Below are 57,671 nucleotides of genomic sequence, written 5' to 3' on the forward strand. Positions count from 1 at the left end.
ATCATGTTTTTAACATAATCGGCGTGGCCCGGGCAGTCTACGTGAGCGTAGTGACGAGTTGGAGAATCGTATTCTACGTGTGATGTATTAATTGTAATACCACGTGCTTTTTCTTCTGGTGCAGAGTCGATTGCAGCGTAGTCTTTAGCTTCACCACCGAATTTCTTCGCACATACAGTTGCGATAGCAGCAGTTAAAGTTGTTTTACCATGGTCAACGTGACCGATTGTGCCCACGTTAACGTGTGGCTTATTACGTTCAAACTTAGCCTTAGCCATGAGATCTTCCTCGTTTACGTCGAACACAATTCTAAGATTGTTCAGTATCGACCTGTCGCCAAAAAAAATGACACTTTAAATACTTGAAAAGCAGACTAATAAGCCTGCTTTCTTTAAAACTTTGTAGAAATTTCTACTAAACTGTATATCTGGAGCTCTTATCGAGATTTGAACTCGAGACCTCTCCCTTACCAAGGGAGTGCTCTACCACTGAGCTATAAGAGCATTTAATACTTCGATGGAGCGGGAGACGAGGGTCGAACTCGCGACATGCAGCTTGGAAGGCTGCCGCTCTACCAACTGAGCTACTCCCGCATATTGGTAAGACACTAGATCGAAGTTTTAAAATTGGTGGTGAGAGAAGGATTCGAACCTTCGAAGCTTACGCGGCAGAGTTACAGTCTGCTCCCTTTGACCGCTCGGGAATCTCACCATTTACACTTACTTCAGTGTTGTTCTTTACTCGACTACTTAAACCCTCTAAGATGGTGCCGGCACACGGATTCGAACTGTGGACCTACTGATTACAAGTCAGTTGCTCTACCAACTGAGCTATGCCGGCGTTTCTTAGTGTTTCGTACGTTTCGTATCGGAACGGTGTGCAGTTTAGCAAAACTTGAAATCCGTGCAAGTGTTTTTTTCAAAAAAAACCCTAAAAACTCACAAAATCAATCCGTTTGATGATAATTCAACCGCTTTGATCACTGCGCGAGCTTTTATTTGGGTTTCATTCCACTCAGAATCAGGATTTGAGTCTGCAACAAGACCCGCACCAGCCTGTACATAAACCTTATTTTCGCGAATAACACAGGTTCTAATTGCGATAGACATGTCCATTTCACCATGCCAGCCTAAATAACCAACAGCACCGCCAAAAATTCCACGTTTTACTGGCTCAACTTCGTCAATAATTTCCATAGCACGAATTTTTGGTGCCCCAGAAAGTGTTCCTGCAGGGAATGTTGCTTTAAAAACATCCAAAGCATCTACGCCTTCCGCAACTTCCCCTTGCACATTAGAAACAATATGCATGACATGTGAATAACGTTCGATCACCATTTGATCAGTGACTTGCACTTTACCGATTTTTGATACACGCCCAATATCATTGCGACCCAAATCAATCAACATTAAGTGCTCTGCGATTTCTTTCTCATCGGAAAGTAAATCTTTTTCCAGCGCTAAATCTTCTTCTTTGGTTTTACCGCGTGGTCGTGTGCCGGCTAATGGGCGCACAGTCGCCACCCCATTTTCTAAACGCGATAAAATTTCTGGTGATGAGCCCACAATATAAAATGGCTTTTCATCACTAAGCGTCTTTCCTTGTACTAAAAACAGATATGGTGAAGGATTAAGATGACGTAATGCACGATATACTTGTACAGGATCACCATCAAAGTCCGATACCATGCGATGACCAGGAACCACCTGCATCACATCACCCGCACGAATGTACTCTTTAACAGTTTCAATCGATTCTAAGAATTTTTCTTTACCTGTTAATGATTCAAAATGAGGGGCCGTGTGAGGCTTTGCCTGCAAGCTTACCGGTGTGGCAAGTAATGATTCAATTTCATCCAGCTGGCTTTGTGCTTTATTAAAAGCATCCGCATCCTGTGTATCCGCATGTACGATAATAAATAGCGTGTCTTTTAAATTATCAAAAACTACAACTGTTTTAGACAACATGAGCCATAAATCTGGCAATCCAACAGGATCAGCATCAGGAACGTTATTTAAGCGCGGTTCAATATAACGTACCGCGTCATAACCTAGATAGCCCACCAAGCCCCCTGTAAAGTTAGGCAAATCTGGAAGTTCTGCTTTTGATGGCACTTTGAACTGCGATTGAAAGTCACGGATATACTGGAAAGGATCTTGGCATTCAAACGATTCGACTTGACCATCAGCATTCTGAATTGTTAACTGTCCTGCATTACAAGAGAATACGGTTGACTCACCTAGACCAATAATGGAATAACGCGCCCAGTTTTCACCACCTTCTACAGACTCAAATAAATAGGCTCGTTGATGTTGTTTTAAACGTGCAAATACTGACAATGGAGTATCAGTATCAGCTAAGCGTTGGCGATAAACTGGAATTAAGTTAAAACCTTGTGATTGAAGTTGTTGAAATTGAGTTGACGTTGTCATGAGGAATTCTCTGTAGTTTTCGATGCATATTGAATGTTCTATAAGGTCTGCGCTGAGAGACGCCATCGAAAAACATTAAAACTATTCATTCCTCTACCCTTCTTTGTTTATTACAACTTATTTAGAAATCAACACAGTTAAATCATCAACTACTTGTTGCGGCTTACATAACTGAATATCTTCACCATGATTATAACCATAGCTTACGACAATACAATCAATACCCGCACGGCGCGCTGCCTCTACATCATTCGATGAGTCACCAATCATCAAGGTATTGTCCAGATCAGTTCCAAAGGCCTCAACACAATGCAACAAAGGTTTAGGATCTGGTTTTCTCACCTCAAAACGATCTCCACCCACCGTATCCACAAAATAGTGATCCATCTTTAATTCAGCCAATATTTTTCTAGCGGGTAATTCCGGCTTATTCGTTACACACACCATTTTTTTTTGATGAGCTCGACCCCACTCTAAAAATTCGATAATGCCGTGAAATGGACGCGTATCCACGCACGGTTCGGCATTATAAATTTCTAAAAAAGTATCCAATAATTGTTGATGCTCAGAAGGCTCTACACGCCCAGTCAGATGCATTAAAACACTCTGACAGAACAATGAAGTCCCTTTGCCAATCCAATTTCGAACTTGAGATTCTGTGACCAAAGGCAGTTCTAATACATTCAAACTCATATTCATGGCACGATATAGATCAAATGCCGAATCAACCAAAGTTCCATCCAGATCAAAAAGAATTAAGTCACGCTGTTCCAAATTCGCAATATTCATTATTTTAAACCTAACAAAAAAGGCATGCGAAAGCATGCCTTAAAAAATCACATGCAACTTAGTTGAAAATAAACCAGGCAACCAGTGCCACAATCACTAACACCAATAATGCCATTAAGCCAATATTGGCATTTTTTTGAGTTTCCAACTCTTTTTCCGTACAAGCTGCAGGAATATTTACCTCACACGCTTCATGCTTATTGACAGTTGTATTAACATCAACTCCCTCAGGAATTGGCGCTGGTTTAGGAATTCCTACATTTTGAGGCATACCATCTCGAGTAAGCTGAACTGAGCTATCTCGCTCTTTCAGATCAGGCATACCCTGCTCAAGCATTTCAGCTGCTGCTGTCTTCTCTACTGCAACCTTTGAAGAAATTTCAGCTGTTGCGATTGCTTCGCTAGGCTGCTGAACATCTTGTAATGTTTGTGCAGATTGCGCAGGTGCTAAAACTGAAAATTTATGGCTAGCGAATTGCAGAATATCGCCATCTTTAACAATAGTTTCGCCTTCAGCAACTTTTGTATCGTTAATAAACGTGCCATTTGACGAACCTAAGTCTTGAACAGTGAGCACCTGCTCTTTTAGAAACAAAGCAGCATGACGGCGTGATACATCTGCAGACTGAATCAAAATATCTGCATCTTGATGACGACCCACCAACATGTCTCGATCGATATCAACTTCTTTACCCGCAAATTCGCCAGTAATTGTTTGTAATTTCCAAGTCATAGTTTCGATCCATTATTCAAGTTTTGACATTTTAACATGGCTGTTTTCGAGATTCACATTGAACGCATGTTATCGAGATGGTCTCAATGTCGTGGTTGTGACCGTATTTTGTGTTCTTTGCACATCTTGTTTTGGCTCAATCGCGACAGGGGTTTCCACCACGACTTGGGCATTGTTTGTATTTGTTGTGGCAACTTGATTGTAAATCACAGGCTTTGGCAGCACTCGCGTTGATTTCACCACAGGATCCTGAGTCACGATGACATTTGGACGTTCAATCACACGCCCTACTGGCTTAGACTGCGCTGTTGGAGCAGTATAACGCTGTACCTGTGGCTCTACTGCTTGAGGCGTTGATGGCACTACGATAGGCTTGACGGGTTGAGGAGTACTTGATACAGGCAACCGCTGTTGGAAGATATCATCAACATTATCTGGTAACTTCTTAAATGTCCCATCACCATCCAGTGCTAACTGCAAACTGTATAAACGATCATAGCGTTGCTGTGACAATCTACGAATATCAGCCGTATCTCCTACGATTGTTGGATGAATAAAAACGAGTAGGTTTCGTTTCACATTATTCTTTGCATCTGCTCTAAACAGTCTACCCAAACCAGGAATCGAGCTTAAACCTGGGACGCCTTGACGCGTTAACTTAGTATCATCTGAAATCAGACCACCCAGTACAATTGTTTGACCATTTTCAGCCAAAATCGAGGTTTTTATGGCACGCTTAGTGGTCACCAAGTCTTTCGCCTCACCACTATCTGGCTTCACCGAGGATACTTCTTGTTCTACAGCAAGACGAACTGTTCCACCTTCACCAATTTGCGGAATGACCTTTAATGTTACACCAACATCTTTACGCTCAATTGAAGTATAAGGGTTTGCTGTTCCACCTGTCGTTGTCACAGATCCTGTCTGGAATGGGACATTCTCACCCACTACGATATAAGCTTCCTCGTTATCCATGGTGACAATCGATGGTGTAGACAGTAAGTTCGACTTAGTATTGGTCTTCAATGCCTGAATCAGTGCGCCATACAGTTTACGTGATCCATTCGCACCTTCTTTATATTCACCTAAGGCCAATGAAGCACCAGCTCCAATCAAACCAGCACCCGTAGCTACATTACCAAGGAATCCAGAAGCCAATTGACTCAGCCCCACACCCGCTTTATCAAAATTGATTACACCAATACCACTACTGATGTCACCTAGTGCCCACTGAACACCCAATTGATCTACGTCATTTCCTTCAACTTCAACAATAGCAGCCTCAATGAGAATTTGTTGACGACGCACGTCAAGTTGTTGAATAGCGGATTCAATTTCACGCATGAGTTGAGGATCTGCTTTTACCACTAATGCATTTTGTGCACCATCAGCAATAATACTCACGCCATTACTATTAAAACTCGTAATGTCTTGTTGATTTTGATTTGAACCACTATTCAAATTAATCGCTGGAGTACTCACACTCCCATTTGAAGACGTATTACTCGAAGTATTATTAATTAATGAGTTACTAGCACTTGAATTGGAGCTTGAACTATTTGAATTACTGGTACTATTCACCGCCTGACCAGATACTAAACCTTGTAAAATTTCAGCCAAATTTTTTGCGCTTGCATACTTAAGCTTAAATACTTTTAGACCGCCTAAGCGATCAGCTGAAGGAACATCAAGCATTTCGATCATTTGACGAATGCGTTTACGAGTACTTGGATCACCCTTGATCAAAATCCGATTAGTACGTGCATCTGCAATAATACGTACTCGAGAACCTGAAATGTCTTTGGCACCACCCGTAGAAGACATTGAATCCAGCAAAACAATCAGCTCTTCAGCTTGGCTAGACTGCAAGCTAATTGCCTCAATATCGTTTTGTCCCGTTCCATCTAAATTACGAATAATCGTTTCAAGCTGTGCAATATTATTCGCACGATCTGAAACAATCAGTGCATTTGTTCCTTGTACCGCCGCCAAATGCGCAAATTGCGGCATGAGTGGTCTTAACGCAGGGATTAGATCACTGGGGTTGGTATTTTCCAGCCAAATGACACGAGTGACCACTTGATCACCTCGTGCGTTCCGAGAGGCATCAAAAGGCACACCTGAATTTTTTACATTATTGTCAGGGACTAAGCGGATAGTGTTACCCGCAGGTACAGCAACAACGCCATTAACGTTTAACACACCCAAGAACAAATCATAGACTTCAGCTTTGTTTAAAGCCTTATTTGAAATGACCGTCACATTACCCCGAACCCGCGGATCAACTGCGAAGTTTTTTCCCGTGATATCTGCCACTTCATTAATAAATGCAGTTAAATCTGCATCACGCAGGTTAATTTTCCAAGTTTGCGCTTGCGCAGCGGTACTTGCGACAGCCAAAACTGGTGCTACTGCGACCATCGCCCAAAGTGACCGATTTCGATTTAAAAAATCCATAACTTGTTATATTTCCTAATACTTTATGCAAATTAACACATTTTAAAATTCTTGTTGGAAGGTCATCACTTGATCACCTCGTTTTACTTCAATGCGAACTTTACCTTCTCGTCTAGCCTGTTCTAGCAGTTGCGCATCACTTTGTCCTTGACCGACTGATTGCCCATTCAAGGATAAAACGCGATCGCCTGGTCTTAATCCCAGTTTGCTTCTCAAAAATGCAGGCGTACGATCCGTGACTTCATAACCTTGACCACCATCGGTGTTGACACCCATATTACTTAAGTATTGTTCACGATTTTCTTGAATTTGATTGATTGCCTGACCAATGGCATTTTGAGTAGTCGTTTGACCTGAATTCGAAGTTGCATTAGCAGAATTTTGCTGTGCGTCAGGTATCAGTGGCTGATTAAGATTCTCTATTCCAGTAAATCTCAACTCAGTCGTCGCACCACTCGGCTGTTTCAATACCACATGATCCCAATATACTTCTGAAAGCTGGTAAGAACTTCCTTCCAAAGTTTGTCCAATGGTATAACGATCAGCAACCTCTCGCACTTTAATCACGGCTGAAGATTGACTACTTGGCGTCGAAACCACAACCCCTTGCAACGTAAGCGCTAAATTAGCATCAGCACCACTCACTTGCGCACCTGTTTCTTGAAACAAAGAGAAACTCGATATATTCGGAACAGGAGGTTGCTGCGAACCTAATGCGACTCGCTCAACTTGCATGACTTGCGGTGGTGCAACCACCAACCAAAATAATGAAGCGAGCTTCCACATTAAGATTAAAATCAGAATAAATAAAGTAAGCGGAGCAATTCGATCTAAATCTTTAAATGAAATTTGTGAAAACTTATCTTGGAATCCCTTCATTAGAAGCCTCCACTCAGCAGTGGCTGTCTCGTACTGACAACAAAGGTATCCAAACCAGCTTTACCATCATATGAAGGCACATTCATTAATAATCTTTGGGTCACCTGTGCATCCAACATTAATGCAGGATCTAAACTAAGGTTGGCCATTTTTTGCCCGCGCTGATCTTGTACATCAATGAGCAGTTTTCCAGCTTCGTCTGAAAATTGCCCTTTTAAAGATGGCATATTCATTCGTTCTTGTTTCTGGGCAAAGGTATAAGTTAGCGTACCACCACCCCATTGCATCTCTCCGGCGGTTTTTGCAAAACCATCGTTTTGTTTGAATTGAAATGCTACATCCTTCAACTGAATACTATTCTGAGGCCATTGCCAATCCACAAATGTTTTGAGTGTTTCAGGGGCAATATTTCCATTCATATTTTTGATAATTATTTTTTTTCCAAGCCCATAACCCACCACACCGTTGAGTTGCGTCTGACCACTATGTATTTCTAAGTTGGCACCAGCTCTTAATAAAATCAGATCGAGAGGACGTGTTTGCCAGATGACAGAACCTGCAAGATTTCCTTTTTGCCAATCTGCTTGACCTTGCCAGATATTGCCACTGACATTTTTTAAAATTTGATTATTTTTATAAAATTTAGCAATGAGCCACGATGCTGGAACTTGTAAAAAAACAAATAATAAAAAAGCGAAGATAGCGACGCTTAACCACACCATTTTTTTTGATTTTTTTATCATTCCATGTATACCAACATCTAAGTCTAATTAACCGCAAAATGTTTGAAAATTTTCTATCTTGGTATTATGCATAAATTTTACACTTCTCCAATTCACTTATAAAAAAACCAAGCAGATTTGCTTGGTTTTTTTAATATTAGTGTCATTACATGACAAATCAGTGAAATTAGATAAGGAAATCTTCTAATTTGGCACCTTTTTCAAGCTCTGCAACCAACCAACGTGGCTTCTTTCCACGCCCTGTCCAAGTCTCCGCAGCATTATTTTTATTACGATAACGAGGCTCTACAGATTTACGCGTGCTTTTCTTACGCTTTTGTGCACCATATTCAATGAATTGCTCTAAAGACATACCCACTGATTCAGCAATTTGAGTAATCTGATGATAAGCATCTTCAATTTCCTGATCTTTCTTAGACTCGATCAAAGCTTGGGCTTCAGCAGTTAACTTTCTTAACTCTTCAACAGATAAATTACTAATATCAGGCATAACATTTACTCCAAAAAATTCAATATCATTATTAGATTTATAAAGCGCCATCTTATTGTTATAAATTATTTTAATCAATCCATCATGTTATTTAATATACATAAATAAAACAAATAATTTAACACATTAATTAACCGAGTCTATTTCTATTATTTTTTCTCTAATATGCTCTGGAATCAAAACCTTTTGCATTGTATTTTTATCCACACAAACTATAACGGCCTCAGCAATTGCCACAATTTCATTCTGTTGCTCACTCCAAACTGTATATTCCATCCTGAAGGCAGAGTTACGCAATTCAACCACTTTAGTTCCAATGCGTAAATAATCAGGATAAAACACTGGTTTAAGATATTTACAACTATTTGAAGCCACAACAGTATTAATATCTAACGCTAAGATTTCTAATTGATTCAAATACTCTATTCGAGCAGTTTCAATATAGCGATAATAAATCACATTATTGACATGTCCAAAAGCATCCATATCACCCCAAGCGACTTTTTGATGGGTAATGACTTTGTACTCATTCATTTGTTTCATTCATCATTCTCATAACTTAAATTGAATAAATTTATTATGGGTCTCAAAGACACTGTTCAATTGCTGAGTTAATACAGCATCGCCTTTTAATACAGATTTAATTCTTAAATAGTTCATTAAAGGGTGATCAGGATATAATTGCAATAATGCCTCAGCATCCTGTTCACGATGAGTCGCAGTATAAATATGCCATTTAGAAAAACTCAAAATCGGTAATCCAGGATATTTCATTTCAAAATGATCAATCTGGTTTTCAAGCATTTCATAATCAGGATTTTGTTTTAACAATTGTTGTTGAAACCATAAATAAAAAATATCCTGATCGAACCGTTCTTCTAATAAAGACAAAGAAAGTTGAGTTTCATCAAAAGTCATCTCAGGAATGCGAGAAATAAGTTTTAACCATAACGATTTAATACCATATGAAGACGACACAATTTGATCACTCATTTGAGCATACCGAATTTGAATAAGCTCTAAATCTGTATTTGAAGCGTTGTCAAAATCATTGAGTAGCTTTAAAAGCCATTTCTTTTTATGTTCCAAATCTAAATGGCCATATTGCGTGGATTTTAAATAATGCCATGGATATTGAATCGCAAATCTGCCCCATAGATGATTCAACTTATGCTGATAAGCATCTTCAAGATCTTTTAACCATGGTGACAGCATATGACCATGTAAAAACTCCAAATGGGTTAAAGCCTGATCTGGAAGCCCTTGAGCTAAATAAATTTCAATACGCTGGAGTTCAGCCAATTCAAAAGCATCTGCAGGACTTTGTTGTAAAACACTCAACGCATCATCAATACGATCTTGCTTCAACCAAATACGAGATTGAATAACTTCTTTGAGTAATCCTGAGTTCTCAAACACAGGTTGTAAATATTCTCGCTGTTTTGTGTTGGCCTCCAAAACCCACAAAACACCTAATTTTTCATACGTATGTAACCTTGAAAAGTCTGTCACTTGTTGAATTTTACGCTGCTCTCTTGATCTCATCTTTCCAACCCAAAACCATAAAAGATGAAGAGATAAAGCAACGAATAGAAGAAAAAATGAAACAAACCAGAGGTTCGTTTGAATCTGAATACCGTGCCAAAGCATGTAAATATAACCTGGCCCTTCTTGATAACTCAGCACACTTAACACGGCTAATATCATTAAACCAACTAATGCGTAAACTATAAAAATATGTTTCATGATTAGCCCTCTAAAATTGCTTTACTGTTCAATTTAGGGACAGGTAAAAGTTGTGCTTGTTTGAGATGTTTCGCTTTATTTTTTATTTTGATTGCCGCAGCATCAGGCAGTTGATCCAGTTCATCGATAATTGAGGTCAGTGCATTTTGATAATCAATGTATTGTCCTTGTTGTAGTGCTCTTTGAGCAAATAACACTCTCAATTGAACTTCTTTTAAAACTAATCTTCGATTAAGTAATACCGGCATCTGTTCATCAACGCGTTCAACTTTGAATACACGCTCAAACCATGAGGATTGCGAAGAGTTATCACTCGTGAGTTGCTGTACTTGTTGTTCATTTTTCAAATTTGCATCAATATTTTCAAGCAAGTCACCTAACTGAGCAATTTGAATATTTTTTGCCACAACATATTGTTGAATCATTTTTTGATCATGCTCAACAGCTCGATGCATTGAAACCTGCAATGTATCTGCCAAAGCCAAGCGCTCAACCAGTTGATCCAGTTGATTGAGTTGCTCAAGTGCATATACAAACTCATGTTGATCTAAGGCAAATTGAATTAGCTCTAATTTTTGACTTAAGAGTTTGATTGGATTGATTTCAGATTGAATTTCTTGTTGATTATTGTTTTGCTGAGGTGGATTGGATTGAGACGAAACCTGCTGATTTGAGCGCTGAATTGCTACCAACTGATCATTCAAACTTGCCACTAATTGCTCTGATTTATGTTGAGTTTGTTGTTGCAACTCAACTTTTTCTTGTAATGAAAAATGATCATAGCTGAGTTTAATCAACCAAATGATTAAGCCTAAAATGAATAGATATAAAATTTTCTTCATGAGTGCCTATGTTCACTTTCAAGCTGCGACAAAATCGTATTTGGCATTAAGTCCGCAATTTGAGTGATTTGAAATTTAGTATTTGAGGTCTGTTGATACATACACACGATCTGATATAACCGATCCGCTAAAACCAAGTAATGACCGTGTTGCATAAATACAGGATAATTTTTGCATAAACTCAGCCAATTTTTCCAACTGGCTTCACTACTAATCAATACAGCATAAGGTTGTGGATTTGCATTGAATGCTTCAAGTAGATGTTTAAATTTATCTTGAGCATCACTTGGGCAGTAGCGGGAGTATAAAACAAAATTAAGTACTTCAATTTTAGCAGTACGACACTGCTGCATCATGAACTGACGGCCACCTTCTCCCCGCCAAAACGCAATACGTTTGAGATCAGCATTTTGTGTTAAAACCGGAAGACTTAACATTCCTTCAGATGTTTCAACATCTGGAACTAAACTTTTAACACCATATCGACTTAGAGCTTCAGCTGTTTTCCGGCCAACTGCAATCCATTTGATATGATTTAAATCGGTCAATCTAAGTCCCGATTTTTCGAGAAACTGCATGCCAACTTCAACGGCTGTTGGACTGACGACCACAATCACTTGTGCTGAAATTAATTGCTGAAAGAGCTGATCAAGTTCATCACTCCAATGAACAGCAGCCAACTCTAGTACAGATAGCTCGATAGGCTCATATCCTGCACGTACCAGTGCCTCATTGAGAGGCTTAGCACGATCTGCAGGTCGAGTATTGATAAACTTCATTTCATTTTTTTATTTATACAGTGCTTTTAATAAATCAGCAGCACCTTGGTCAATCAAAGCTTTTGCTAGTGAAACACCCAACGTTTCAGCTTTTTCAACTGGACCTTCTACTTTAGCAACCAATAATGTTTGACCATCCACACTGCCAACGCGCCCCTCTAATTGAATCTGTTGATCATTTAAAGTCGCATATCCCGCAATCGGTACCTGACACCCACCTTCCAAATAAGCATTAAATGCCCGTTCTGCACGAACACACGCATCAGTTTCTGCATGTAATAAAGGTCGAATCAACTCTAATACGCGTGCATCGTCACCTCGACACTCAAGACCTAATGCGCCTTGGCCAACTGCGGGCAAACTCGTCTGTGTATCCAGCGTGTGTCGAATACGCTGTGCTAAACCTAAACGCTTTAAACCTGCGCTTGCCAAAATGATGGCATCGTAAAGCCCCGAATCAAGCTTAGATAGTCGCGTGCCTACATTTCCACGTAAATCTATAATCTCAAGATCTGGACGAGCTTTTAAAATTTGACATTTACGACGCAAACTTGAAGTTCCCACTTTGGCTCCGAGGGGCAAATCTTCAAACTTATTATAAGTATTCGAAACAAAAGCATCTAAAGGATCTTCTCGCTCGCAAATCACAGCAAGACTTAATCCTTCTGGGAGCGCCATCGGCACATCTTTCATAGAATGGACAGCCAGATCTGCACGACCATCAAGTAATGCAGCCTCAAGCTCTTTAACAAATAAACCTTTTCCACCAATCTTGGCTAAAGGAGTGTCTAAAATTTTATCACCTTGGGTCACAAACGTCACCAACTCAACTTTTAGACCAGCATGTAGGGTCTCAAGTCGCTCACGAATATGCTCCGCCTGCCATAAAGCCAATGGACTTTGACGAGTTGCAATTTTTAAGGTTTTGATCATTTTAATGCTGCCAAACTTTAGACATCCTAAACTTACCCTGCTGTCCCAAAATTGCAAGTAAATTGTTCGGCAATCACTATAATTTTAGGCAACTAAATATTTTGCATTCTTTCTCTAAGCAAAGGTAAGTGACGGCGACTGACCGCCAATTTCTCTTCAAGTTCACGACAACGAACTTGATACTGACCTGAAGCAACCAACTCCAATCCATCCAAATAATCCAATGCAATCAGCGCATTTCGATGAATTCGTATAAATTTATTTGAAAACTCACGCTCTAGATCTTTTAAAGTCTCATCAATCAACACACTGCCGTTTTTGTGTCGTACTGTTACGTATTTCTGATCAGCTAGAAAATAGTAAACATTTTCGATAGGAATGAGTTCAAGACCACGATACGTTTTCGCAGCGATTTGCTGACGTTGATGTTTTTCTTCCATATTTTCTTTTTGTTCTATATTCGACATTTGAGCTTGAGTAAGTTTAGTTAAATTATTGAGTGTATTTTCTAATTCTGATTTGATAATCGGTTTTAATAAATAGCCTTTCGCTTGTGCCTGAATAGCAGTCAAAGCATGCTCATCATAGGCCGTGCAAAAAACAATAGCGGGCATTGGGTTTAGCTGTGAAAGATGCTGAGCACATGTCAAACCATCCATTTCAGGCATTTGGATGTCAAGTAAAATTACATCAGGCTCATATTGTTGCACTAAGGTCAAAGCTTCTTTTCCATGGTGCGCAGTTGCAACAACTTGATGCCCCAATTGAGTGACCAAGCGAGATAAGCGCTCAACCGCGAGTGGCTCATCATCACAAATTAGGATGTCCATTGTTCCTCCTTGCTCAAGTTAACGTTGCTTATTTTAATGTATTAACTTGATTTTATTTATATTGGTACTGGACTACAGTCGTGTAAATTCCATTACCTGCATGACTCCTAAACTGTACCGTATACCCATAATGTGCTTTCAAACGCTGTTTCACGTTTTCTATCGCAATACCATTCCCCTCCCTATTGGCCATTTTATCGGCTATATAAGGGTTAGTAATGACTATAGTGACTTGATTTTGTAATATTTCAACCAATATGACAATCTTTGCATCAATTAACTTTTTCTCCACCCCATGAAAGATACTATTCTCAATTAAAGGCTGTAAAGTTAAAAAAGGGATACTTGCTTGGCCCAACTGCTCTGGTTGCAAGATATTCCATTCCACATTTAATCTCGAACCCAACCTTAGCTTTTCAACCGCCAAATAATGTTCACACAATTGGATTTCTTCTTTTAATGTGACAATTTTAAGCTCTTGAAAGCTTGCTCTAAACAGCCTTGAAAGATCGATGAGCATTTGCTCTGCTTTATCTGGATCACTCCCAATCAGACTCACCACACTATTTAAACTATTAAAAAGAAAGTGTGGATGTATTCTTGCTTGCATGGCTTGAATTCGAGCATTCAATTCACCTTGTTGCTGCTTTAACCACTCACCCCGAACATAGATATATCGTAAACAAAAAGTGATCAACAATACGCCATAGCTCATATGTAAAATCACATGATCAAATAAAAGTAACCATGAAAATTTTTGTAAAGAAAAGTTACTTCCCCAAAAAAACAGAAAATTCAAACTACAAGTAGTGAACAGGATGATGAGTTCTAATAGTACAAATGTATAAATCGCAGACTGCCAAGTGGTTAGTTTTTGCCAAAACCCCCTAAATAAATCAATTACGGCGATAAAGACCAATACCACCCAATTGATATAAAGCACATACCTGATCACCTGTGATGTCTGTAAATTTGACCAAGACTGTGACTCTGCTAGGCACAGCAATAACGCCAAAAAAATACTGGCAATAAACAGCTCTGCAAAATATTGCCATTGTCCAATACGTACAAAGAAATTGGCGTCGATAAATTCTTGTTTATCTTTTGAAGAATTATCCATAGGCAAGACTTCGGCATCTTGATTTGAATTTGTTATACTTGATGCAAAATTACTGCTTTTTCTTTTACTGAGCCGACATGACCACATCTTCTAATTCCTCTAATCCGTCACAAGCCCAAACTTCAGGTATGTGGGGCGGTCGTTTTTCCGAAGCAACTGATGCCTTTGTCGCTGAATTTACAGCATCTGTTCAATTTGACCAACGCTTTTATAAACAAGATATTGCAGGTTCAATCGCACATGCAACGATGTTGGCAAAAGTCGGTGTACTCACTGAACAAGAGCGTGATGACATCATCGCAGGCTTAACCGCAATTAAAGCGGACATTGAAGCTGGCAACTTCGAATGGCGTATTGATTTAGAAGATGTTCACATGAACATTGAATCTCGATTAACACAACGTATTGGGATTACAGGTAAGAAATTACATACAGGTCGTAGCCGTAATGACCAAGTAGCAACGGATATTCGTTTGTATGTACGTGATGAAATTGATGCCATCTTAGGGTTATTACACAAACTACAAAAAGGCATTCTAGGCTTGGCTGCTAAAAATACTAATACAATCATGCCAGGCTTTACACATCTTCAAACTGCACAGCCTGTGACGTTTGGACATCATTTAATGGCATGGTTTGAAATGCTGGTACGTGACTCAGAACGTTTGATTGACTGCCGTAAACGCGTGAATCGTATGCCTTTAGGTTCTGCTGCGCTTGCAGGTACCACTTATCCAATCGATCGTGCTTATACAGCAGAACTTTTAGGATTTGAAGCAGTTGCAGAAAACTCATTAGATGCTGTATCTGATCGTGATTTTGGTATTGAGTTTAATGCTGCGGCATCACTCATCATGATGCACTTATCTCGTATGTCTGAAGAATTAATTCTTTGGACATCTGCACAATTCAAGTTTGTGAATATTCCTGACCGCTTCTGCACAGGCTCTTCGATTATGCCTCAGAAGAAAAATCCTGATGTACCTGAACTTGTTCGTGGTAAAACAGGCCGTGTATATGGTGACTTAATGAGTCTACTTACCCTCATGAAAGGTCAACCTTTGGCATATAACAAAGACAATCAAGAAGATAAAGAACCACTATTTGATGCTATCGATACAGTTCGTGGCTCTTTGATGGCTTTCGCAGACATGATTCCTGCACTTGTTCCAAATATTCCTGAAATGCGCGAAGCAGCGCTGCGTGGTTTCTCAACAGCAACTGACCTTGCTGATTACTTGGTAAAAAATGGTGTTGCATTCCGCGATGCACATGAAATCGTCGGTAAAGCAGTTGCGCTTGGCGTACAAGAAGGTAAGGATTTATCAGAACTTACGCTTGAACAACTTCAACAATTCTCTGATTTAATTCAAGCTGACGTCTTTGAAAAAGCTTTAACTTTAGAAGCTTCAGTCAATGCACGTAACCACATCGGTGGAACAGCACCAGCTCAAGTTGAAGCAGCAATTGAGCGTGCTCATGCGCGTTTAGAAGCTCTTTACGCTTAATTTCTGATTATATTTTTGGAGTATTGATATGTCTCGCCAAGTATTTTGCCGTAAGTATCAAAAAGAAATGGAAGGTTTGGATTTTGCACCATTCCCTGGCCCTAAAGGTCAGGAACTATTTGATAGTGTTTCTAAGCAAGCATGGGGCGAATGGTTGAAGCATCAAACTACTTTAATCAATGAAAAACGTTTAAATGTCTTTGAAGCTGATGCAAAAAAATTTCTTGAAGAACAACGTGAAAAGTTCTTCAACAATGATGAAACTTTAGAAAAAGCTGAAGGCCTAAAGCCTGAGTAAAAAAGAAAGCACTGCTTTTCTTTTTTACGTAAGATAAGGACGAAGTCCGCGTAGGCTTTAATCTAAAAAGAATCCCCATCTTTGGGGATTCTTTTTTATGCGCTACTTTAAAAATTAGGCAAGAAAAACACAGAAGGTGCACAGGCTTTAATCCCAAAAGAATCTCCGTAATAGAGGTTCTTTTTTTATGGGACATCAAATAAATATCAATCGAGTCAAAATGTAGCTGACGAAAGAAGTGCTTGTGGCGGATTTAAAATATGACCTAATTGGTAAACTCCATCCATATTTAACTGCATCTCCATTCGGTCAACACGAATTGGGCCAAATTTAATGTAAATCTGCCGATTTTGAAGATCAAAGCGCTGCTCCAAAACCTGTCCATTGAATTGTAAAGAGTTCATAGATGTTAAGTCCATAAGCGCTTTAAAAGGTTGCTCTTCATCCTTTGTATAATGAATCCTTTTTCTATCACTCACGAAATTTTCTAAATGGTTTAAATCCTGAGATTTAAAAGATGTAATTTCACGAATTTGAGATTCCTCAATACCTAAAGCATTGACTAAACTTAACTGATCATCTGGCAGTAATTTAAAATGCCCATTGTTAGGATGTGCCGCCCAACTCAAACTCGAAAGACCCCAAGCACAGATTCCCCACAAAACTTGCTTAAATTGTCTCATTCCCCATCGCTCTCACTGAACGTAATAAAAGCCATCTTTAAAAACATTTCAGCCAAACACAACTACCATTTATCTTAAATATCATTTACTTAACAAGAATTGTTAGACTCACCTCACAGACAAATCTTTTTTATTAATATTTATCTTCCTATCTAAAAAAGACTGCATAAATGTAAAGCAGAAAATAGACACATAAGAAGATTATGAGTTATCAATTTCATCAGAGTAGGCTAATCTCTGTATTAAAATTAACCACCATTTGAGCGCATCATGTTTATCATTCGTCCTTATATTGAGACTGACTTAGAAGACATCATTCAACTCTGGGAAAGATGTGATCTAACACGACCATGGAATAATCCGGAAATTGATATTTTTAGGAAGGCTGCACAAAAAGATGACTTATTCTTGGTGGCTGTGAAAGATCAGTTCATTATCGCAACATTAATGGGTGGTTACGACGGTCATCGCGGGTGGATCAATTACCTCGCGGTACATCCCAATCATCAACGGAATGGTGTTGCTACAGCGTTGATTCAACATTTGGAAAAAAGATTGATTGCACTTGGTTGTCCAGAAATTCAGCTTTTAGTGCAAAAAGAATTTATTGATATTCAAAACTTTTATGAACAATTGGGATATGACGAAAAAGAAGTTGTATGCCTTGCTAAAAGACTCATTCACGATCATTAAGAAATTTTATAAAACAGGAGCATTTATCAATTTACCGATCCGTAAAAATATTGGGAATCGAATATTAAATTTATGACCGGTATCATTATTCAAAGTTAAGGCATATTGGCTCATCTGATTTAAGATTTGTGTCGCCTGATTATTGGCTTGCGTATTTTGTTTAAGATATTTCTTTAAAGCTGACCATGTATTTATATAATCAATCAATTGATCAATCCGCCATTTACAATGCATGTGCTGCTCACGGGTCGGGATTTCTTCAAAAGGAAATGGAATCGTTTGATATTTCAGATCAATATAGTGATGCTCACTTTCCCAATATGTTTTCAATACTTGGTAATATAGCTTTTCAATACAGCTTTGGAGCTCCTCATTCTCCACTTCAATAAGCCCATATCCAATCACTGCAAAGACACCCTGGGGCTTCAGTGTTCGATAGACTTCTTGAAAAAATAACTCAAAGTCAAACCAATGAATGGCTTGGGCAACTGTAATCAGGTCAAAACATTGTGCTTTAAAATTGCTATGTTCAGCGTTTTCAATTCGGTAGATTACATTATCTATTGCTGGGGCTTGCTGAAGCTGTGCTGCGCTTATATCCGTTGCAATGATTTGATTAAAATGCGGAGCTAATATCCGAGTAAATTGTCCTGAACCAGCCCCGCAGTCCCAAGCCATTTCATAGTTCTGAACATATTTTAAGATTTCGTCAATCACACTTTATGGATAACTTGGACGGGCTTGTTGATAAAGCTCACTTTGATCAGAAAATAGGTCTTTCATTTTTTATTTTGGATTTGATCGAGAAATCAACCTTAGCACATCAAAGAAAATGGATGATGCATGACTTCACTTCATTTTGTATTTTTTTATAAGCAAAAAAAAATCCTCAACAATGTTGAGGATTTTTCGAATATGGTGGCGAGACCCAGGATCGAACTGGGGACACACGGATTTTCAATCCGTTGCTCTACCAACTGAGCTATCACGCCGATGGGGTGTATTAAGCCGTAACTGAGCTCAATAGTCAATAAAAATCATGCATTTTTTTATTTGTTCGAGTAAATTTTACCCAAAAAAAATCTCTGATGGGATCAGAGATTGAAAATACAAATTCTTAAAAGAATATGGTGGCGAGACCCAGGATCGAACTGGGGACACACGGATTTTCAATCCGTTGCTCTACCAACTGAGCTATCACGCCGATGTCGCGTATTAAACAGTTTCATCTCGATATAGTCAAGCAAGTTTTTGGGATATTCAAACAACTGGATATTTTTAAAACAATATTTAGATTATTCGCTGTAAATACATACAAATCCAATAAAAAAAGCCAGTATTGACTGACTTTTTAATGTTTAAAATCGAACAATAGTTTTAAATTTTTTCCAAACTACTTAAACAACGATGTATTGCACCACATCCAGGCTCAAAATGATTAACGCCTTTCTCTTCTTCCATTCGACATGCTTCACTCACTAAGCGCTCTGCGACACCACGTCCACGGTTAGCCGGATGAACTACGATATTTTCAAGCGTTCGACTTTCACCTTGTCCAGTTGACCAAATGGCCCCAATGATCTTTGTATTAAATTCTGCCGTGTAAAGTAAGGTATACTGAGCTAAGTTTTGCTCAAGTTGTTCAATGGCATCTTGTCCGTCACTAAATTCTGGACTGGTGTCATATAAGCGCTCAAGCTGTTCACGAACTTCAACATTATCAAGCGAAGTTATTGCATGTACGGTTATAGGCATTGATTAACCCTCCTGAGCAATCTAATATGCTGTCACTTTCGTGACATCGAAAATCTACATTCATCATTTTTAACGTTTTTGAGGAACGTGTCTATGACGCAACGTATCAGTGAAGTGGTAAGAAACACAAACGAAACCAAAATTCGTGTTCGCGTGAATCTTGATGGTACTGGTCAAGGCACCCTCAATACAGGTGTTCCATTTTTAGACCATATGATCGACCAAATCAAGCGTCATGGTTTATTTGATATCGATATTCATTGCGACGGCGATTTAGAAATTGATGATCACCATACAGTAGAAGACTGTGGTATTACCCTTGGTCAGGCATTTGCACAGGCTTTAGGTGACAAAAAAGGTTTACGTCGCTATGGTCACTTCTATGCACCACTTGATGAGTCCTTGAGTCGTGTCGTTGTTGACCTATCAGGCCGCCCTGGCTTATGGATGGACATTCCATTTACGCGCGCGCGCATTGGTACTTTTGATGTCGACCTATTCTCTGAGTTTTTCCAAGGCTTTGTGAATCACGCATTAATGACACTACACATCGACAATTTGAAAGGTAAAAATAGCCATCACCAAATTGAAAGTGTATTTAAAGCATTTGCACGCGCACTTCGTATGGCGTGTGAAGTAGATCCACGTGCAGAAAATACTGTAGCTTCAACCAAAGGTACTTTGTAATGACCCGTATTGCCCTTCTTGATTATGGCATGGGAAATCTTCACTCAGCAGCAAAAGCACTTGAGCATGTTGGTGCAACCGTTGATGTGACCAATGATCCTAAGCTGATTGCTCAAGCAGATAAAATTGTGTTCCCAGGCGTTGGTGCAATGCGTGATTGCATGCAAGGTATGCACGAGGCTGGCATTGACGAGGTTGTACGCAATGCCGTTTTCAACAAGCCTGTCCTTGCGATTTGTGTCGGCATGCAAGCTCTGCTGCAACACTCTGAAGAAAATGGTGGTGCAGATGCATTAGGCATTTTTGATGGTGCTGTTAAACGCTTTCCAGATATTGAAGGTTTAAAAGTTCCCCATATGGGTTGGAATCAGGTACACCAAGCAGATCCAAGCCATCCAATGTGGAACAACATTGATCAAGATGCTCGTTTCTATTTCGTACATAGTTTCTATGTTGAACCGAAACAATCTGAGATCATTGCTGCGACATGTAACTACGGTTTGGAATTCTGCACCGCAATCCATAAAGATAATTTGTTTGCTACTCAGTTCCATCCAGAAAAAAGTCATACAGCTGGCTTACAGTTGTTGAAAAATTTTGTAGAGTGGAAAATTTAAAGCCATAATAAAGCTCACTGTTTTCAGTGAGCTTTTTTTCAGACTTTACTCTAAATATCTTTTACGACAAAGCCACCTTCAATTGGCTCAACAGTTACTTTAATTTCTGCTTTTAGATTCAGCGCAGCATAACGACTTTTAAGTTCTGAAATTAATTGTTCTGGCGTTGCATCTTTTAAAGCCAACTCATCCTTCAAAGGATACTGTTTAAAACTTTCTGATTTTTTACCATCTTTAGCGTCTGAAACCCATCGTTCTGCAGCACTCAGTACTTTCGCTAATTCAACTAGATGTTGAGCATTGGCAGGAGTTGACTCTTGCACCCATTTCGACAGCGTTTCCTTAGAGACTCCCAATGCATTCACCACATCAGTCGGTTTAATGTTTTTCTCTTTGATCAATTTTCTAAGTTTTTTAGCACCTTCGCTAAATAAATCATCTTCTTGAACTGCCATCGCTTCTGTCCAAATCTTATTCACTGTCTGCAGTTTCAATTTAACATTAAGCCTATGCAGTTGAGTCTAATATTGCCAAACAAATCAGATGAAATTGAAATTATTTTCAATATAGATAATTCACAAATAAAAGTGTGATCTAATTTTTCTCATTACTCAGTTTGAATTAAAAAGAAAAATAAATTGACCCAATGATTAATTGTTAACTTATGTAAAGACAATGAGCACCAATTTTAATCATTAAAAAAATACACAAAATTCACAAAATCAATCAACGAATCGAACAAGTTGGCATTTTAGGTATTTACACCATGCTACTCGATAATATTCATGCATTATAAGTGTACATTTATTCTATCAAGCACCAAATTAAACCACAATAAACAATTGATTTTGTTAACATTTTTAAACATTACCCTTGTGTTGTATTAAGTTGCTGTTTTTACGGCATATCTTCAAAATTATTCCACTTATATTGTTTTTTTTCGATTTGTCTGAAATTTTTTTCTTTGTTAATTATGAACTTGCTGAAACAACAAAGATCCAACACTAACCACATATATTTTGGAGCAATCTGCACATGTTTAAACTTTTTACTGGAAAAATCAGTGGCGTTCTAAGCCTTGCTTTACAGGGAATTACGAAAGCAGTTGGTTTTATTCTAGAAACCGTAACGACAGTTGTAGATACCGTTGTTGACACAGTAGGGATGCTGACCAAACCATTAACGGATAAGTTAACAGAATTGCCACTGATCGGAGATACAGTGGAATCGGTACTCAATCTTGAAAATAATTTACTAGGAAATTTAAGCGGAGGCTTACACGCTATCGCTGATGATTTTTCGAAGGGAGATCTATTAGGGGGCATTAATACTGCATTGAATGGCACTACTGCAACTGTAGGCCAAACCATCAAAGATGTTTCAAATGTTGTAGGTGAAGTCGCTGGTTTAGCCGATCCCGTGACCGACCTGCTAAGCCAAGTGCCAGGTTTAGGTGCTGTCGTAGATGTTGTCGGAGAAACTTCTTCAAATCTTTTGGGATTCGTGAGTGAAACGGGAGATTATGTCGCAAGTACCAAACCTCTTGATCTCGTGACTGGTCTCATTGATGATCCTTTAGGCAGTGTCACAGGAACATTAGGAGACGTCTCAGGAACATTGGATAATTTACTGGATGATTTAGCACCTGTAACAGATGCTCTGTCATCGATTCCTGTCGTGGGTGATCTTGTAGGATTCACGGGAGAGATCACAAATGCTTTAGGTGCAATCCCAACCAGTATCACACCAACTAGCTTTGATCTAATCTCTAACTTAGATACAACACCATACATTTAATTCAAAGTTCGTATTAAAAACCGTCAACATTGTTCTGACGGTTTTTTTTCATTGTTACTTCGCTCATTTGATGTTTCTTTGCTAAGATTGCTGCGAATAAACTCCAGAATACTGGCAAGGAGCGAAAGCATGCTGATTATCCCTGCAATTGACCTTAAAGATGGTAAATGTGTCCGTTTAAAACAAGGTCGTATGGAAGACGATACCGTTTTCTCTGATGATCCTGTGGCAACAGCACAACATTGGGTAGACGCTGGTGCTCGCCGTTTACATTTAGTTGATCTAAATGGTGCTTTCGCTGGTACACCTATTCACAAACCTGTTGTGGAAGCGATTGCAAAAGCACAACCTGAACTGCCAATTCAAATTGGTGGTGGCATCCGTTCTCTTGAAACTATCGAACACTACTTAGATGCAGGTGTATCATTCGTCATTATTGGTACAAAAGCAGTCAAAGAACCTGAGTTTGTTGAGGAAGCTTGTAGAAAATTCGCAGGCCACATCATTGTCGGTATTGATGCAATCAATGGCATGGTCGCAACTGATGGCTGGGCAAATGTAACTGACGTAAAAGCAACTGATTTAGCTAAACGCTTTGCAGATGCTGGTGTATCTAGTATCGTGTATACCGATATTGCACGTGATGGCATGATGCAAGGTGTGAATATCGAACAAACAGTTAATCTTGCGACTTATTCAGGTTTACCTGTGATCGCTTCAGGCGGTGTGACCAATCTAGACGACGTTCGCAACTTAAAAGGTCAGCCTGGTATTTTAGGTGCGATTACTGGTCGTGCAATTTATGAAGGCACTTTAAATCTTCGTGAAGCTCAATTATTACTTGATGAACAAGCGCTCTAATAGCGCATGTTTCTAAAGAGGTCTTAGGACCTCTTTTTTCTTACTTAAAAAAATATGTTGAAATTATCTCCTACCGTTAAAACCAAAACACCACAACTTGCCCTCATTGCAATTACGATGATTTGGGGTGCCAGTTTCATAACAGTCAAATATGGATTGAGCTTCAGCACACCAGTGCTTTTCGTTGCCTTTCGATTTGCAGCAGCTGCGCTGGCTGTTGGTCTCATCTCACTTCAATATTGTAAAAATTTTAGTGCCAAAGATATTTGGGCAGGATTTTGCATTGGAACAGTGATTGCAATTGGCTATGGAACGCAAACCATTGGCTTACAGACCATCACCAGTAGCGAATCTGCCTTTTTGACAGCACTTTATGTGCCGTTGGTTCCCATCTTATTGTGGTTGCTCTTTAACAAAAGGCCACATGTCATGACATGGATAGGGGCAGGACTCGCCTTTGTAGGTTTAGTTTTCTTAACAGGCAATGGGTTTGGTGCTATTCGGCTTGAATTTGGTCAGATCATTACCTTGATAGGATCAATTGCGATTGCACTTGAAATTATTCTCATTAGTTACTTTGCGCCTCGAGTCAATTTACGCCGAGTGACGATATTACAACTCATTTTTGCATCGTTAATTTGTTTTCTAATGGCACCATTGGTGGGTGAAACACAACTCCCTGAGTTTAACTGGATCTTCGTTGCGATTATTGTAGGTTTAGGACTTGCAAGTGCAATCATTCAGTTAGTCATGAACTGGGCTCAACGCGTGGTTGACCCTTCACAGGCTGCCATTATTTATTCTGGCGAACCTGTTTGGGCGGCTTTGATTGGGAGATTAGCAGGTGAGCGTTTAGCTATGCTCTCAATTTTAGGTGGCGTGTTGGTTGTGCTCGGTGTAATTACCAGTGAGTGGAGACCAAAATTTAAGAAGAAAGAATAAGCTTATTGGGGCTCTTTTAGCTTTAACATCATACATGGTTGAAAATACTGCACTTCAGGCATAGGCGTATAAAAGGGATGCAAGAGTTCCTTCCATTTTAAATACGCCTCTGACTGCCTAAAACCTTCCGTATGATCTTCAAGTTTGTCCCAGTAAATCAGTAAAATATAAGCATGTTCATTATTCGTATTTTTAATCAGCTGAACCGCATTTAGCCCCTTCATTGGTGAAATAATGTCTTTAGCTAATTTAAAAGCATTTTCGAATGCCTCACTCTGGTTCATTTTGATATTTAAATGAACATGCTCAATAATCATGACACCACCTCATTCATGAGTTTTAATTATTGATACATTGGCTCGTTATCATTGACCTTAATAATTCCTTTGATCGCACGATAAACAATCCAAACCCATGACAAACCAATCACTGCGATACAGAATGTTGTTGCACCCAGTGCTACACCAGCAAAGGCATTAGGATTGTCACCCGTGAAGAATAAGAACAAAAACGGCAGGAACGCGATGATATTCCAAATTAAATACCACCAAAAAGTACGAATTTGCCAAGTAAAATGACTTTCAAAAATTGAGCCCTGTACCTTTGATCGTTTCCAATAGTTAATAATTAGCGCAATAACCGCCAAAATACCTGCTGAAAAAATAGCGATGATATACAGGATGTAAAGTAAAATCGTTAAGCTGCGGTTTGGATCTTGATCAGCTGTATAATTCATAAAGTCACCTTTTTAATTTTTTTGAGGCTTTATAATTTCAAACCATTAAATGGTGAAATTATCCATAAAATAATCAGTATATTAAACGCTATAGTACAGAAATAAATTTTTCGAAATGGTTGTTTTTGTGTTTTATGACGCAAGCGTTGCTGAGCAAGCCAAGCACTCGGCCATCCTCCTAATAGAGAAACCACATGTAATGTATTTTCTGGTACACGTTGACTCCCCTGTTGAGCCGCCGCTTTATCGTGTGCATATAAGCCATAGGTGATCAGGTTCATCAATAAAATGACCAACACCACCATCATACTCAATAGCCCCAATAGGACTAATGTAGCAAGCGTCAAGATATAAGCAATAATCGCTACTTGCATCGGTTGCATTTTTTGTTGAGTAACTGGTGAATGACGCGGCTTCGTTTTTACTTTTTTTGCCTGAGTCGCTTTTAAGTATGTTACTTGTTTCGCTTTAAATCGACCTTGACCATCCAATTGAACGATATACTCCAAAGCACAACCTGGAATCGGTCGTGGGCCTGGTTTGGCAAAATCTTTAATGTGAAGGAAAACGCGATCTTTGGATGAATCATTGGGTTGAATAAATCCATAGCCTTTTTCATCAAACCATTCAACTAGACGACCTTGATCACGCATATTTCCCCCCAGATTTTTTAAATTTTTAAGCTGTGACAAATTTTAATCTTTCAACCAGCATATTGCGCATTTCTAAAGGATTTTTTTGCAAAATATCCTCGCTAACACGCCCCATTTCTTTGTTCTTTTGAGCCACTAGCAAACGCATCATCCAGAAACGTCCAGCTGCCATCGCTAAATAGAGTTCTAGGCATGATTTTTCATCACTGGTCATTTCACGTACACTTTGATAAGCTTCCAAGAATGCTAAGGCCTTTTCCTCATTCAAATGAACACTTGGATATTCTGTACAGAAATCATTCATCGTAATGGCGATATCAAACAAAAGTTCATCTTTATTCAACTCATAAAAATCGAGTATCCCTTTTAAAGTAGCCCCTTCAAATAAAGTGTTATCTCTAAATAGGTCAGAATGGATAAAACCTCGTGGACGATCAGGGTACATTGCGGTAAGAGCGTCATATAAACCTAACAAACTATTTAATAATACTTGATCGGCTGGATTTAACGTAGGTCGAAGCTGCTGAGCCACACTTAACCAATAATCATGATTACGATACTCTGCGCGTTCTAAGGGAAAGTTATCGAGAGCCACATGTATTTGAGCCTGTGCAATAGCAATGGACTGAACCTGTTCAAGTGATGAAGGCATAGGATGCTTGCCACGCATTCTAGGCGCAATTTGTGCAGGTTTATTTTTTAAGATCTGAATCGAACGTCCTGAATGTTTCAAAGGTACAGGCACAGGCAGACCTGCATGACCCAGATGCTCAAGTACAGGGACGAGTTCACCTGCGCCTTGCTTATCCATATCTTCAAAAATTGTTAAAACAAATTCGGTTTGATCTGCACAAACTAGAAAATAGTTCGTATTTTGAATACCTCCTTGAATCGGAATCAGGTCAATCACCTCTAATCCATAAGGCGTAGCAAAATCCTGAACTTCCTTTAAAGTCAAAGTCGTATAAACCGACATAAAAAAACCTGCGAAAAAACTTACATTATTTTGATAGAATACCTGCTCCGACTACCAAGGTGTAGTACCAAAGTCTGTAAGTTTCATAATCGGCTGTTATTTTTGGAAAAAATTATGCTTGCTAAACGTATTATTCCTTGCCTCGACGTAGATAACGGTCGAGTTGTAAAAGGTGTTCAATTCCTTGATATTCGTGATGCAGGCGACCCAGTTGAAGTAGCACGTCGTTATAACGAACAAGGTGCAGATGAGATTACTTTTCTCGATATCACTGCAACATCTAATGGCCGTGACACCACTTACCGTACGGTTGAGCGCATGGCTGAAACTGTATTTGTACCACTGACTGTAGGTGGCGGTGTTCGTAAAGTTGAAGATATTCGTTTATTGCTTAACGCTGGTGCAGACAAAGTCAGTATTAACTCAGCTGCTGTCTTTAACCCTGAATTCGTTCAAGAAGCCTCTCAACGTTTTGGTGCACAATGTATTGTAGTTGCGATTGATGCAAAAAAAACGAGTGAAAATAAGTGGGAAATTTTCACACATGGTGGTCGCAAACCAACGGGTATCGATGCGATTGAATGGTCTGTGAAAATGGCAGAATACGGCGCAGGAGAATTGCTCATTACGTCAATGGATGCAGATGGTACAAAAGCTGGTTATGACTTAGCATTGATGCGTCAGATTAATGATCGTGTAACGATTCCAACGATTGCTTCAGGTGGTGTGGGTAATCTTCAACATCTAGCAGACGGAATTTTACAAGGGGGTGCTGATGCGGTGCTGGCAGCCTCTATCTTCCACTTTGGTCAACACACCATCCCGGAAGCAAAACAATATTTAGCTGAACAAGGCATTGAAATGCGTCTTTAATCACGCCCCATAAAAAAGAGGCAAATGCCTCTTTTTTTTTGCAAAAAAAAGAGCCCGAAGGCCCTAAAAACCAAGAAAAAACAGCGCTTGGTTCGTTATGCAAAGCGATAAACTGGAGAGTTCTACCATCAGATTTTCATTCTCCGATTTATTCATCTCATATCATAAATGACAGATCTGCACGAAATCTTGACAAAAGCTACATATTTTATTGACCAATCATGACAAATCAGACGTCAATTCAGCCAATTCTATATCTAATCTGACTTACTCCACTATAGCCAAAGCTTTTTTTGAAATATCGGAGCGCGCTGCTTTCTGCTCAACCCACTTTGCGGGGAAATATTGTTCAACAATATGATTGACTCGTTTTGAAATAAAAGACGGTAACTGCACCCCTAAAGGGTTATCTTCTTTCAAATCTGGCGTTGAAATGACACGTGTTCCTAAAATGTAATCAAACCAAGGCTTAGTGACACACCAATTTGCATCTTGATTGGCATTCATATGGTGGTCATAGTGCCAAGGAATTTTCTTTTTTGCCCAATGAGGTTCGAGGTGAGCTCTGCGATGCGTGTAGTAGTAGTTACAAGCACTATAAAACACGGATAAACTCATGCCTTTCGAGATTGGATAAAATGCTGTTCCAAATACAGCAGCAACAATTCCCAATGATACGATTTCATTTTTTGTTCGCCAATTTGAGATTCCCTCTACATAACCCTCATCATGGAAATCTTGTGTTCTAACTTCACGGTGATGTGCCCAATGAGATTCCATATTTTTAGGCACAGGACTAAACCTCGCTTTACCCGGACGGTGTACACCATGTAGAACATATTTATGCGCGACCCATTCAAATCCATTGGCAATGATTAAGCCTGCAACAAAACCTTTAATCATGTTCAAAATCCCTGTTTCTTTTCTTTCAATATATCTAACTCAAGCTCTCAACCATTGACGCAAGATAAAATTTTCATTGACAAATCACGACATATTTTTCAATGTCGTATGGTAGAAAAAGCGCTTGTATGGCACTGTAAAAACAGGCTTAATAACTCATCGTGATTTCAATTGATAAAACAAGAAAAGTATTAATCACATGCAGCAGATAAAGGATTATTCAGGCTCGGTTCATGGTGGACTTGGACATCTCTTACATAATTATTGTGAAGAGAGCGGTCTCCCTATTTCTGCAAAATTGGCAAGTATTCAGCAAGCCGAACGCTTTGACTTTAGCATTTGGCGTGAAATATTAAATGAAATTTATGAAGTACACCCACAACCTGCGTTAGGGTTAGAAATTGCTCAATGGGTCAAACCACAACATTTAGGCATTATCGCGTATATCGCTTTATCATGCGATAACCTAGCAGAAGCACTCACCCGTTATCATGAATATCATCGTTTAATTTATGATGGTACACCTCTCGCCGTTGATCTGGAGCAAGGCGTATTTAGCGTACGTTGGGAAGATTTGCCAATGCATTTGTCGACACAAATCACGGATGAAATTGCGATGGCATTATTGGTTGAATTTCTAAAACGTTATGCGGGTATTGAGCATTTACATATTCAAGAAATTCACTTTCGCTTTCCAGCACCAAAAAATATTGCGATTTATGAGCGTTTTTTTCAGAGCAAAGTAAAATTCTCTCAGCCTCATGTCAAGCTTACTTTTCCAAGCCAGCTCCTACAAGCACCGATTAAACAAGCTGATCAAACTTTACAAAAACTCCTGATGCAACAAGCTCAAGATTTGTTAAGTCGACTCCCCAACAACACACAAATCGATGAGCGGTTACAGCAAGCCATTCTGATTGGAATCCAAAGACACAATTATCAAATTCAAACTGTCGCAGAACAAGTGGGAATGTCAGTCAGACAACTTCAGCGCCATTTACAAAATCAAGGTGATACCTATCAGCAGCGCGTTCAAGAAGTTCGCAAACTTCTAGCGATTCAATATTTACAAGATCCTTATCTCAGCTTACACGAGATTTCGTTATTGCTCAGTTATTCCGAACAAAGTGCATTCCAACGCGCATTTCGTCAGTGGATGAAGATGACGCCCCAACAGTGGCGTATTCAACATCATATTCGCACTTGATGATTGTGAATTTAAGTCTTCAGTCTAAAGATGATTGATGAATCACAAGAAAGGATTTTCTATTTCATTCTCAGCCGTCGTTTCTATTTTTTCTGCTAAATTTTTTTGATCTTCTAAGTAGATGACCATTGCATCTAAATATTGTTTTAACGCTTTCGCAGCGGCTAAACCGGCTTGATCTTTGGTGATTTGCAAGTTGCCATAAATACTCACACGATCAAGATCGTTTTCAAGCGTCAAGTCATGAATGGAATGTGACTCAGTCCCATTTTTAAAAGGCTTAAACATGGCAAATCTCTTTAAGTTTATAAATATCAATCCCTGAAGATAAATGAATCTTCAGGGCGAATTCGAGCTTTTTTATTTAAGGATTTGTAATAAATATTGCAACAACGCTTGAACCAACTCTTTCACGATTGCATCTTGTGCTTGTCCATCGATCTTAGCCTCTTGATTCGTTGCGGTTGTATTGACAGGTACGCTTTGACTACTAAACTCTTTTTGCAGCGCTTTGAGTTGATCTGTTGAGATATCAACTGCACATTGGCTTTCGGCATCCCAGTGCGAATACTCTATCGCTTTTTGGGCTTTGACCTGATTGGCTTTTAATGGCAATTTATAAGTATTACGCTTTTGCTCAGATGTAAGTTGAGGAAACAGATTCATGCCAAGCACTTCTTCTAACTGGCATACACTGACCACTTGCATCTGTAGTGAATTATTATTGGGAGCGTAATATACGCCAATAGCACCTGTTTTAGGTATATATACGGCTTTAAACACCGCTGTTGGAACAATAACACCGCGTCCAATGGTTTTCAGTTTTTTGCCACTATATACAGGCCCGGTAATCACATACACATCATGTTTCTGCTTCGTAACGATTGCACGTGTCGCTTCCTCAATTTCTCGCCAGATTTGTTGGTTATTCTGCGGAGCTTGAGGAACCATATTGGCTAAAGAAAAACTGTCGTACTGTGCAGCTTTATTTGGCATATCAGCATTTGGAGCCATATGACCACGGTCATATCCCGACCCACGATAATCTGATAATAATGCTCGATGCTTTTCTGCTACACGAGTCTCCTCATGGAAACTGTCTTCTCTTTTTATTTTTTGGCTCAGCCGATCTGGATTCAGATATTCAGCTACCCATAATGGTGTTTTTGAGACACCAGAATACATAGTGGTGAATCCATTAAAGCATAATGGGTAGCGATCTTTATTTAAGCTCTCTTTGATTAAATAAGGTGGCTCTTGGCGATAAAATTGATTTAGACAAGCTGTATTATTAACCGAACCTGAAAATGGCAGATATGAAGACAACTTTTCTTGACCGAAAGCAATTGCAAAGCTTCCTGCTGCAACAATACCTAATACAGCTTTTACCACAATATTATTCAAACTCAGATTACCTATTCATTCCGTGTTCAACTTCTGGCCCAATGCGTGGGCTTTATTCAAAACCGGCCACAGCTTAACAAGCTATGAATTTGAAGTACATCAAGTGAATTTTCAAGTGAATAAAGGATCTTCGCATTCCGTTCAAATATCACTCAAAATAAGTAACAAATTGTTGTTTTTATAGAATAGTTTTTTAATACTCTTTAAGGTTTTACGTGTATTTGATTGAATTACATCAATTACTTGTGAGATGGTATAAAAGTTATTTAGTAAATTAAAAGAATTGAAAGTGAGGACACTATGAAATTAGCACATACTTCTTTGACAGCATTAGTAATGGGTTTATCTTTAGCAAGTGCAAGTGCATTTGCTGAGCCACCAGTTCAAGCTGGCGAAACTTTGGAAAGCCTTTCTAAAGCTAAAGTCGTAACAACAGTGAATGGTCAGCCTGGTACTTTACAAGAAGTATTAGCTAATGGTCAGATGAAAGTTATTTCTGAAGGTGCTACAACACAAGCGCCTGCTGATGCGAAAGCGCCTATTGGAAACTTACCACCTGCTGAAGCAGAAGAAACTGCTCCTCAAGCACAAACTGCAGTTCCAGCTCAACCTGAAGTAAATGCAACTGAAGAAGCCCCTGTAGAAGCACCAGCGGCTGAGTAAGGTATTAGACTTAATAAAAAAACCGCCTTGAGGCGGTTTTTTTATATCCAAAATTTTAGCAAACGCTTACTCAGATTTCGATCTGGCTTCCCATTTCGACTACGCGATTTGGTGGAATTAAATAGAAATCACTCACAGGACTGGTATTCCGCTGCATTGATATAAATAATTTTTCACGCCATGGCGCCATTCCTTCTCCCACGGTATGAATCAGACGATCACGTGAAATAAAGAAACTAATTTGCATCATATCAAATTCAAAATTTAACTGCTCATACGCCGCTTTCAGCGCAACTGGAATGTTGGGTTGGTCTTTAAAACCATAATATACAAAAATCCTAAAGAATCGATTATCCATCTTTTCTACACGAATTCTCTCAATATCAGGTACATATGGTACATCTTTAGTAATGACCGTAATCATCATATTACGTTCGTGTAGAACCTTATTATGCTTAATATTGTGCAACATCGCATGCGGAACGATATTGGGTGTTCCTGTGAGGAAAATTGCATCCCCAGGAACAATGAGCGTTTCATCACTCATCTTGACACTTTGAATGAAGAGATCAATTGGTAACGCATCAGACTCAAGCTTATTAAGTACGATTTGACGACCATCTTTCCACGTCATTAAAACAGTAAATACAATTGCACCAATCAAGATCGGCACCCATCCACCACCAACAATTTTTAAAGAAGTCGAAGCAACAAAAACAAGGTCAATGATCAATAAAGGTACGGCAAAAAGTGCTACTTTCCAAACAGGCCAGCGCCAAACGCCATAAGCTAAAATCGAAATTAAAATCGTACCGCACAGCATCGTCATGGTCACTGCTACACCGTAGGCACTGGCAAGATTCGCGCTATTTTCAAATAATAAAATGAGAATAATGACTGAAATAAATAATACCCAGTTGATGAACGGGACATAGATTTGTCCTTGTTCAACATCAGAGGTGTGTTGCACAGTTAAACGCGGTAAATAGCGTAATTGAATCGCTTGATTGACCATTGAGAATACGCCCGTAATCACCGCTTGAGACGCAATCACGGCAGCAGCGGTTGCAAGACCAATCATTGGAAATAAAGCCCAATCAGGGACTAACAGGTAAAATGGGTTCTCAATTGCATTTGGATCTCGTAAAAGTAAAGCACCTTGACCCGCATAGTTAAAAACTAGACTTGGCAATACAATCACAAACCAAGCAAGCTTAATGGGCATACGACCAAAATGCCCCATATCTGCATATAGTGCTTCACCCCCCGTCATCGTTAAAATAACGGCACCCATCGTGAGGAATGCAACAAAAGGTTGGTTGATGATAAAGCCAAACGCCCAGTGCGGACTGATCATTGCTAACACGAACGGTGTTTGCATAACACTCCATAAGCCTAATAGTCCAATAGATGCAAACCACAATAATGTGATTGGTCCAAAGAACTTACCCATGGTCGCCGTGCCGTGGCGCTGAATTAAAAACAGTGCTGTTAAAATACCGACGGCCAATGGTAATAACCATTGATTAAACATCGGAGTCGCAATACTTAAACCTTCAATCGCGGATAAAATAGAAATTGCTGGGGTAATAATGCCATCACCAAAAAACAGTGATGCCCCGATAAAGCCCAAGGCAATCAGATAAATTTTGCGTTGATCTGCAATACGGGTTGAACGTAGATTTAAGGCGAGAAGCGACATAATACCGCCTTCACCATTGTTATCTGCCTTCATAATGACTGAGACATATTTAAAGCTGATGGTGAGCATCATGCACCAGAAAATGAGCGACAAAATGCCCAGAACGGTTGCCTCAGTAATTGCAATATGAGCCGTAAGGAAGCATTGACGCAATGCATACAGAGGACTGGTTCCAATGTCACCAAACACCACCCCTAATGCTGCCAATGTTACCGCAGGAAGTGCGGCTTTTTTTGCAGTGCTTTGCATATTTTAGTCTTCATGCATTCGACAGAATTTTTCGGCAATCATATCACTGGCTAAAAACTTTTTCTTTAAATCAATTGTTTCAACTTGGCATCTGCTTTTTTTTTAGTTATCATCGCACGCCTTGGTGAAGTGTCCGAGTGGCTGAAGGAGCACGCCTGGAAAGTGTGTATACGTTAATAGCGTATCGAGGGTTCGAATCCCTCTTTCACCGCCAGAATTTAAAAAACCGAATCATGAGATTCGGTTTTTTTTCGCCTAAAACTTCGCTTTTGGCACGTATCTCGCTTCATTTTACTGTCATCAACATCATGTTAAGTTAATAAAAACAATACTTAAGGAGCTGAACAACCTAACAACGTTATTCAAATAGATGATTTTTGCACACCTATAAAATAGAGAACCTGCTATTCCGGAGATAATATGAATAACAGCGCCAACTATGTAAAACAAATTAAAAATGCAAAACGTGGTGGCTACACACCCACTATCGCTAAAGATGTGAATAAACACAAAATTCAAAAAGCGCTAAGATTAATTGAGCAATGGAGAAAATTAGCACAAGAGTTAAAACCTCAAATGCAATTTGATATGGCTTATACTCTTGAAGAGTGTGCACAAGACCTTGATCGTATTCTAAAAAACAAATAGCTGATCCTATAAAATTTTCTCAAGATGCCTGTACACGCTATGACGGGCATCACTATAAAATGAGGAGAAAAGACGATCAAAAATAAAGCAAAAACAATTCATCCTGCTCAATTTTAATTAATCGATTAATTTTTGACTTGCGTTTTAGTGAAAAAACGCTATTATTCTCTCCACGTTGCCGGCATAGCTCAGTTGGTAGAGCAACTGACTTGTAATCAGTAGGTCCACAGTTCGAATCCGTGTGCCGGCACCATTTTATACTTAGCCTCGCTTTTTAGTGAGGCTTTGTTGTTTTTGATGATTTATTTTTTACTTGCACTCACTTGTACATATCGCACGATCCCCTCTTGATAAAGTTTCGCACACAACTTTGCTGTCATCTTAATTTTTGCCAAATCTAAAACGTGATACGAATGAGCTTGGATGTTATTTTTAAAAATATCACTCTGAATATACGTTGCAAATCCTGCAAATACCTCGTGACTCAAATCTTGAATATGTATATCTCTAAAACCCGTTTGCACTAAGATTGATTGTGTTTCATCGAATGAGTGCAAATGGTTCAGTTGAACGTCAGCTGCTTTTAATAATAATTTAACTTTCAATTGCGCTAGAGGACTCAAAGTATAGAACTTTGAATTCAAAGCAAGATAATGAAATGCTAAGCGTCCTTTTGAATTCAAAATACCATCTACAGAACGAAGAAATAAATTCAAATTACTGTGATAAGCAGCATCGATGCAAATTGCCGCATCAAATTTAAATTCAAATGATCTAGATTCTAAATTTAAAAATGTTCCCTGCGAGATCCGATTGACATGAGGTAAAAATTTACGCGTATGATTTACATAATATTCTTGTAATTCAATTCCTTCCAAGTATTCGATTTGAAATTTTTCTTTCCATAAAATTAGGCTAGCACCTTGTCCACAACCTAAATCAATTAATTTATCTTTTGAATTTAAATCAATAGATTGAGCAAGGGTTATTGCGAGTAACTCGCAGGCTTGTGGATAATTCAGCTGGTCAGTTTTCCACAGACCTAAATTACTCCAAGCACAATTACGGTAATCCCCCAATAAAGCTGCATTGATCGCATATTTATGTCGAGGGGCTTTCATCCATGCTTGGAGCTTCTTCATTCAATCCCTTAATATCCTAACTCTGGTGCAACCTGTACCTTAGGCTTTAAACCTAAAAATGGTAACGGCGCATCAAGTAATTTTGCTATATCCATTGCTGAAGTCACCGCTGACTCCAAAATTGGCAATCCATCACATGACCAAGAACCACAATAAAATACTTTGCGACCTTGTTGTTGGTGACGAGCACTCAACTCATGGGTTAGTGGTAAAGTATGACGGTCTACAACAGCTCTAGTGAGCTTCACTTTATGTATTACTTTTTTAGGATCAATCTCAATTACTGGATTCCAAGTTTGAAAAACAGGAGATTTACCCACTAATGTTGGCTCAATCGAATTCAGCCAAACAGTGAAATGCTGTTTAGTAAATTTACGATCCATCATATAACTCAATACGCACCAATCTTTACGCTTCACAGGCATTACCACTGAATCAGTATGAATGACCAGCTCACCATCAACAAACTTAAATTGTTTGAGAAGTGCAATATCATCCGCAAACTGTTCAGCATCTAAAAACTCATGAACTTTTGTTGTTGGTGTCGCGACTATCACACGATCAAATAAGTCAGATTCACCTGCTTCATTTTCCACATAGACTAAATCACCCTGCTCTTGTACACGAGTAATGGGCTGCCCACTTCTTAAATCGATATCTTCCAGCAATTTATCAACGAAAGCTGGTGTCCCACCTTGAATTCGAAGGAGTGCATCTCCATCCGTCAGTTGACGTAAGAAAATCAACAATGGTTTTGCTGGCCATTCACCAATTGTTTTTGCATCACATGTACAAATGGTAAATAGGACAGGCATGACTGCCCCATTCCAAAATACCTCTTCTATTTGGTTATATTTAACGAACTCATCTAAAGTGATATCTTGATTCTTAGATTTAAAAAACTGCTTCAATGCAGATCTAAGTTGTAACATCCCTTTCACTAAACGGATGCCATATTGCTTTAATCCTTTTCGATTGTTAATGATTGGAAAGTTGCCTATACGTGAACGTGATGTTGTCAGCCAAGTATCGATTTTATCTTCAAATAACCAGCTACATGACATATAGGTACGTACTGGAAAAGTATTGAGACCCAAATGTGTGGCAAGACTCAATGTATTTTTCCAGAGCATTGGATTCATGACACGTAATGGCGAATCAATAATCCCACCTTCATACTCAAGACTATAACTATCCATACCACGCCCTGGAAGCGCCTCGAAAACTGTGATCTGGTGACCAGCATCCTTGAGAATTCTCGCAGTTGCCAACCCTGCCATACCACTTCCAATCACTGCAATTTTCAAAATTATGATCCAAGCATTAAAAATTTTTTTAATTATGCGATAGAACACTTTGAAACTTGCTATTAAAAACTTCCAGATTTTATTTGTTTTTGATTATTTTTTAATCAAATAAATTTACGTAAAATTCTTGCTACACTATTCGTCATACGCTAAATATTTAATACACTTGTATTTTTTAAGAAATCAAAAAATATGTTTAAAAACAAAATAGATATTTTCACCAATAATTTAATTTTTTAGTTTACAGCTTAAAAAAAATGCATTATCATTGTTTTGAAAATGAGAACTACATCACATTAATAAGAAGCACAAATAGAATGTGATCTAGAAAATAAATATAAATTACAGCGTATAAGGACCTCTGTTGTGTGGGATAGAGGTCCTTTATTTTTTAAAATGATAATCACAAAAAAAGCGGAAATGATATTTCAGCTTTTCTCGTTCCAATTAACGTGCAATTTCACCAAATTTACCATTATTGAAATCATGAAAAGCTTGAATGATTTCTTCTTTGGTGTTCATGACGAATGGTCCATGCCCTTGAATTGGCTCATTTAGTGGCTCTCCTGTAAGCACTAAAAATTGTGTATCTTTATATGCTTGCAATTGAATTGCTGCCTCACCATCACGAGCAAACATCACAATTGAACTGTCTAGAACTTTTTGAGTCCCATTAATTACGAGTTCACCATTCAACACTACAACCAATACGTTGTGATCTACAGGAACATGTATGAATGTTTCATACTCAGCTTTAAGCTGACCATCCCACACATTTATTGGAGTAAATGTTTCAGCAGGACCATAATGACCACCAAACTCACCCGCAATTACACGGATGTGACCAGCATCATCATCCATGGTAATTGTTGGAATATCATGAGATGTGATCGCTTGATAACGTGGTTGAGTCATTTTATCTTTAGCTGGTAGATTGACCCAAAGCTGTGCCATTTCAAGAATTCCACCTTTTTGAGCAAATTCAGGAGAATGAAACTCTTCGTGAACCAATCCAGCCCCAGCAGTCATCCATTGCACATCTCCTGCCTCGATAACACCACCACCACCACTGGAATCCTTATGTGCCAAACCACCTTGGTAGGCGATAGTCACTGTTTCAAATCCGCGATGAGGATGTGAACCAACACCTAACTGACGTGTCGTTGGCTCAAAGTGATGTGGTGCACCATAATCTAATAACAAAAAAGGACTAAGTGCTTGACCTAACCGATCATAAGAAAATAAGTTACGCACTGGCAGACCATCACCAACCCAATGTGTATGTTGGTTACGATAAACCCCAATTACTCTTTTCATCTTTTACTCCTATATTCGATAGGATGAACATGCGCTCATTTTAGACTTTGCACAGAAAATAAAAAGAGCTTTACTGCCACACAGATTCCTATTTTTATGATTATAATAATCTAAATTAATTCATATATGTGACTACTCACTGAAATTTGAAATTAATGATTACAATATTCCTATTAATAAGACTAATTATCCTAAAAATGGTCACAAATTTATCTCATTTTCAGTCTAATATAACTGGTGACTGAATACGAGTTCATTGATACGTATTCACACTTACTAACATCATAGAGGCTAATAATAATGGGCAAACCTTACGTTCGTTTAGATAAAGATAATGCAGTAGTGCTTTTAGTCGATCACCAAACAGGTCTTCTTTCTCTTGTACGTGATATCGATCCTGATAAGTTTAAAAACAATGTTTTAGCACTCGCAGCAGCAGCAAAATACTTTAACTTGCCGACAATTTTAACAACAAGTTTTGAAGATGGTCCTAATGGTCCACTCGTTCCAGAATTAGTTGAAATGTTCCCTGATGCTCCATATATCGCGCGTCCAGGTCAAATCAATGCTTGGGATAACGAAGATTTTGTAAATGCTGTTAAAGCGACAGGTAAAAAACAACTGATCATCGCTGGTGTTGTGACTGAAGTATGTGTTGCATTCCCTACACTTTCAGCTCTTGCTGAAGACTTTGATGTATTCGTGATTACTGATGCATCTGGTACATTCAACCAAATTACGCGCGATGCTGCATGGAACCGCATGTCTCAAGCAGGTGCTCAACTTATGACATGGTTTGGTGCTGCAGGTGAGTTACATCGTGACTGGCGTAATGATATCGAAGGTTTAGGTACTTTATTCGGTGAGCATATTCCTGACTATAAAAACTTAATGGTTAGCTATGTAAAGAACACCACTAAAAAATAATATTTAATAAAAGCGACCTTTGGGTCGCTTTTTTTTACCATATTCAAAACCCAAGATGATTTCTTGAACGGCTTAGTTTAACCTATGCTTAAACTTTATCGGATCAGGCGTCGAGGTGAAAATTGCATTCATTTGATGACTATTACTATTTTTATTTGGTCGTTAAATACGGCGGTTTCAGTGCTGCTAGTGACGCGTCAAATATAACTAAATCAAAGCTTAGTCGACGTATTTTAGAACTCGAAGCAAAATTTAATGTCACACTCATTCAACGTTCTACTCGCCATTTCAAAGTAACGCCTTTAGGTCAAGAATTTTTTCAAGAATGTGAAAAAGTAATCAACCAAGTTGATTGCGCTCATAATGTTTTACTTAAACAGAAAAGTGAACCTCAGGGTCTAGTTAAAATTAGTTGCCCACCCGTAATGATGCGTTATCAAATTCGCTCTTTACTCAATGATTTTTTGAAGCGCTATCCACAAGTTCAAGTCGAGATGGAATTAACCAGCCGACGCGTAGATGTATTGCACGATGATATTGACTTGGCGATCAGAACTAATTTTTCTGCCAATGAAGACTCCACCATCGTGGTTCGTGATGTCATCAAAACCACTCATTGTTTAGTGGCAACCCCTGAGCTTTTACAGGGTCGCGTTTTAGAATATCCAACTGAAATCAATGATTTTCCAACAATTGTTTTAGGAACTCAAAAAACTCATTATCAATGGAATTTGCATCGAATTGAAGGGCATGATCTCATTGAAATTCCATTACAACCACGTATTAAAAGTAATGATTTGGCTGGTGTGTATTATTCAGTGATGGATGGATTAGGTATTGCAGATCTACCTTATCTTACAGTGCAAAAGGATTTGGCAGCAGGACGGCTTATACACATCTTGCCTGACTGGTGCTCAAATATAGGGACTGTGCAACTCGTTTATGCATCACGTAAAGGACAACGACTCGTGATGGAAAAACTCATCGACCACTTGGTTGAAGGTTTACGACAAGCAGCACAAAATCAAGAAGGTTATGCCTCTTAATAAAGAACCAGCACATCGTGCTGGTTCTTTACTTTTCAACTTAATTTAGATCTTACCAACAAGATCGATTGATGGTGCAAGTGTAGCATCACCTTCTTTCCATTTCGCAGGACATACTTCGCCTGGGTGAGCATGAACATATTGAGCCGCTTTCACTTTGCGAAGAAGTTCTTGAGCATCACGACCAATACCACCTGCATTAATCTCTACAATTTGAATTTTTCCTTCAGGATCAATTACAAATGTACCACGATCTGCCAAACCTTCAGATTCAATCAATACATCAAAGTTTTTAGACAATGTCCACGTTGGGTCACCAATAAGTGGATACTGAATTTTACCAATCACATCAGAAGTATCATGCCAAGCTTTATGTGTGAAATGAGTATCTGTAGATACACCATAAATTTCTACACCTAACTTTTGGAATTCAGCATAGTTATCAGCAAGATCGCCTAATTCTGTTGGACATACAAATGTAAAATCTGCAGGATAGAAAAAGACAACAGACCATTTACCTTTAAAATCTTGCTCAGAAACTTCAATGAACTCACCATTTTGATAAGCAGTTGCATTGAATGGTTTGACTTCAGTATTGATTAAACTCATGTGTTTTCCTCTATTTCTTTGTGAAAGTGTTGCTTCGTTGAAATAGAGAATACAAAAGATGATTAAATTGGTAAAACCGAAAGTATTTATAAAAACAATCGAATTTCTAGATTTAAAAGTTAATATATTTCTTTAAGAGAATGAATCAAATATAAAACACTGTTTATTTTTTGAAAATTTATTCAATTGGTTTCAAATTTTTGAAAATAATACTTGTCTTTTTTCATCCCAAAGAGATAGATCATTCACTCTGTATGATCATAAACGATTCGAGTAATATCCATTGGGCTTAACCTCACACTATGAAAGCTCACTGTTCGAGGCTTACAATTCACCATCTTTTCCCGAGATCATTAATCAAGCGCTGATCTATTTCTATAATCATTATATGAAACGATTGAAAATCTTGCTGCTCTAGCTCATTAAACTTCCTCTTTTGCATTAACCTGATGATAAGATCGATTAAAATAGACAAGACTTTCCTCTTGCGAGCTTTGTTGAATAGCTACAACTCGGCAAATAAAAATACTGTGTGTGCCCACTTGTTGAATTTGCTCAATCTCACAATCAAAACTGACTAAAGCGTCCTTTAAGACCGGGCAACCTGTTTTCAATTTACCCCATTGGGCTAATCCAAAACGTTGTTCTGCACTCAATTGACTCGATGCAAAAGCATTTGAAAGAGACTCATGTTGAGAACTGAGCACATTGACAGATAAAACTTTGTTCTCAATAAAATACTGATGAGATCGGGATGATTGATTCATACACACCAAAAGTGTAGCAGGTGAATCAGTAACGCTACATACAGCAGACGCCGTGAAACCATGCTGTCCTGTTTCACTAGCTGTTGTAATAATATTGACTGCAGTGGTTAATAAAGACATTGCGTTTCTGTAGTCTGAAGCTTCAACCATTTTTCTCTTCTCAAATATAAACTGCTAAACTCGTGCGAACCTAGGATATAGGTGATTGCACAGATGATCCATCTTGAATGTAGAAAATAAACTCAGCTAAAGCACTAACTTCTTAGTTTAAGATCGCTGAACCGTACTTAAGGCTTCAAATTTGTCACGTCCCTCGTGACGAGACAGTGGTATCATTCCACAGTTGGTTGAAGGGTATAGCTTATCAGCATCGACAAATTGCAAAACTTTACGCAAAGTGTTCACCATCTCGTCAAGTGTTTCAATTTGATTGGTTGCCACATCGATTGCACCGATCATGACTTTCTTCCACGAATCAGTTCAATAAGATCCATGGATATATGTGAGTTTTGCACTCTAAAGAAATGATGCCCCAACTTAGATTTTTGTAGTATCGGGAGTGACGTTTCAAAAGGACGCCGTTCATTACTCAAAATTCGTTTCCCATTTTTATTATCTTTCATAGAATTACTTTTACAAATATGTATGGCGGTTTCACATTTCAAATTTTCAAGCGCTAGCTCAAGAATAGCAATTCTCTAGACAAATCAAAATTAACTTTGTATCAAATTACTCAAGGTCATCAATAGAAATAAATCAAGTAGCGATCTAACGTCGCTCGAATTACGAGTCTAAAAGCTCTATGATGAACTGTGCTCAGATTATTCACGGTATATTTACTTAAGACCAATCAAAATAATTCGATCAATAAACCTATCATGACTACCTAAAAAAAGAGCCTAGATAGTGAATCTAGGCTTCTCTTATTTTTATGCTGGGATACTTGCTACTATATCCTCTCGAGACCAGAGTCTGTGATTTTGTATCGCTTTCTTAAATTTATCTTGATGATCTTTAAAGGTTTTACTACTAAAAATAGCATCATTTATGAAAAATATTTTTAAATCATAATCTTATATAGATTATTAAATCCCAAGAAAAAAGATCGGCCATCTAAGTTTATTTCAAATACTTCACCTGATTCGACTTCAACTTGTTTAGAAACTTCTACAAGAATTTGCCCTCTCATCGTATTTTGAACTTTATGAAATGGGATAATGTTAATTCGAATGGTTTCACCATTCACTGCTTTTGCTGTAGTCCAGCCATTAGAGATATTCATTTTCACTTACTCATTCATGAGCTCATGTAAAATTAAAAATAATATTAAATATTTAAATCGAGAGTATGGATTCTGATATCGAAGAGGCTCAAGCCTATAATTCAAATTACAATTTTACATTAGCATGTATTTAATTATAAAAAGCCCACAATGAGATTGTGGACTTCTAAGATCGGCATGGTGCGAGTTCATGCTCTGCGTTAACTGTTTAGACATCATAGATATTAAAATCTATAAATTGAGAATACGCAATTCTAAGTTCTATCTAAACACTTCCGTTTCGCTTACGGATTCGATCAACAACGATTATACCATAAAAAATACTTTATGGTTTAATTTTAATATTTAAATGAGTTGGTAAATTTTACCAGTATTTAAACTATGAAAATTTAAATCAAAACTAGGTCTTATATTTTCATTATCAACAGTGATAAATTTAATATTTATTTGAGATAAGTTCGAAGCATGCTGCGAAGTATTAAATGTACCTATCACTGCATATTTAACTTCAAACTGATCTTTCACCTCAATTAATGAGGTATTCATGAAATAGCTACAATATCACTTGCTTGTAAGCCACGCTGACCTTGTTGCACAACAAATTGAACTCGCTGTCCTTCGACTAGATTCTTGAAACCATTTGCTCGAATTTCACTAAAATGAGCAAATACATCTTGACCATTATCTACAGCGATAAATCCGAAACCCTTAGTTTCGTTGAACCACTTAACTGTACCAGTTGTTAAATTAGACATCATTTATTTCCTATATTATGTAATGAATAATTAGAAAATAATTTTGAAGATAGACTTTTAATAGAATGAAAGATGTAATTAATATCAGATCAAAATAAAATTAGTAAACAATAAAATTATAATTCTAGAAAACCAATATAACACATATTTAATTGATTTATTGATTTAATTTTCTTTAATAAAAAAACCTAACTACAGATCGACCGCAATTAGGTTGTAAACTTTTAAATTAGTTTTTAATTGGTAGCGGGAGCTGGATTTGAACCAACGACCTTCGGGTTATGAGCCCGACGAGCTACCAGACTGCTCCATCCCGCATCAACAAGTGCATTTGTACGCTAGTTTGAGATATATAGCAATCTAAATAATTTATTTTTATCAAAAACTATAAAATCATTATCGTTACTAGATAAATTATTCAGATAATTCTGTTTTAAATTTTTGATGTAAAGACCTATACAAATTGAGTTTAAATTTTTCATTATTTAGTAATAATGTCGACTCTTCAGCCCAAGTAGCCTTTCCCACATCTAAACCAGAATGATTCAATGCCCAATCAGATATATACCCATAGATAAAAGAGTTATCAGCAAAGACCCATTTTACGATCTTATTTTGTTCATTCAGAAACACCTTATATGTAGGTAATGAACCAAAAAAACTAAATTTAGTGTATATATATTTGTAATGTTCGTTCATAGAATTATTTTAAAAAAAAGATGGACCATAATAGCAGTTTTATGTGTTTTAACTCATAAAAAAAATATCGCTTGTAAAATCAATTCGAGGTTGATTTTAAAATACGGATTCACTTTTTTTTCAAAAAAAATTAATGATCACATGAAGGTCTTCTCGATCACTTTTTCAAGAATAATTTTAGAATTAATGTTGGCTATGCCTTTAATTTTGTTTAACTTATTAATAATAAACTGGGAAAACCCATTTAAATCTTTGGTGGCCACAAAGAGAACGTAATTCGAATCCCCTGTAATGATAAAAGCATTGATCACTTCATCAAAATTACGAATCTGACTCAGAAAGTGCTGATGATCTGATTCGGTCAGCTGATTGAGTTTAATCTCGACAATCGCCTCAACTTGAATACCCAATTTTTCATAATTAATTTTTGCTTGGTATTTTTCGATGACTCCATTGTTTTCTAAAATTTTGACACGTCGATGACATGCTGAAGCAGAAAGATTCACTAAATCTGCCAATTCTTGATGACTTAGTCGTGCATTTTGTTGTAATAGTCTTAAAATTTTATGATCAATGAGGTCTAAATTCATTCCTAAATATCATCCTGATTTTTTATATTTAATTCGAATACTATCCAGTTTTCATGCAATTTCAAGCATAATTATCGGATAAATATGAAAAAATGCCGTGATAAAATCGAATGAAATAACACGGACCGAGTTAGGATAAAAATGATTACCTTAGATCAATGCAAAGCATGGGATGCTGAAGACGAACTGAAACATTTAAAAAATGAATTTGCTTTACCTGAGAATACTATCTATCTAGATGGAAATTCCCTTGGTGCACGCCCTAAATCTGCTTTAACACGTGCTCAAGAAGTGGTGAGCCAAGAGTGGGGGGAAGATCTCATCAATAGCTGGAACAAAGCGGATTGGTGGGGATTATCGACTCGGTTAGGTGATAAGGTGGCTCAGCTCATTGGGGCAAATCCAGGCGAAACGGTGATCTCTGATTCAACCACACTCAACTTATTTAAAGCACTCTCTGCTGCTGTCAAAATCCAAGCTGGAATCGCTCCTGAACGTAAAGTGATTATTGCGGAAAAGGACGTCTTCCCGACTGACCTCTATATTATTGAAGGTTATATTGACCTTGTTCAAAAAGGCTACCAACTGGTTTTAATCGAACATCCTGATGAATTAGAAACCACTCTGAAAGCCCATCAAACGGCAGTTGTGGTGTTGTCACATATCAATTACCGCTCAGGCTATTTCTATGACATGGAACAAGTCAACCAAACGATTCATCAATATAACGCTTTGGTCATCTGGGATCTATGCCACTCTGCAGGCGCTGTTCCAATCGATTTAAACAAGACCCAAAGTGATTTTGCCGTAAGTTGCACATATAAATACCTTAATGGTGGACCAGGTTCTCCTGCCCTTATCTGGGTAAATGCAAAACACCAAAATAAATTTTGGCAACCTCTTTCAGGATGGTGGGGTCATCAACGTCCTTTCGATATGGCTGATCACTACGAGCCAGCTCAAGGCATTCGTCGTTTTTTATGTGGCACACAAAGTATTTTGTCCATGAGTTTGATCGAATGTGGTTTAGATGTGTTCTTAAAAACTGACATGCAAAAGATCCGAGAAAAATCTCTAAATTTAACAGATCTCTTTATTCAATTGGTTGAACAGGAATGTGCTGAATTTGGTTTTGAGTTAATTACACCAATCGATCATTTACAGCGTGGTAGTCATGTGAGTTATTGCCATGAACACGGTTATGCCATTGTCCAAGCGCTTGTTGCACGTGGTGTGATTGGAGATTACCGAGAGCCAGCCGTGCTCAGATTTGGGGTCACACCTTTGTACCTAAGCCATGAAGACATTTGGCATGCTGTTCAACATCTTAAACAAGTGATGCTGAATGAAGAATGGAAAAATGAAAAATATTCGGTGCGAGGTCAAGTAACTTAATTCAGTTACTCACTTTACATCACCATGGCCAGGAGGGCTTATGAGTAACTTCGATAAAATTCAAACACGCGAAGCAGGATTACATAAAAAATTAACCGCTAAACAAATGGGCATGATTGCAATAGGCGGTGCCATTGGCACCGGTCTATTCATGGGTAGTAAATTTGCCATTAGTTTTGCAGGACCTGCTGTCATTCTAAGCTATGCGATCGGCGGATTAATTGCTTTTGCACTAATGGCTTGCTTGGCAGAAATGACTGTACAACACCCCACTTCAGGCTCGTTTGGTGCTTACGCTGAACATTATATCAACCCACTTTCTGGTTTCTTAGTTCGTTATAGCTACTGGGCATGTATCGTGTTGGCTGTAGGCACTGAAATTACCGCCGTGGCTGACTATATGAAACTTTGGTTTCCTCATGTCGGTTCAGGTATTTGGATCGTGTTTTTTTCAACCGTACTTCTCGCAGTAAATGCTTATAGTGTCAAAGCATTTGGCTTAGTTGAATATTGGTTTTCGACGATCAAAGTGTTTGCAATCATTGTGTTTATTCTGTTGGCAATAGGTATTTTGACGCAAGATCCAAATCCTCATCAAGCGCTAACTCACAATCTCACTGCACATGATGGCTTTATGCCAAATGGATTTAAAGGTGTTTGGATTGGTGTCATTATTTCTATTTTTAGTTATCTCAGTATCGAAATGATCGCGGTTGCTGCAGGTGAAGCCAATGATCCTGAAAAAGCAGTTAAATACGCTTTCAAAAGCACTGCGATTCGCTTATTTCTATTTTATTTACTATCGCTGAGTTTAATTGTCACTCTCGTTCCATGGACTCAATTGATAGCACCAGGTGCAACCAGTCCTTTCGTGTCTGTTATGCAAATTGTCGGCATTCCTTTTGCTGATCATATTTTAAACTTCATTGTGATTGTGGCAGCACTGTCCGCAATGAACAGCATGTTATATATCTCAACGCGTATGTTATTCAGTTTGTCACGTTCAGGAGATGCACCGAAACTGTTTGGTAAAATTCGTAAAAATGGGGTGCCCATCAATGCCTTGCTACTTTCGGCAACAGGTATTGCCGTGGCGAGTATTGTATATAGCATTAATCCCGAATCAGCATTTCCAATCATGATTGCACTGTCCATGTTTGGAGCTTTATTTACTTGGGGGGCGATCTTTGCCACACACTACTTCTTTAGAAAGAACTTAGCAAAAAATAATATCCACCTCAAATACAGCATTCCTGGTAGTCGTTATATTTCCTTTAGTGGTTTGTTTGCCATTCTTGCAATCACGCTTACCACATGGTTTACGCAAGAATTTAAATCAACTCTCCAGTTTGGCGTGCCTTTTATCGTGATGTTAATCATTTTCTATCAAATGAAGAAATCATCCTTAAAGCATCAATTAACTGAAAATGAACAAGCCTAGTAAAGGAGCTGTAAATCATGCTCTATGACAACTCGCAAACTGTGACGGATGAAAATCAGATCTTATCTGATTTTAAAAAAATGAGCCAAGCGACTTATAAGCAACACCATCATATTGCCGATTTACAGTACGACTTTCAGCGAAGATCTACACTTGATTTTTTCCCCACACCTGTTGCCACCAATACTACTGTTATTTTTATACATGGTGGTTATTGGCAATGGTGTGAAAAAAGGGATTTTGCCTTTGTTGCTGAATTTGTTTTAAAGCAAAATGCTCAATGTGTGTTGGTTGAATATGATTTAGCGCCTCAAAGTAGTTTAAATCTGATTAATCTACAAATTCGCAAAGCGCTCGATTATATCCACAAACAAACTTGGATCAGCCCCAATGTCATTGTGGTTGGACATTCTGCTGGTGCCCATTTGGCTGCTTTAAATTTAGATCATCCCTTGATTTGTTCAGCGATATTACTCAGTGGTATCTATGACCTAAAACCGATTCAAGAAACGCATTTAAACAAGCCTTTAAATTTATCTGAGCTAGACATTAAAAACTTAAGTCCAGTTGAACATTCTACGCACTTTGCTAAGCCCTGTACGATTGTGTATGGACTCGATGAGTTACCAGAACTGAGATGGCAAAGCCAAAAATATTATCAATTTCGGCAGCAACTAGAGCCTGAATTCACGCATCTCTTGAGTTTTGCAGACACCAACCACTATTCCATTTTGGAACGATATTTTAAATCGATAATGACCACCTAATTTCTACTCAGCTTTAATCAGCTGAATCACCAGCTTAATTCATATCTAGTCACACGGATGTTACTATGTCAAAACCATGCTTTTACAAGCTATTGCTTTCCTGCACCTTTATTTTGTCAAATCTTACATTTGCCGAGATAACACTCATTGATGAACAGCAAATTGTGAGTGAATCCGATCGTTTAAAACTCACCACGTCTGGTAGTATTCGTCTACAAGCCTTAAATTTCGATCATTACGATCAATCTAACGAAAATCAGAAATATCGCAGAGATGGTTATAGCTCAAATAGCCGTATGTATGCCAATGCTGATTATGCATGGAATGAACGTTTGCATTTAATTGCAGGCTATCAAAACTATATCAATCTTCCCAAGATGCTGGATTGGGACGGTCATTACCGTTCCTCTGATGAAAACATCACCACCGAACAGGCGTATATTGGTCTGCGTGATTCAGCATACGGTACCGTTAAATTTGGAAAAATCTATAGTATTTATTACGACATTGTAGGTGCCAAAACTGACCTATGGAATTACTCAACCTTGGCTCAGCCCCAAACGTGGAGCCCTGTCGCTTATACAGATGGTACGCAAGCAGCTCATAAAACTTTACGTTATGAGCTCAAAACGGATAAAGCAAACTTATATGCCAGCTATTTGTTCAAGGATAGTACGACGGTCGCAGATACGGATGTGCAATATCAACGTAAAAATGGTGCCGAATTGGCAGTTGATGTGCATTTAAATAAAAATTTAAGTTGGGCGACCTCATGGAAGTACAACGATGCTAGTCTGAACAATCAACAAGATAAACATGATTTAAAGCAAGAAATTTGGGCAAGTTCATTATTTTATTTTGATGGAAAATGGATGCTTAGCTTTGGCGCTGGTTGGTATAAAAATCTAGTTCCAAATTTTGATGCTTACAGTGAATCGAGCGATTTTCAACTTCAATCATTGCTGAATACTGAGGCTTATGGCGTTGAATTTTATGCGGGACAGCACTTCAAGATTGAAGAATACGGTATCAAATTCATTCAGCCCTATATCATGGGAAATCAACTTGAATATACCAGTGGCTCAGAGTTTAAACGCCGTGATCTCGGTGTTGGTATAGCAGCTAGATTTAACCATGGTTTTGGATTTGATTATGAACGTTTATATACACATGATACGTTCCAAACCCCAGATATGCATTTATTCCGTTTACGTTATGAATGGTAAATTCTAATTTTAGGTTAACTATCCTTCAAAGCCTTGTTATTTAAAAAGGCTTTGAAGGATCACTCATGGATTCGCATCAAATCTCAATAAGTTGTAGCGTTATACAAAGTCTTTAATAAATTTTATTTAATGCATAACATTTCAATTAACTTAATATTTTTAGAAAGTTGCATTGACATGGGTTCAAAATAAATCGTATCGAATGAATTATTATCATCTACGGCTTTACCTTGCGGCGTAAAACGCTGGCTTTTGACATAGGCTCTGGCTTTATTTTGACAATCAATTTGATGAACGGCTTGTATGTAGCCCTTGGGTTTGATGTTTAATGAGGGTACGCCATGTTCATACACATATTTATAGTCAATTTCAAAAATATGCGAGGCTTGATCGAGTGATTTAATGGTCGTTTTATCAATATATGACCAGCCCCCATCATCCCGATCAAACATGGTCCATTGTGGTGATTGTGCTAAGCTCATGCTGCTACACAGCACACAAGTTAAAAATATAATCCCGTCTTTCATTCAACTATCCCTAATTCAACTATGAACAAACGTTTTACTATATCACCATAAAAACAAAAAACCCTTTGTTATACAAAGGGTTTTTAACTATTTAATTCATTGTTAAATAATAAAAAACATTAAAATTTAACAAAAGTATATCTCTAGGGTGTCTCAGAACGGTAAATCATCATCTAAATCAGATGGTGCTGTCGCCATTGGCTTCGGCGCTGGTTGATTTTGTGGCTTTTGGAAGCCTTGGTTAACGTTGTTATTACCATAACCAGCTTGGTTACCATAACCGCTACCTTGATTATTATTGTTATAACCACCTTGGTTGCCATAACCACCGCCTTGGTTGTTATTAAAACGTGGTTGATTATAACCTTCACCACCATTTTCACTTTGCTGACGATTATTAGAATCTAACATCTGCATTTGTTCGCCACGAATTTCAGTCGTGTAACGTTCTTGACCATTTTGGTCTGTCCACTGACGGGTACGTAAAGAGCCCTCAATATAAACTTTTGAACCTTTACGTAAATATTGCTGTGCAATTTCACCTAAACGATTATGTAAGACGATACGGTGCCATTCTGTTTGTTCTTTGCGTTCACCTGAGTTTTTATCTGTCCAAGATTCACTTGTCGCAATTGAAAACTGCGTTAATGAACCACCATTGGGAAATGTTTTTGTCTCAGGATCTTTACCTAAAGTACCAACTAAAATAACTTTATTCACGCCGCGCATGTGCTCTAATCTTCCTATTCGATTCTATGTTTTACTTTATAAGAGTTATGATTAAATGGCTACCTCTTTACCCAACAAGTGCGTTAAATGTTGTCGCGCAGTGTCATCTAACTGCTGCTTATCAACTTTGACATAGACCACTTGTTGATCAGTCATCACCACGACCTCTTCAATACCACGAATTGCCAGTAACTGAGAAGTCCATTCATCTGTTTCTTGGACTTTGGGCAAACTCAAAATCAGTGATGATAAATAACGTGGCTGCTTTAATCCAAAACTAATCAACAGCCAAAGAATGGCAATTCCTGTCAGTACCCCCCAGCCTAGAGCAGTGTTATTTAACATCAGCAATTGCCCACCCAGTATACCGCCAAAAAAAGCACCTAAGAATTGACCACTGGCATTCACACCCATTGCTGTCGCTTTGGATTGGATAGGTGCTGCCTTCGATAACCAAGATGGCAGTAGTGCTTCCATCACATTAAAGGCAATAAAGAAAAGACCTAAACCAAGCAACAAAATGTATTTCGATTCAAATCCAAAAATCATCACGATCAAACCGGCGATGATCCCAGCAATCGCAGTCAGAAAAATACCTCGCATTTTTCGATATTTTTCAGCAAGAATGATACTAGGAAAAGCAAAAAATAAACTGATTACCAATAAGGGAAGATAGATCAAACCATGCTGAGCTAAAGGAATATCTGCAAAGTCAATCAATTGAGAAGGCACATAGATGAACATCGCCGTCAGCAATAAATGCAAAGCAAACACAGAAACATGTAAGCGATTTAAATCGCCCATTTTCAAAACTTGTTTTAGCTGAGTGAGATAACCTTGCTGAAAATTTTTATGATGACGTGTTGTTTTGGGAACAAGAAATAGCATTGCAATGGCAAGTAATCCCATGAGTGTGGTCACCCAGAATAAGCCTGAAATACCCACCACGCTGGTCAACCATGGCCCTAAACTAAATGCAATAACGAAAGAGAGACCAATACTCATCCCCATCATTGCCATCGCCTTCATACGATTTTCTTCACGCGTAACATCTGCCAATAACGCCATGACGACAGCAGAGACAGCTCCACCCCCAGCTATTGCACGCCCTATAATCACACCATAGATTGTGTCTGACATTGCTGCGATTGCACCACCCAAGGCAAACAACAATAAACCCAATACGATCAGCGGCTTTCGGCTATAACGGTCTGCAATCAAACTAAAAGGAATTTGTAGTATTGCCTGAGTCAAACCATACACACCTACAGCCAAACCAATCAAAGCAGGTGTTGCATATTCATAAGCCTGTCCCGCAACAGAAAAGACCGGGACAATCATAAACAGACCTAACATTCGCAATGCAAAAATGCTGCTCAATGCAAATGTGGAACGGCGTTCTAAGGCATTCATCATAAAATTTAGGTTATCGCTTGATTTCTATGTCTACTTTGATTATAGAATATTCGGCTGATGAACAGGCATGAATTTTATTTGAAATAAAGATCAACACCATCTGTTTTCCCTAGAACAAAGGCCTTAAGCAAAAAAAGCACAGCTTGTGCTGTGCTTTTTTCGATGTGTTCATCTAGCCTTGTAGCGCTTGACGCTTCTTATATTGAATAGATGCAATCACTGCCCAAACAATAAATGCTACACCAATCAGACCTGTAACCACTTCAGGAACATGTACGCCTGTACCACTCGCAATCATAATGAAAGCCAATGCACCAATTGCATAGTGCGCACCATGTTCTAAATAGATGTAAGCATCTAAAGTGCCTTTCTCAACGAGATAGATGGTAATCGAACGAACAAAGATAGCACCAATCGCAAGACCTAACATAATCACCACAACATCTGAAGTAATGGCAAAAGCACCAATCACACCATCAAAACTAAATGATGCATCCAATACTTCTAAATACAAGAACCCGCCGATACCTGCTTTGACTACGCCTGTTGGCACACCATTACTATCGTGACCAATTGCATTACCATTTTCATCAATTTCAGGCTCACCACCCAGCAAATGGCTCAGTACTTGTACCCCAATATAAATGACGATGCCCCAAATACCCGCCATAGTCACGACTAAGCGTTTAGCTTCATCAACATTAGTAGCCATGATCAGTAAAGCCACTAAAGCAACAAATACAGATAGTGCAGGTACAGATGCCAATTTCGCTAAACGACGCTCAATCCATTTGAACCAATGCGTGTCTTTACCATCATCCAAGAAAAAGTTAAGGAATACCATCAATAAGAATGCACCACCAAATGCTGCAATTTCAGGATGATGATTCATCAGTCGTGCCGAATATTCTTTAGGGTCATTTAATGCCAAATTGACAACTTCCATCATGCCCATATCCGCTGTGACCGCGACGATCACAATTGGGAAGATTAAACGCATACCAAATACTGCAATGAGAATACCCACAGTCAGGAAAAGCATTTTCCAAAAGTGATCCCAATGACGAAGCACTGAAGCATTGACGACAGCATTATCAAAAGAAAGTGAAACCTCCATCACAGCTAAAATTGCAGTGATGGTCAGTACGGTGAACATGGTCTTGAGGCCAGCTTCTGGACCATGGGTATAACCCCAATAGGCAGACAGCGCAAGACACACGATCGTGAATACGATAGAGAAACCAAAATGTTTCCACATAATCTAGCGACCTTATAAAAAATGAGGTGAATCAATAAAAATTTTACAAAACATAAACTTAGGATTTTTATATGACGAATATTAAGTGAAGTCTGTGCTTAGTGATTTGTAAAAATTCTATAAATTGAATGTCTGATCTCTAGCGCTAAAAGACACTCAATTAAACTGTGCTAATTATGACGAGTTTTCAAAATTTATCCAAAGTTCTTCGTATGATTTTTTTGTTGAAGATGATGTATCGCTCAAGCTAGTTTTGTAACGACAAATTGATATGATCTTAGATGATACCTAGAGATGATTTTATTCAGGATGGATTTATGCGTTTTTCAGAAGCCGTTTGGCAACGAAACTACGATTTATATCAAAAAACATTAGCACTCCCTTTTAACCAAGAACTGGCGCTTGGAACACTGAATCAAGAAGCTTTTTGCCACTACGTCATTCAGGATGCGCATTATTTGGTTGCCTATGGTCGAGCATTGGCTATTTGTGGTGCTAAAGCATATGACTCCGATGCCATTATTCAATTTACGCAAGGTGCTAATGAAGCAATTGTGGTTGAGCGTGAACTGCACAATGGTTTTATGCACGAATTTGGCATCACTAAAGCTGATTTTGAAAATACACCTTTGACTGCTGCTTGCCATCATTACACCTCATTTCTGACAGCTACTGCATGGTCAGAGAGTTATCCTGTCGTTTTAGCTTCATTACTGCCGTGCTATTGGATTTATGCGGAAGTGGGCAAAGACATTCTTAAACGTAATATTGCAAATAATCCTTATCAAGCGTGGATTGACACTTATGCTGGCGAGCATTTCAACGAAGAAGTACGCAAAGTCATTGAAATTATTGACCGTGTTGCGGCAGAAAGCGATCAACATACCATTGAAAAAATGCATCAAGCTTACACACGGGGAGCTGAACTCGAATATTTATTCTGGGATAGTGCCTATCATCAACATCAATGGTTAAGCCTAGATCACTCATGATGCTATCACCTGCATAACCAAATTAAAGGTCGGTGATCTAAACTGCATTGCCGACTTTCAGGCTCATTTCGATTTAAATGGATTTAAGACTGGATTTTAAAGCAAACTTCAAGCACAATTATTATTGATAATAATTCCCATTATCATAAATAAAATTTACTTGAGGTTTTCTATGCAACATTCACTGGGAACAGAAGCAATCCGTGCATATTTCACTTTAAAATGCTGTTGGTTAAATAATGAAAGTTTATTTAGAAAAAGGCTGTACACACTGTGGATCTGCTGCCACATATCTCATTTATTTTACCAATCATCATATTCAAAATTTGATGCTCGACTTCATTGCTCAATACTCTTGTTCAAGCTCTATACGTTTTGATTTTCTAGATTTACAACATTTCGAAGCGGAATATAACGATTTTCTTCAACACTTAGAAAAAGAAGTGAATTTTTACGCACGTCAACATCATGCTATTGAAAGACATATATGTTTTGAACAGGTGGACTCTATTTTCGAACGTCACTATTCACGTGCTTGCTGATCAATATTCACCCGAAATTCACTTATACTTAACATCCTATGGCTCATCATGACATCAAATTTGCGAATTGATTCTGTCTTGTTCATCTATTTAAAATCAGATTGCAGGAGCTCTCAAAGCACTTTACATTGGACTTTTGCTGTTCAATGAAATTTTACCGACATAATTTGTCGTGTTTTATTCTTCATTTGTGCTTGAACAAAATTAAATCGCTATCATATATCACCTTCACTCAGCATATTTTCGAGATGTTTTATGAGCCAAAGTCATATCCGTATTCGAGGCGCACGCACCCATAACTTAAAAAATGTGAACCTTGATATTCCACGCGATAAATTCGTGGTGATTACGGGACTTTCAGGTTCAGGTAAATCTTCACTGGCTTTCGACACCTTATATGCAGAAGGTCAACGTCGCTATGTGGAATCTTTATCTGCCTATGCACGCCAATTCCTGTCACAAATGGAAAAACCTGAAGTCGATTCGATTGAAGGTTTAAGCCCAGCTATTGCCATCGAGCAGAAATCAACCAGTCATAACCCACGTTCAACGGTCGGTACGATTACTGAAATTTATGACTATTTACGTTTGTTGTATGCTCGAGTGGGTACACCCTACTGCCCTGAGCATGACTTGCCGATGGTGGCACAAACCGTCTCGGAAATGGTTGATGCGGTTAAAGCACTTGAAGAAGGTACTGCTTTATTGTTACTTGCTCCTGTTGTACGTGAGCGCAAAGGTGAATACACCAATTTATTTGAGCAATTACAAAGCCAAGGTTTCGTCCGTGCACGTGTAGACGGTGAAATCATGGAAATTGATCCACCGCCTGAACTGGATAAGAAGAAAAAACACACCATTGAAGTCGTGGTCGATCGTTTTAAAGTCCGCGATGACCTAGGCAACCGTATTGCAGAAAGTTTTGAAACCGCACTGCGTTTAGGTGGCGATATTGCGATTTTGTCATGGATGAAAGGCGAACAATCTGATCGTGTGTTTTCAGCAAAACACTCATGTCCTGAATGTGACCGTGCCGTTGCCGAATTAGAACCTCGTCTGTTTTCTTTTAACAACCCATTTGGTGCTTGCCCAGTCTGTGATGGTTTAGGGACACGCAGCCATTTTAGTTCTGACAAACTCATTCCAAACCCTGAAGTCAGCATTAGCCAAGGGGCAATTCGTGGTTGGGATCGTCAGCGTCCATACTATTACAGCATGATTGAAAAAGTCGCTGCACATTTCGACTTTTCTCTTGATACGCCGTGGAATGAACTTGATGCGGAAACCAAAAAGAAATTCCTTTACGGTACAGGCAAAGAAAAAATTGATTTAAGCTATATCGATGAACGTGGTCGCCGTCATAACCGTGTGATGGCTTTCGAAGGGGTTTTACCACATTTAGAACGTCGTTACCGTGAAACTGAATCAAACTATGTACGTGATGATTTAGCTCAGTATTTATCGAATGCTGCATGTGACGCTTGTGGCGGTTCACGTCTCAATGAAATTTCACGTCATGTGCGTGTCAAAGACAAAACCATTGCCGAAATCACCAAAATGTCGATTGGCGATGCTGAAAGCTATTATCAAGATCTCAATCTTGAAGGCGCCAAAGGTGAAATTGCCGATAAGATTTTTAAAGAAATTCGTGAGCGTTTGCACTTCCTTGTATCAGTCGGCTTGAACTATTTAAGTCTATCTCGTTCAGCCGAAACCTTATCAGGCGGTGAAGCACAGCGTATTCGTTTAGCTTCGCAAATTGGTGCTGGCTTAATGGGCGTGATGTATGTGCTGGATGAGCCATCGATTGGTTTGCATCAACGTGACAATGACCGTTTGCTTGAGACTTTGGTTCGTTTACGTGATCTCGGCAATACCGTTTTAGTGGTTGAGCATGATGAAGATGCCATTCGCGCAGCGGATCATATTATTGATATTGGTCCGGGTGCAGGTGTGCATGGCGGTCATGTCATTGCCGAGGGGACTTATGATGAATTGGCAGCCAATGAGGATTCTCTGACAGGCAAATACCTTTCAGGTAAGTTAAAAATTGAGGTGCCGAAAACGCGTGTACAACCACCTAAACCTGATGAGCAAATTAAGCTGATGGGTGCATGTGGTCACAACTTAAAGAATGTTGATCTCACCATTCCTTTAGGTGTTATGACCTGTGTGACGGGTGTATCGGGTTCAGGTAAATCGACTTTAATTAACCGTACTTTATTGCCACTTGCTGCAACACAATTGAATGGTGCAACGACGTTAACGGCAGAAAAATTTGATTCGATTGATGGCTTACAATTCCTCGA

At 38.5% G+C, this 57,671-nt stretch carries 59 protein-coding genes, 9 tRNA genes and 3 pseudogenes (1 of these 71 running past the window's edge); 23 read left to right on the forward strand and 48 right to left on the reverse strand.

Translation table 11 applies throughout. The annotated features are described in order from the left end of the window. The 19 genes from BMW42_RS03610 to BMW42_RS03700 all read right to left on the reverse strand — a co-directional run. The coding region (locus tag BMW42_RS03610; RefSeq protein ID WP_228143078.1) for a GTP-binding protein at nt 1-278 on the reverse strand (278 nt) is incomplete at its 3' end. Between the two features lie 150 nt (nt 279-428). Beyond that, a tRNA-Thr gene (locus BMW42_RS03615) sits at nt 429-503 on the reverse strand. A 14-nt stretch (nt 504-517) separates the two neighbouring features. Beyond that, nucleotides 518-593: transfer RNA gene (locus BMW42_RS03620), tRNA-Gly, on the reverse strand. A gap of 34 nt (nt 594-627) precedes the next feature. Continuing rightward, nucleotides 628-711 (reverse strand) — tRNA-Tyr (locus BMW42_RS03625). 53 nt (nt 712-764) lie between these two features. After that, nucleotides 765-840 (reverse strand) — tRNA-Thr (locus tag BMW42_RS03630). Nucleotides 841-938: 98 nt separating this feature from the next. Further along, nucleotides 939-2,432 (reverse strand): anthranilate synthase component I, encoded by a 1,494-nt coding sequence (gene trpE, locus BMW42_RS03635; protein WP_092766453.1) that lies wholly within the window; start codon nt 2,430-2,432, stop codon nt 939-941. Between the two features lie 117 nt (nt 2,433-2,549). After that, a complete protein-coding gene (locus BMW42_RS03640) occupies nt 2,550-3,221 on the reverse strand; it encodes an HAD-IA family hydrolase (protein ID WP_035270445.1) in 672 nt (223 codons plus the stop codon). A gap of 58 nt (nt 3,222-3,279) precedes the next feature. Further along, nucleotides 3,280-3,954, reverse strand: coding sequence for an FHA domain-containing protein (locus BMW42_RS03645; RefSeq protein ID WP_092766454.1), 675 nt, complete (start codon nt 3,952-3,954; stop codon nt 3,280-3,282). Nucleotides 3,955-4,023: 69 nt separating this feature from the next. Continuing rightward, nucleotides 4,024-6,411: a type II secretion system secretin GspD gene (gspD, locus tag BMW42_RS03650; protein ID WP_416224314.1), complete on the reverse strand. Its 2,388-nt coding sequence runs from the start codon at nt 6,409-6,411 to the stop codon at nt 4,024-4,026. Nucleotides 6,412-6,453: 42 nt separating this feature from the next. Beyond that, on the reverse strand, nt 6,454-7,290 hold the full coding sequence (locus BMW42_RS03655) for a type II secretion system protein N (protein WP_092766455.1): 837 nt from the start codon (nt 7,288-7,290) through the stop codon (nt 6,454-6,456). Continuing rightward, the gene (gene gspN, locus BMW42_RS03660) at nt 7,290-8,033 is read right to left on the reverse strand and encodes a type II secretion system protein N (protein ID WP_092766456.1); all 744 of its coding nucleotides are present in this window, start codon (nt 8,031-8,033) and stop codon (nt 7,290-7,292) included. Before gspN ends, BMW42_RS03655 begins: the two co-directional genes overlap by 1 nt. A gap of 166 nt (nt 8,034-8,199) precedes the next feature. Next, nucleotides 8,200-8,523 (reverse strand): H-NS histone family protein, encoded by a 324-nt coding sequence (locus BMW42_RS03665; protein WP_092766620.1) that lies wholly within the window; start codon nt 8,521-8,523, stop codon nt 8,200-8,202. 126 nt (nt 8,524-8,649) lie between these two features. Continuing rightward, entirely contained in the window at nt 8,650-9,066 is a 417-nt protein-coding gene (locus BMW42_RS03670; protein WP_035267539.1) for an acyl-CoA thioesterase, read from the reverse strand. 9 nt (nt 9,067-9,075) lie between these two features. Next, a complete protein-coding gene (locus tag BMW42_RS03675; RefSeq protein WP_092766457.1) occupies nt 9,076-10,269 on the reverse strand; it encodes a hypothetical protein in 1,194 nt (397 codons plus the stop codon). A 2-nt stretch (nt 10,270-10,271) separates the two neighbouring features. Beyond that, nucleotides 10,272-11,111 (reverse strand): hypothetical protein, encoded by an 840-nt coding sequence (locus BMW42_RS03680; protein ID WP_092766458.1) that lies wholly within the window; start codon nt 11,109-11,111, stop codon nt 10,272-10,274. After that, the gene (locus tag BMW42_RS03685; RefSeq protein ID WP_092766459.1) at nt 11,108-11,890 is read right to left on the reverse strand and encodes a uroporphyrinogen-III synthase; all 783 of its coding nucleotides are present in this window, start codon (nt 11,888-11,890) and stop codon (nt 11,108-11,110) included. The genes BMW42_RS03680 and BMW42_RS03685 overlap by 4 nt, the downstream gene beginning before the upstream one ends. A 9-nt stretch (nt 11,891-11,899) precedes the next feature. Continuing rightward, nucleotides 11,900-12,820 carry a hydroxymethylbilane synthase gene (hemC, locus tag BMW42_RS03690; protein ID WP_035267604.1) on the reverse strand — a complete coding sequence of 307 codons (921 nt, stop codon included), beginning with the start codon at nt 12,818-12,820 and terminating at the stop codon, nt 11,900-11,902. Between the two features lie 95 nt (nt 12,821-12,915). Beyond that, entirely contained in the window at nt 12,916-13,653 is a 738-nt protein-coding gene (locus BMW42_RS03695; protein WP_092766460.1) for a LytR/AlgR family response regulator transcription factor, read from the reverse strand. 52 nt (nt 13,654-13,705) lie between these two features. Beyond that, nucleotides 13,706-14,860: a sensor histidine kinase gene (locus BMW42_RS03700; protein ID WP_092766461.1), complete on the reverse strand. Its 1,155-nt coding sequence runs from the start codon at nt 14,858-14,860 to the stop codon at nt 13,706-13,708. Here BMW42_RS03700 and argH point away from each other — a divergent pair. Together argH and BMW42_RS03710 are read left to right on the forward strand one after the other, a co-directional pair. Next, nucleotides 14,851-16,281 carry an argininosuccinate lyase gene (gene argH / locus BMW42_RS03705; protein ID WP_051586571.1) on the forward strand — a complete coding sequence of 477 codons (1,431 nt, stop codon included), beginning with the start codon at nt 14,851-14,853 and terminating at the stop codon, nt 16,279-16,281. The two genes, BMW42_RS03700 and argH, sit on opposite strands and share 10 nt — an antisense overlap. Nucleotides 16,282-16,309: 28 nt before the next feature. Continuing rightward, nucleotides 16,310-16,579: an oxidative damage protection protein gene (locus tag BMW42_RS03710; protein ID WP_035267550.1), complete on the forward strand. Its 270-nt coding sequence runs from the start codon at nt 16,310-16,312 to the stop codon at nt 16,577-16,579. A 215-nt stretch (nt 16,580-16,794) separates the two neighbouring features. On the opposite strand, the gene BMW42_RS03715 is transcribed toward BMW42_RS03710, so the two are convergent. Next, complete coding sequence (locus BMW42_RS03715; RefSeq protein ID WP_092766462.1) at nt 16,795-17,262, reverse strand: hypothetical protein; 468 nt, start codon at nt 17,260-17,262, stop codon at nt 16,795-16,797. Between the two features lie 270 nt (nt 17,263-17,532). Between BMW42_RS03715 and BMW42_RS03720 the strand changes: the two genes are divergently transcribed. Further along, complete coding sequence (locus BMW42_RS03720; RefSeq protein WP_092766463.1) at nt 17,533-17,955, forward strand: GNAT family acetyltransferase; 423 nt, start codon at nt 17,533-17,535, stop codon at nt 17,953-17,955. A 6-nt stretch (nt 17,956-17,961) separates the two neighbouring features. Here BMW42_RS03720 and BMW42_RS03725 read toward each other — a convergent pair. The 4 genes and pseudogenes from BMW42_RS03725 to BMW42_RS03740 form a co-directional block, all read right to left on the reverse strand. Continuing rightward, a pseudogene (locus BMW42_RS03725) lies at nt 17,962-18,738 on the reverse strand (class I SAM-dependent methyltransferase). Between the two features lie 133 nt (nt 18,739-18,871). Then, nucleotides 18,872-18,947, reverse strand: a tRNA-Phe gene (locus BMW42_RS03730). A 136-nt stretch (nt 18,948-19,083) separates the two neighbouring features. Beyond that, a tRNA-Phe gene (locus tag BMW42_RS03735) sits at nt 19,084-19,159 on the reverse strand. A gap of 173 nt (nt 19,160-19,332) precedes the next feature. After that, nucleotides 19,333-19,710 carry a GNAT family N-acetyltransferase gene (locus BMW42_RS03740; protein ID WP_035267556.1) on the reverse strand — a complete coding sequence of 126 codons (378 nt, stop codon included), beginning with the start codon at nt 19,708-19,710 and terminating at the stop codon, nt 19,333-19,335. Nucleotides 19,711-19,803: 93 nt separating this feature from the next. On the opposite strand from BMW42_RS03740, the gene hisB reads away from it, so the two are divergent. Then, nucleotides 19,804-20,397, forward strand: coding sequence for an imidazoleglycerol-phosphate dehydratase HisB (gene hisB, locus BMW42_RS03745; protein WP_035267557.1), 594 nt, complete (start codon nt 19,804-19,806; stop codon nt 20,395-20,397). Beyond that, on the forward strand, nt 20,397-21,014 hold the full coding sequence (hisH, locus tag BMW42_RS03750) for an imidazole glycerol phosphate synthase subunit HisH (protein ID WP_035267559.1): 618 nt from the start codon (nt 20,397-20,399) through the stop codon (nt 21,012-21,014). The genes hisB and hisH overlap by 1 nt, the downstream gene beginning before the upstream one ends. A gap of 50 nt (nt 21,015-21,064) precedes the next feature. On the opposite strand, the gene BMW42_RS03755 is transcribed toward hisH, so the two are convergent. Beyond that, nucleotides 21,065-21,493 (reverse strand): helix-turn-helix domain-containing protein, encoded by a 429-nt coding sequence (locus BMW42_RS03755; RefSeq protein ID WP_228133253.1) that lies wholly within the window; start codon nt 21,491-21,493, stop codon nt 21,065-21,067. A gap of 556 nt (nt 21,494-22,049) precedes the next feature. On the opposite strand from BMW42_RS03755, the gene BMW42_RS03760 reads away from it, so the two are divergent. The 3 genes from BMW42_RS03760 to BMW42_RS03770 all read left to right on the forward strand — a co-directional run bounded on the left by BMW42_RS03760 (nt 22,050) and on the right by BMW42_RS03770 (nt 24,614). Further along, complete coding sequence (locus BMW42_RS03760) at nt 22,050-22,811, forward strand: hypothetical protein (RefSeq protein ID WP_092766464.1); 762 nt, start codon at nt 22,050-22,052, stop codon at nt 22,809-22,811. Nucleotides 22,812-22,940: 129 nt separating this feature from the next. Beyond that, a complete protein-coding gene (gene hisA, locus BMW42_RS03765) occupies nt 22,941-23,672 on the forward strand; it encodes a 1-(5-phosphoribosyl)-5-[(5-phosphoribosylamino)methylideneamino]imidazole-4-carboxamide isomerase (protein ID WP_035267561.1) in 732 nt (243 codons plus the stop codon). A gap of 54 nt (nt 23,673-23,726) precedes the next feature. Beyond that, on the forward strand, nt 23,727-24,614 hold the full coding sequence (locus tag BMW42_RS03770; protein WP_092766465.1) for a DMT family transporter: 888 nt from the start codon (nt 23,727-23,729) through the stop codon (nt 24,612-24,614). Between the two features lie 2 nt (nt 24,615-24,616). Here BMW42_RS03770 and BMW42_RS03775 read toward each other — a convergent pair whose 3' ends face one another. The 4 genes from BMW42_RS03775 to BMW42_RS03790 are packed head-to-tail and all read right to left on the reverse strand — an operon-like array spanning nt 24,617 to nt 26,979. Beyond that, nucleotides 24,617-24,931, reverse strand: coding sequence for an antibiotic biosynthesis monooxygenase family protein (locus BMW42_RS03775; RefSeq protein WP_092766466.1), 315 nt, complete (start codon nt 24,929-24,931; stop codon nt 24,617-24,619). 26 nt (nt 24,932-24,957) lie between these two features. Continuing rightward, nucleotides 24,958-25,350 carry a DUF4870 family protein gene (locus tag BMW42_RS03780; protein ID WP_035267567.1) on the reverse strand — a complete coding sequence of 131 codons (393 nt, stop codon included), beginning with the start codon at nt 25,348-25,350 and terminating at the stop codon, nt 24,958-24,960. Between the two features lie 29 nt (nt 25,351-25,379). Further along, nucleotides 25,380-26,003: a DUF1294 domain-containing protein gene (locus BMW42_RS03785; protein ID WP_035267569.1), complete on the reverse strand. Its 624-nt coding sequence runs from the start codon at nt 26,001-26,003 to the stop codon at nt 25,380-25,382. A gap of 25 nt (nt 26,004-26,028) precedes the next feature. Beyond that, entirely contained in the window at nt 26,029-26,979 is a 951-nt protein-coding gene (locus tag BMW42_RS03790; protein WP_092766467.1) for a homoserine kinase, read from the reverse strand. Nucleotides 26,980-27,090: 111 nt separating this feature from the next. Between BMW42_RS03790 and hisF the strand changes: the two genes are divergently transcribed. Further along, the gene (hisF, locus tag BMW42_RS03795) at nt 27,091-27,852 is read left to right on the forward strand and encodes an imidazole glycerol phosphate synthase subunit HisF (protein ID WP_213032605.1); all 762 of its coding nucleotides are present in this window, start codon (nt 27,091-27,093) and stop codon (nt 27,850-27,852) included. A 267-nt stretch (nt 27,853-28,119) separates the two neighbouring features. On the opposite strand, the gene BMW42_RS03800 is transcribed toward hisF, so the two are convergent. After that, nucleotides 28,120-28,755 (reverse strand): hypothetical protein, encoded by a 636-nt coding sequence (locus BMW42_RS03800; RefSeq protein ID WP_092766469.1) that lies wholly within the window; start codon nt 28,753-28,755, stop codon nt 28,120-28,122. Between the two features lie 199 nt (nt 28,756-28,954). Here BMW42_RS03800 and BMW42_RS03805 point away from each other — a divergent pair, with 199 nt between their 5' ends. Then, the gene (locus tag BMW42_RS03805) at nt 28,955-29,962 is read left to right on the forward strand and encodes an AraC family transcriptional regulator (RefSeq protein ID WP_035267577.1); all 1,008 of its coding nucleotides are present in this window, start codon (nt 28,955-28,957) and stop codon (nt 29,960-29,962) included. 42 nt (nt 29,963-30,004) lie between these two features. On the opposite strand, the gene BMW42_RS03810 is transcribed toward BMW42_RS03805, so the two are convergent. Together BMW42_RS03810 and BMW42_RS03815 are read right to left on the reverse strand one after the other, a co-directional pair. After that, nucleotides 30,005-30,250, reverse strand: a complete 246-nt coding sequence (locus BMW42_RS03810; protein ID WP_092766470.1) for a hypothetical protein — start codon at nt 30,248-30,250, stop codon at nt 30,005-30,007. A 72-nt stretch (nt 30,251-30,322) separates the two neighbouring features. After that, on the reverse strand, nt 30,323-31,366 hold the full coding sequence (locus BMW42_RS03815) for a DNA/RNA non-specific endonuclease (RefSeq protein WP_092766471.1): 1,044 nt from the start codon (nt 31,364-31,366) through the stop codon (nt 30,323-30,325). 300 nt (nt 31,367-31,666) lie between these two features. On the opposite strand from BMW42_RS03815, the gene BMW42_RS03820 reads away from it, so the two are divergent. Beyond that, a complete protein-coding gene (locus BMW42_RS03820; RefSeq protein ID WP_228133254.1) occupies nt 31,667-32,029 on the forward strand; it encodes a hypothetical protein in 363 nt (120 codons plus the stop codon). 70 nt (nt 32,030-32,099) lie between these two features. On the opposite strand, the gene BMW42_RS03825 is transcribed toward BMW42_RS03820, so the two are convergent. Next, on the reverse strand, nt 32,100-33,980 hold the full coding sequence (locus tag BMW42_RS03825; RefSeq protein ID WP_092766472.1) for a potassium transporter Kup: 1,881 nt from the start codon (nt 33,978-33,980) through the stop codon (nt 32,100-32,102). 123 nt (nt 33,981-34,103) lie between these two features. Here BMW42_RS03825 and BMW42_RS03830 point away from each other — a divergent pair. The 3 genes from BMW42_RS03830 to BMW42_RS03840 all read left to right on the forward strand — a co-directional run bounded on the left by BMW42_RS03830 (nt 34,104) and on the right by BMW42_RS03840 (nt 34,881). Beyond that, nucleotides 34,104-34,194: transfer RNA gene (locus tag BMW42_RS03830), tRNA-Ser, on the forward strand. A 206-nt stretch (nt 34,195-34,400) separates the two neighbouring features. Beyond that, nucleotides 34,401-34,628: a hypothetical protein gene (locus tag BMW42_RS03835; protein WP_035267585.1), complete on the forward strand. Its 228-nt coding sequence runs from the start codon at nt 34,401-34,403 to the stop codon at nt 34,626-34,628. Between the two features lie 177 nt (nt 34,629-34,805). Next, nucleotides 34,806-34,881, forward strand: a tRNA-Thr gene (locus tag BMW42_RS03840). 49 nt (nt 34,882-34,930) lie between these two features. On the opposite strand, the gene BMW42_RS03845 is transcribed toward BMW42_RS03840, so the two are convergent. The 3 genes from BMW42_RS03845 to BMW42_RS03855 all read right to left on the reverse strand — a co-directional run bounded on the left by BMW42_RS03845 (nt 34,931) and on the right by BMW42_RS03855 (nt 38,394). Further along, a complete protein-coding gene (locus BMW42_RS03845) occupies nt 34,931-35,770 on the reverse strand; it encodes a class I SAM-dependent methyltransferase (protein ID WP_092766473.1) in 840 nt (279 codons plus the stop codon). Nucleotides 35,771-35,778: 8 nt separating this feature from the next. Next, the gene (locus tag BMW42_RS03850; RefSeq protein WP_035267588.1) at nt 35,779-37,077 is read right to left on the reverse strand and encodes an FAD-dependent oxidoreductase; all 1,299 of its coding nucleotides are present in this window, start codon (nt 37,075-37,077) and stop codon (nt 35,779-35,781) included. 447 nt (nt 37,078-37,524) lie between these two features. Then, the gene (locus BMW42_RS03855; RefSeq protein WP_035267590.1) at nt 37,525-38,394 is read right to left on the reverse strand and encodes a pirin family protein; all 870 of its coding nucleotides are present in this window, start codon (nt 38,392-38,394) and stop codon (nt 37,525-37,527) included. Between the two features lie 300 nt (nt 38,395-38,694). On the opposite strand from BMW42_RS03855, the gene ycaC reads away from it, so the two are divergent. Both ycaC and BMW42_RS03865 read left to right on the forward strand, forming a co-directional pair. Beyond that, on the forward strand, nt 38,695-39,321 hold the full coding sequence (ycaC, locus tag BMW42_RS03860) for an isochorismate family cysteine hydrolase YcaC (RefSeq protein ID WP_092766474.1): 627 nt from the start codon (nt 38,695-38,697) through the stop codon (nt 39,319-39,321). A gap of 122 nt (nt 39,322-39,443) precedes the next feature. Beyond that, complete coding sequence (locus tag BMW42_RS03865) at nt 39,444-40,367, forward strand: LysR substrate-binding domain-containing protein (protein ID WP_092766475.1); 924 nt, start codon at nt 39,444-39,446, stop codon at nt 40,365-40,367. A 45-nt stretch (nt 40,368-40,412) separates the two neighbouring features. On the opposite strand, the gene ahpC is transcribed toward BMW42_RS03865, so the two are convergent. The 8 genes and pseudogenes from ahpC to gigD all read right to left on the reverse strand — a co-directional run bounded on the left by ahpC (nt 40,413) and on the right by gigD (nt 45,069). Beyond that, nucleotides 40,413-40,976: an alkyl hydroperoxide reductase subunit C gene (gene ahpC, locus BMW42_RS03870; RefSeq protein WP_035267594.1), complete on the reverse strand. Its 564-nt coding sequence runs from the start codon at nt 40,974-40,976 to the stop codon at nt 40,413-40,415. Between the two features lie 422 nt (nt 40,977-41,398). Then, nucleotides 41,399-41,893: a flavin reductase family protein gene (locus BMW42_RS03875; protein ID WP_092766476.1), complete on the reverse strand. Its 495-nt coding sequence runs from the start codon at nt 41,891-41,893 to the stop codon at nt 41,399-41,401. A 117-nt stretch (nt 41,894-42,010) separates the two neighbouring features. Continuing rightward, a pseudogene (locus tag BMW42_RS14645) lies at nt 42,011-42,438 on the reverse strand (methionine synthase); the annotation flags it as partial. 365 nt (nt 42,439-42,803) lie between these two features. Beyond that, entirely contained in the window at nt 42,804-43,025 is a 222-nt protein-coding gene (locus BMW42_RS03885) for a hypothetical protein (protein ID WP_035267598.1), read from the reverse strand. A 345-nt stretch (nt 43,026-43,370) separates the two neighbouring features. Continuing rightward, nucleotides 43,371-43,571 (reverse strand): hypothetical protein, encoded by a 201-nt coding sequence (locus BMW42_RS03890; protein ID WP_092766478.1) that lies wholly within the window; start codon nt 43,569-43,571, stop codon nt 43,371-43,373. Further along, entirely contained in the window at nt 43,568-43,780 is a 213-nt protein-coding gene (locus BMW42_RS03895) for a cold-shock protein (RefSeq protein ID WP_035267602.1), read from the reverse strand. Before BMW42_RS03895 ends, BMW42_RS03890 begins: the two co-directional genes overlap by 4 nt. Before the next feature lie 241 nt (nt 43,781-44,021). Further along, a tRNA-Met gene (locus tag BMW42_RS03900) sits at nt 44,022-44,098 on the reverse strand. A 518-nt stretch (nt 44,099-44,616) separates the two neighbouring features. After that, nucleotides 44,617-45,069, reverse strand: a complete 453-nt coding sequence (gigD, locus tag BMW42_RS03910) for an Lrp/AsnC family transcriptional regulator GigD (RefSeq protein WP_092766480.1) — start codon at nt 45,067-45,069, stop codon at nt 44,617-44,619. 141 nt (nt 45,070-45,210) lie between these two features. On the opposite strand from gigD, the gene kynU reads away from it, so the two are divergent. From kynU to BMW42_RS03930, 4 genes are all read left to right on the forward strand, one after another. Then, entirely contained in the window at nt 45,211-46,464 is a 1,254-nt protein-coding gene (gene kynU / locus BMW42_RS03915) for a kynureninase (protein ID WP_092766481.1), read from the forward strand. Between the two features lie 40 nt (nt 46,465-46,504). Beyond that, nucleotides 46,505-47,905, forward strand: coding sequence for an amino acid permease (locus BMW42_RS03920; RefSeq protein WP_092766482.1), 1,401 nt, complete (start codon nt 46,505-46,507; stop codon nt 47,903-47,905). A 14-nt stretch (nt 47,906-47,919) separates the two neighbouring features. Further along, nucleotides 47,920-48,672, forward strand: coding sequence for an alpha/beta hydrolase (locus BMW42_RS03925; protein WP_092766483.1), 753 nt, complete (start codon nt 47,920-47,922; stop codon nt 48,670-48,672). Nucleotides 48,673-48,785: 113 nt separating this feature from the next. Continuing rightward, a complete protein-coding gene (locus BMW42_RS03930; RefSeq protein WP_228143081.1) occupies nt 48,786-49,898 on the forward strand; it encodes a porin in 1,113 nt (370 codons plus the stop codon). 122 nt (nt 49,899-50,020) lie between these two features. Here BMW42_RS03930 and BMW42_RS03935 read toward each other — a convergent pair whose 3' ends face one another. From BMW42_RS03935 to BMW42_RS03950, 4 genes are all read right to left on the reverse strand, one after another. Beyond that, on the reverse strand, nt 50,021-50,425 hold the full coding sequence (locus tag BMW42_RS03935; RefSeq protein WP_143047394.1) for a hypothetical protein: 405 nt from the start codon (nt 50,423-50,425) through the stop codon (nt 50,021-50,023). Nucleotides 50,426-50,578: 153 nt separating this feature from the next. Further along, nucleotides 50,579-51,154, reverse strand: a complete 576-nt coding sequence (gene ssb, locus BMW42_RS03940; protein ID WP_092766486.1) for a single-stranded DNA-binding protein — start codon at nt 51,152-51,154, stop codon at nt 50,579-50,581. 51 nt (nt 51,155-51,205) lie between these two features. Next, on the reverse strand, nt 51,206-52,570 hold the full coding sequence (locus tag BMW42_RS03945) for an MFS transporter (protein WP_035265762.1): 1,365 nt from the start codon (nt 52,568-52,570) through the stop codon (nt 51,206-51,208). A 172-nt stretch (nt 52,571-52,742) separates the two neighbouring features. Beyond that, nucleotides 52,743-53,828 (reverse strand): DUF475 domain-containing protein, encoded by a 1,086-nt coding sequence (locus tag BMW42_RS03950; protein ID WP_092766487.1) that lies wholly within the window; start codon nt 53,826-53,828, stop codon nt 52,743-52,745. A gap of 317 nt (nt 53,829-54,145) precedes the next feature. Between BMW42_RS03950 and tenA the strand changes: the two genes are divergently transcribed. The 3 genes and pseudogenes from tenA to uvrA form a co-directional block, all read left to right on the forward strand. Further along, nucleotides 54,146-54,820, forward strand: coding sequence for a thiaminase II (tenA, locus tag BMW42_RS03955; RefSeq protein ID WP_092766488.1), 675 nt, complete (start codon nt 54,146-54,148; stop codon nt 54,818-54,820). A 172-nt stretch (nt 54,821-54,992) separates the two neighbouring features. Beyond that, nucleotides 54,993-55,362 (forward strand): annotated as a pseudogene (locus tag BMW42_RS03960) (hypothetical protein). A 255-nt stretch (nt 55,363-55,617) separates the two neighbouring features. Next, on the forward strand, nt 55,618-57,671 hold the 5' portion of the coding sequence (gene uvrA / locus BMW42_RS03965) for an excinuclease ABC subunit UvrA (RefSeq protein WP_092766489.1). Its footprint extends 778 nt past the window's final position; only the first 2,054 of its 2,832 coding nucleotides appear in the window; the start codon lies at nt 55,618-55,620; its stop codon lies beyond the right edge, outside the window.

Origin of the sequence: Acinetobacter sp. DSM 11652 (assembly GCF_900109815.1) — a bacterium.
In the GTDB taxonomy this organism is placed as follows: Bacteria; Pseudomonadota; Gammaproteobacteria; order Pseudomonadales; family Moraxellaceae; genus Acinetobacter.

What these genes read in the sequence shown, in the direction of transcription:
- BMW42_RS03700 (WP_092766461.1), bottom strand. Translation starts at nt 14,860, where the DNA reads ATGTGGTCATGTCGGCTCAGTAAAAGAAAAAGCAGTAATTTTGCATCA.
- BMW42_RS03805 (WP_035267577.1), top strand. Translation starts at nt 28,955, where the DNA reads ATGCAGCAGATAAAGGATTATTCAGGCTCGGTTCATGGTGGACTTGGA.
- BMW42_RS03855 (WP_035267590.1), bottom strand. Translation starts at nt 38,394, where the DNA reads ATGAAAAGAGTAATTGGGGTTTATCGTAACCAACATACACATTGGGTT.
- BMW42_RS03665 (WP_092766620.1), bottom strand. Translation starts at nt 8,523, where the DNA reads ATGCCTGATATTAGTAATTTATCTGTTGAAGAGTTAAGAAAGTTAACT.
- gspN (WP_092766456.1), bottom strand. Translation starts at nt 8,033, where the DNA reads ATGATAAAAAAATCAAAAAAAATGGTGTGGTTAAGCGTCGCTATCTTC.
- BMW42_RS03685 (WP_092766459.1), bottom strand. Translation starts at nt 11,890, where the DNA reads ATGAAGTTTATCAATACTCGACCTGCAGATCGTGCTAAGCCTCTCAAT.
- BMW42_RS03670 (WP_035267539.1), bottom strand. Translation starts at nt 9,066, where the DNA reads ATGAAACAAATGAATGAGTACAAAGTCATTACCCATCAAAAAGTCGCT.
- BMW42_RS03720 (WP_092766463.1), top strand. Translation starts at nt 17,533, where the DNA reads ATGTTTATCATTCGTCCTTATATTGAGACTGACTTAGAAGACATCATT.
- BMW42_RS03810 (WP_092766470.1), bottom strand. Translation starts at nt 30,250, where the DNA reads ATGTTTAAGCCTTTTAAAAATGGGACTGAGTCACATTCCATTCATGAC.
- BMW42_RS03820 (WP_228133254.1), top strand. Translation starts at nt 31,667, where the DNA reads ATGAAATTAGCACATACTTCTTTGACAGCATTAGTAATGGGTTTATCT.
- BMW42_RS03895 (WP_035267602.1), bottom strand. Translation starts at nt 43,780, where the DNA reads ATGTCTAATTTAACAACTGGTACAGTTAAGTGGTTCAACGAAACTAAG.
- BMW42_RS03760 (WP_092766464.1), top strand. Translation starts at nt 22,050, where the DNA reads ATGTTTAAACTTTTTACTGGAAAAATCAGTGGCGTTCTAAGCCTTGCT.
- ahpC (WP_035267594.1), bottom strand. Translation starts at nt 40,976, where the DNA reads ATGAGTTTAATCAATACTGAAGTCAAACCATTCAATGCAACTGCTTAT.
- BMW42_RS03695 (WP_092766460.1), bottom strand. Translation starts at nt 13,653, where the DNA reads ATGGACATCCTAATTTGTGATGATGAGCCACTCGCGGTTGAGCGCTTA.
- trpE (WP_092766453.1), bottom strand. Translation starts at nt 2,432, where the DNA reads ATGACAACGTCAACTCAATTTCAACAACTTCAATCACAAGGTTTTAAC.
- gspD (WP_416224314.1), bottom strand. Translation starts at nt 6,411, where the DNA reads ATGGATTTTTTAAATCGAAATCGGTCACTTTGGGCGATGGTCGCAGTA.
- BMW42_RS03740 (WP_035267556.1), bottom strand. Translation starts at nt 19,710, where the DNA reads ATGCCTATAACCGTACATGCAATAACTTCGCTTGATAATGTTGAAGTT.
- ssb (WP_092766486.1), bottom strand. Translation starts at nt 51,154, where the DNA reads ATGCGCGGCGTGAATAAAGTTATTTTAGTTGGTACTTTAGGTAAAGAT.
- BMW42_RS03775 (WP_092766466.1), bottom strand. Translation starts at nt 24,931, where the DNA reads ATGATTATTGAGCATGTTCATTTAAATATCAAAATGAACCAGAGTGAG.
- BMW42_RS03950 (WP_092766487.1), bottom strand. Translation starts at nt 53,828, where the DNA reads ATGTGGAAACATTTTGGTTTCTCTATCGTATTCACGATCGTGTGTCTT.
- BMW42_RS03710 (WP_035267550.1), top strand. Translation starts at nt 16,310, where the DNA reads ATGTCTCGCCAAGTATTTTGCCGTAAGTATCAAAAAGAAATGGAAGGT.
- BMW42_RS03790 (WP_092766467.1), bottom strand. Translation starts at nt 26,979, where the DNA reads ATGTCGGTTTATACGACTTTGACTTTAAAGGAAGTTCAGGATTTTGCT.
- tenA (WP_092766488.1), top strand. Translation starts at nt 54,146, where the DNA reads ATGCGTTTTTCAGAAGCCGTTTGGCAACGAAACTACGATTTATATCAA.
- BMW42_RS03835 (WP_035267585.1), top strand. Translation starts at nt 34,401, where the DNA reads ATGAATAACAGCGCCAACTATGTAAAACAAATTAAAAATGCAAAACGT.
- kynU (WP_092766481.1), top strand. Translation starts at nt 45,211, where the DNA reads ATGATTACCTTAGATCAATGCAAAGCATGGGATGCTGAAGACGAACTG.
- BMW42_RS03785 (WP_035267569.1), bottom strand. Translation starts at nt 26,003, where the DNA reads ATGCGTGATCAAGGTCGTCTAGTTGAATGGTTTGATGAAAAAGGCTAT.
- BMW42_RS03680 (WP_092766458.1), bottom strand. Translation starts at nt 11,111, where the DNA reads ATGAAGAAAATTTTATATCTATTCATTTTAGGCTTAATCATTTGGTTG.
- BMW42_RS03675 (WP_092766457.1), bottom strand. Translation starts at nt 10,269, where the DNA reads ATGAAACATATTTTTATAGTTTACGCATTAGTTGGTTTAATGATATTA.
- BMW42_RS03920 (WP_092766482.1), top strand. Translation starts at nt 46,505, where the DNA reads ATGAGTAACTTCGATAAAATTCAAACACGCGAAGCAGGATTACATAAA.
- BMW42_RS03645 (WP_092766454.1), bottom strand. Translation starts at nt 3,954, where the DNA reads ATGACTTGGAAATTACAAACAATTACTGGCGAATTTGCGGGTAAAGAA.
- gigD (WP_092766480.1), bottom strand. Translation starts at nt 45,069, where the DNA reads ATGAATTTAGACCTCATTGATCATAAAATTTTAAGACTATTACAACAA.
- hisB (WP_035267557.1), top strand. Translation starts at nt 19,804, where the DNA reads ATGACGCAACGTATCAGTGAAGTGGTAAGAAACACAAACGAAACCAAA.
- BMW42_RS03845 (WP_092766473.1), bottom strand. Translation starts at nt 35,770, where the DNA reads ATGAAGAAGCTCCAAGCATGGATGAAAGCCCCTCGACATAAATATGCG.
- BMW42_RS03800 (WP_092766469.1), bottom strand. Translation starts at nt 28,755, where the DNA reads ATGATTAAAGGTTTTGTTGCAGGCTTAATCATTGCCAATGGATTTGAA.
- ycaC (WP_092766474.1), top strand. Translation starts at nt 38,695, where the DNA reads ATGGGCAAACCTTACGTTCGTTTAGATAAAGATAATGCAGTAGTGCTT.
- BMW42_RS03780 (WP_035267567.1), bottom strand. Translation starts at nt 25,350, where the DNA reads ATGAATTATACAGCTGATCAAGATCCAAACCGCAGCTTAACGATTTTA.
- BMW42_RS03885 (WP_035267598.1), bottom strand. Translation starts at nt 43,025, where the DNA reads ATGAATATCTCTAATGGCTGGACTACAGCAAAAGCAGTGAATGGTGAA.
- hisH (WP_035267559.1), top strand. Translation starts at nt 20,397, where the DNA reads ATGACCCGTATTGCCCTTCTTGATTATGGCATGGGAAATCTTCACTCA.
- BMW42_RS03875 (WP_092766476.1), bottom strand. Translation starts at nt 41,893, where the DNA reads ATGGTTGAAGCTTCAGACTACAGAAACGCAATGTCTTTATTAACCACT.
- hisA (WP_035267561.1), top strand. Translation starts at nt 22,941, where the DNA reads ATGCTGATTATCCCTGCAATTGACCTTAAAGATGGTAAATGTGTCCGT.
- argH (WP_051586571.1), top strand. Translation starts at nt 14,851, where the DNA reads ATGACCACATCTTCTAATTCCTCTAATCCGTCACAAGCCCAAACTTCA.
- BMW42_RS03770 (WP_092766465.1), top strand. Translation starts at nt 23,727, where the DNA reads ATGTTGAAATTATCTCCTACCGTTAAAACCAAAACACCACAACTTGCC.
- BMW42_RS03945 (WP_035265762.1), bottom strand. Translation starts at nt 52,570, where the DNA reads ATGATGAATGCCTTAGAACGCCGTTCCACATTTGCATTGAGCAGCATT.
- BMW42_RS03655 (WP_092766455.1), bottom strand. Translation starts at nt 7,290, where the DNA reads ATGAAGGGATTCCAAGATAAGTTTTCACAAATTTCATTTAAAGATTTA.
- BMW42_RS03640 (WP_035270445.1), bottom strand. Translation starts at nt 3,221, where the DNA reads ATGAATATTGCGAATTTGGAACAGCGTGACTTAATTCTTTTTGATCTG.
- BMW42_RS03825 (WP_092766472.1), bottom strand. Translation starts at nt 33,980, where the DNA reads ATGCAAAGCACTGCAAAAAAAGCCGCACTTCCTGCGGTAACATTGGCA.
- BMW42_RS03715 (WP_092766462.1), bottom strand. Translation starts at nt 17,262, where the DNA reads ATGAGACAATTTAAGCAAGTTTTGTGGGGAATCTGTGCTTGGGGTCTT.
- BMW42_RS03935 (WP_143047394.1), bottom strand. Translation starts at nt 50,425, where the DNA reads ATGAAAGACGGGATTATATTTTTAACTTGTGTGCTGTGTAGCAGCATG.
- BMW42_RS03890 (WP_092766478.1), bottom strand. Translation starts at nt 43,571, where the DNA reads ATGAATACCTCATTAATTGAGGTGAAAGATCAGTTTGAAGTTAAATAT.